Source organism: Caulobacter sp. S45 (assembly GCF_903642205.1).
GTDB lineage: Bacteria > Pseudomonadota > Alphaproteobacteria > Caulobacterales > Caulobacteraceae > CAHJWH01.
The window spans coordinates 1-43,256 of sequence record NZ_CAHJWH010000007.1 but is presented as its reverse complement, the minus strand read 5'-3'; the positions used below and the strand labels follow the sequence as shown (position 1 = coordinate 43,256).

Here is a 43,256-nt window from a genome sequence, read left to right as displayed (position 1 = left end):
CTCGTCGTGGTCACTCTGTCGTCGCTGCAGGGCGACGACATCGCCGACTACGGCTACCAGCTCGGCCGCGCCTGGGAAATTGGGCAGAAGGGCAAGAACACAGGCGCCCTGTTCATCGTCGCGCCGTCCGAGAAGAAGACCCGCATCGAGGTCGGCTACGGCCTGGAGCCGGTGCTCACGGACGCCATGTCCAGCGTCATCCTCAATAGCCAGGTGCTGCCGCGCTTCCGCCAGGGCGACGTGCCGGGCGGCGTGGTGGCCGGGACCGACGCGATCATCCAGCAGCTCGGCCTCGATCCCGCAACCGCCCAGGCCCAGGCGCAGCAGGCGGCGGCGGTCCAGGCTCAGCAGGAGGCGCAGCCGCAGGGCCGCCATCACGAGGTGTTCGGTTCGATCTTCTCCTTCCTGCTGTTCATCTTCGTCATTTCCGCCTTCTTCCGCGGCGGCCGCAGGGGTGGAGGGCTCGGCTGGGCGCTGCCGCTGATGTTCCTGGGCGGAGACGGCTTCGGCCGGGACAACGACGACGGGGGCGGTTTCAGCGGAGGCGGAGGCGGAGGCGGCTTCAGCGGCGGAGGCGGCTCCTTCGGCGGCGGCGGAGCCTCAGGGGGCTGGTGACATGCTGAGCGAGGCCGACCACCAGAAGATCGCAGCCGCCGTAGGCGCCGCGGAGGCGCGCACCACCGGCGAGATCGTCTGCATCCTGGCGCGGGAGGTGTCCAACTACCGCGAGGTGCCGCTGGCCTGGGCGATCGCGGTGGCCCTGATCGCGCCGCCGCTGGCGCTGCTGACCGGTGCGCCCGCCGAGGCGCTGACGCCCAGGGACTGGAGCGCCAGCGCGGCTCCAGCGGCCACACTCACTCGGGCGCTGGAGGCCTATGGCCTGCTGCAGGTGGTGCTGTTCACCGTGGTGGCGGGCCTGGCCTCTATCCCCCGGGTGCGCCGCCTCCTGACGCCTGCGCCGCTGAAGCGCCATCGCGTGCACAGGGCGGCGCTTCAACAGTTCCTGGCCACCGGGCTGCACCTGTCGCCGGGTCGCACAGGCGTGGTGATCTTCGCGTCTCAGCAAGACCGGCGGGTGGAGCTGCTGGCCGACGATGCAATTCATGCCGCAGTCGGCGACAAGACTTGGAACGCCGCCATCGCCGCGATGCAGGATGGGATGCAGAAGGGCCGGCCGGCCCAAGGCTACATCCGCGCGGTGGAGCTGTGCGGCGAGGCCTTGGCCGCTCACTTTCCGAGCCAAGGACCGCACGAGAACACGATCAGCGACCGCCTGCTGGAGATCTGAGGCCAGCTGTCATCTCTCCCCTGCAGAACGGGAAAAGGTAACAAGGGGCGGCGAGCTCAGCTCAGCGTCATCAGCGCTTCACGGGTGAAGTCGGCGAGTTCGCCAGTCCGGCCCTGATGGACCTTGGTCACCCAGGCTGGGTCCTGCAACAGGGCGCGACCGACGCCCACCAGGTCGAACTCGCCGCGTTCGAAGCGGCGCATCAGCTCGTCGAGCGAGGCGGGCTTGGAAGATTCGCCGGCAAAGGTGGCGATGAACTCTCCGGCAAGTCCCACCGAGCCCACGGTGATGGTCGGCAGGCCGGTCAACTTCTTGGCCCAGCCGGCGAAGTTCAGGTCCGAGCCGTCGACGTCGGGGAACTCCGGCTCCCAGAACCGCCGCTGCGAGCAGTGGAAGGCGTCCGCGCCGGCGTCGGCGAGCAGGCCCAGCCACCGGCCCATCTCGTCGGGCGTATGCGCCAGGCGCGCCTCAAAGGCCTGCTGCTTCCACTGGGAGAGGCGGATGATGACCGGGTAGCCGGGGCTGACGGCGCGGCGCACCTCGCGCAGGATGTCGGCGGCGAAGCGGCCGCGCTCCAGGATGGAGTCGCCGCCGTAGCGGTCGCCGCGCACGTTGACCTCGTGCCAGAAGAACTGGTCGATCAGGTATCCGTGGGCGCCGTGCAGCTCCACTGCGTCGAAGCCCAGCCGCTCGGCGTCGGCGGCGGCCCGCCCGAAGGCCGAGATGGTGTCGGCCACGTCCGCCTCGCTCATCGGCTCGCCGAACGGCTTGCCGGGGGAAGAGAGCCCCGAAGGGCTGTCATAGGGGCCGGACGGGCTCCAGTCCTTCTCGCGGGAGCGGACGGCGCCGACGTGCCAGAGCTGGGGCGCGATCAGGCCGTCCGCGGCGTGCACCTGGTCCACCACCACCTTCCAGGCCGCGAGTTCCTTGTCGCCGTGGAAGCGCGGGATGTTGGGATCGTTCAGCGAGGCCGGGCGCGCGACGCCTGTACCCTCGGTGATGATCAGGCCCACCTGGTTCTCGGCGCGGCGCCGGTAATAGGCCGCCACCTCCGGCGTCGCCACGCCGCCCGGGGAGAAGGAGCGCGTCATGGGCGCCATGACGATCCGGTTGGGCAGGGTGATCGACTTCAGCCTGAAGGGGCTGAACAAGGCGGCGGGGCTGGTCATAGGCGATCGGTGTCCGAGGGATGCGACCAGCGGCTGGCTACCCGGTCCCAGCCCGGTGGGAAAGGGCTCTCGGGACGCGCCTGCGTTCCTGATCCCACACAGGATCAACCAGGTTCCCCTGGGGCTGCCTGCAAGGCCGGGCGCTACAGGTTCGTCAGCTGTCCCGTCGCGATCACCGGCCCCGTGGGCTGGCCGGTGGGCGAGCCGCCCCTGGGCTCGACCGACACCGCCAGCGTGCCACCTCCCACGCTTGCCGCCGGGATCATCTGCACGGAGCTTTCGAACGCAGCCATGCCCAGGGGGATCGGCTTGCCCCCGGTGGGGATCAGCCAAAGTTCCGGAGAGCGATCCTGCGCCGCGCTGACGGCGGCTGGCGTGAGCACGATCGCCTTGCGGCCAGGATCGTAGAAGGCCACGAAGACCGTGGGGCCTCCGGCGGTGGCCGCCAGTCGGGCCGTGAGCACCGGCGGCGCAGGGGCGGCGGGCTTGGGCCAGGCCACGACCAGCGCCAAGGCCGCCGCCAACGCCCCCGCCGCGGCAGTCGCGCTGCGCCAGAGCGCCAGGCTTCTCTTCAGCTGCAGCTCGACGACGTTGCTGGAGGTCTCCAGGCGACGGGCCAAGTCTGCCCAGACGTGCGGGCCAGGCTGTTCCGGCGCGATCTCGGCCGTAAGCGGGTCGAATCGGTCTTGCCACGCCTCGACCTCACGGGCGAAGCCTGGATCGGTCGAGATGCGGCGTTCGGCGGCCACTCGCTCCTGGCCGTCGAGCACGCCGAGTGCGTACTCCGCCGCCACGAGGGCGTCGTCTTCGCCGGAGATGGGATCGCGATCACTCATTGCTCTAGACAGGTACGCAGGCGCAGCAGGGCGCGACGCACCCAGCTCTTCATGGTGCCCAGCGGTGCGCCCGCAGTCTCCGCCAGGGAGGCGTAGGTCTGGCCATCGAAAAAGGCCGCGCGGATGTAGCCGGCGTGCTCAGGCTCGAGTTCACCGAGGCACGTGCTGAGCTGGCGGTAAGCCTGATCGCGCTCCAGCGTCTCGCTGGCGAGCGGGCTGGGATCGGCAGCCTCGGCGATCGCGTCCAGCGGCCGGTGGAGGTGGCCCTTGCCCGCACGGAGCCGGTCGATGGCGCGGTTGCGCGTCAGCGCGGCCAGCCAGGTGACCGGGCTGACGCCTCGCTCCGGATCGAACGATCCGGCCCGTCGCCACAAGGTGACGTACACGTCCTGCAACACGTCCTCGGCTTCGCTTCGGTCGCCAAGGATACGGAGGCAGATGCCAAAAAGTTTCGCGGAGGTCTGATCATAAAGACGCTGGAGCGCCGCCTCGTCGCCGGCCGCCACCTGTTGAAGCGCTGCAATCAACCGCTGTCGATCCGCCGTCCCCTCCACGAACCCAGCGCTCCAGTCCCATCCGCGGCGTCGGCCCTGAATGACCACGCCCGTGGCCGGCGTGCAAGGCGGCCAGATGTCTACTTCAGCAGGCCCGCATTGCGGAGCGCACCGGTGATCACGCCGCCCACCTCCGAGGTGATGGCATGCAGGAGGGGCGGCGATCCTCCCGCGTCCGCACGGGCGCGTGCCGGGGCGGGGGGAGCCTGCGGCGCAGCGCGCATTTGGTTGTGGGGCTGGACCAGAGTCCACGATCGGGCGATCTCCAAGGTGGAGGAGACGCCCACTTCCAGCAGGTAGGGTCCCGCCCTTCCGCACCCGTCGTCGATCATGCAGCCCAGCGGCGCGCCATGGCCCATTCCGCTCAGCTGGTTCAGCTCCACGGCTGCGGCGCCGCGGCTGTCACGCCACGCAGTCCGCCGCCTGCGCCCGGTATCATCAGGTCCCGCCGTGAGCAGGTCGGAACCCGCGCCTTCGATGCCGTGCACGTTGCGCCACTGGCTGGCCAGGTCCTCTGCCACGCTGGGCGCCACGGTCATGTCCTCATCTCCCTGCCAGATGGAGATGCGCGGCCACGGTCCACGGCGTCCCGAGGCCGACCGGACGGCGTCTCCCAGCACCCGCGCCGGCAGCGACCGGCTCCCGCGCATGGCGGCGAAGGCCTCCTGCATGTTGGAGGCTGCGCCATACGGCAGGCCGGCTATGATGGCACCGCCGGCGAAGGTTTCCGGATAGGTAGCCAGCATGACGTTGGCCATAGCCCCTCCTGCCGAGAGGCCAGTCACGAAAATACGGCTGGGATCGAGGTCGTAATCTGCAATGGCCTTGCGCACCATGGCGTGGATGGAAGCCGCTTCGCCGCCGCCTCGACAGGTGTCCGCAGGCTGAAACCAGTTAAAACAGACGTTGAGGTTGTTCGCGCGCGTCTGCTCGGGGCAGAGAAGGACGAAGCCGCACCGGTCTGCCAGCTCAAGCCATCCCGCGCCGAGGGCGTAGGCCGACGCCGTCTGGGTGCAGCCGTGCAGCACAACGACGAGCGGCGCCCGAGCCGGCCGGCCAGGCGGTGCATGGACGAGCATGCGAAGGCCGCCAGGATTGTCTGCCGACATATCGATCTCTTGCAGGGACGTCGCCGCGGTTTCGTCCGCGGGCGTCCATCGAGCCGCCGCCAGGGCGGCGACCGTCTCGCCCAGGCTGGCCATCTTCGAGTCTCCTCAGGTTGGAGGACCAATATGGATGCTGCACTGCAGCAAGGCCAGTCCCAATCCGTCGTGACGGCCAGAGGCGGTGCAAGGTGGCTAGACGCGCACTTTTCCATCCAAGCGCCGCTTAGGTGAATTTACATTTGGTTGGAGCTTTCGGGCGCGCGCCGCAGTATCGTCGCTCGTCGGCCATCCCTCGCGCAGAGCGGTTGGCGCCGGCCTGAAAGGACGCCATGTCCAGTTCCCGCATCCCGGCGCACGAGCCGACCAAGGTGCTCACCGACCCGAGATCCACTGGGTCCGCACCGCATTTGCGACTTCCTGACATCCTCGGCCTGCGAGGCGCCAAGCGGAGCTGAGCGATGGTCACGGTCATCTCGCGGCTGCTCGCTCGGATCAGTTCGCGCTGGACGCCGCCGCAGGAGGTGCGGGCCGAGGCCTGGGCATTGGGGGGGCGTCATCGCGGCCGCGTGGTGGAGGGCGCGAGGAGCGAGCTTCGCGCACCCGGCTTGCCACTCCGGCGCGCCCTGCTGCTGCGTGCGGTGATCCGCGCGGAGGGCCGTTTGTGATCGACGAGGATGCCCAGGGCATGCGGCGCGAGAACGACTATCTGAAAGCCCGCTGGGCCGAACTCCAGCTGGATGTCGGCGACCTCTCCAGCCAGTTGGATCGGGTGACGCAGCAGCTGGAGCAAGCCTCTTTGCGCAGGGCGATGGCCTCTGCGAGCCCGCTGGCGGGCGGGCAGTAGTTGGGCCTTTCGCCGGGACAGTTCACCGCGCTCCGCAATCTCGCCAGCAAGCAGGCAGGCGGGGACGTCGACTGGATCAACATCGGCGATGCTCGCGCCCTGACTGCGCTGGGCTTCGCCGAACGCAGCCGGGAAGGCTGGAAGATCACCGCCGCCGGGACCGAAGCCCTGAAGCTGGACGGACCTTCCGATGAAGCGCCCGGGGCCGCGGAAACCTCGTCCTGACCGGCCAAGTGAGCGGCTAGGGTCGCAAACCACTTGATCTCTGTGGCCCGGAACCGCTCTAATGACTGTCCGTCGCGTAGGCGCTTCTCGCCGCGGTCGCACAAGGGACCAAGATGCCCGCTCGCCCACCTCCCCCTCCACCCAGGCCGCTTCCGCCTGCACAGAGGTTCCGATCCGAGATCGAGAAGGCGACGGCGGACGGCGCTGTCATCTCCGCCCTGATGCTGAAGCTGACGCTCAGCGACGCCGCCAAGCTCAGGCGCGATCCCAGCATCGACACGGACGCCATCAGCTTTTCCGACGGCCAGATGCGATATCTGGGCGTCCGGGTGGTGGAGGGCGCCATCGCCGCCAGCACCTTGCTGACCCGCACCGCCGATGAGATCGCCGCCGACGACCTCCCCCCGCCCGTTCCGGAGAAAGCCATGGCCAAGGGCCAGAAGAAGAGCAACAAGGAAGTCCGCAAGCCCAAGGCCGAGAAGGCCAAGCCCGCGGCGACGGCGGGAAAGGACTTCCTGACCCCGCCTGGGAAGAAGTGAGGATCGCCCTGCGAGGCGCTCAGGCGCGCTTGCAGGCTGGCGTCCGACGCGGACTTGGCTGACCGCTACGGCCTGGAGATACGCAGTGCGACGGCTGCCGACGCGATGGGTCTCGCAGAGCTGATGAGCGGAATCGGCCAGTGCGTCCCGCCCCGCGTCCTGGCCGAGCGGATCGAGACCATCCGTCATAGCGATGGCGCGGTGCTGGTGGCCATGGAGTGGGGACCGCCCAGCGGCGTGGTCGCGCTGTCCTGGCGCGTGGACCTCCAGGCAGAGGCGGCCGAGGCCCAGATAACCACATTGCTGGTGCGCGAGGACGCCCGGCGGCGGGGTGTCGGGCGGTTGCTGCTGAAGGCCGCGGCCCGGACGGCGCGGACAGCCGGCTGCAGCGCCTTGCAGCTGCTCGCGCCGCCCGACCATCCGGACCTGGAAGGCTTTTGCCTCGCGACGGGATTCGCCCGGACGACCATCGGCTTTGGACGGGGCCTGCGGAAGCGGGCCTGACTGCAGCCTGCTCCGCCTTCAGTCAGATCAACGCGTCCAACAGCTCTACTTCAGGCCGGCTCTCCACGAGGTCGCGCAAGGCCCGGCCGCCTTCCTTGTAATGGTCGCTCGAGCCGTGCGCGTCGAACGCCGCCTGGTCGGCGTACATCTCCAGCACCTTGTAGGTCCGCGGTTCGGTGCGGCTGCGGGTGAGCTGGTACATCTGGTTGCCCGGTTCGTTGGCCTTCACCTTGGCGGTCATCTCGGCGAAGGTGCGCTCGAACTCCGCCTCGCGGCCTTCCTTGGCCTTCAGGACTGCGATCACGCCGATCATCTGGTTTCTCCTTCGTCAACCCGAGCGGAACGCCGCCGCCCGGCGTCCGCTCCGCCAGCCCCACGGCACGATCACCCGCACCTTAGGCTTGGCGGGGGCGAAAACGCTGCCTTGAACAGGCCATCGAAGGTGTGACTGATAAGGCTTGCGGCGCCGCCGAGAGCCAGGGTCGCGCGAGGATGTGCAAGCGGTCCCGCGATCCGCACCGCCGTCACGTCCGCCATCGCGGGGGCGGCGGGACGCAGGGTGAGGTCTAAAGTCTCCGAGGCGAGATTGAAGCCGCCGGATCCTGTGACCGCACCCAGCCCGCTCACCACGCGCAGAGCCGTAGCGCGGGCTTTCCCATCCCGGACCTGAAACCTGGCCACAGCACATCGCAGAGGCGTATCGGCAGGCTTTCGCGCCAGCAGCGAGAGGACCCCCTGGACCATATCGCCACTCAACACCGCGGCCTGCTTGCGCTGCAGCCGGCCGGTGAGGGCGGTGAGCTGCACGCTCCCGGAGGCGTGGCTCGCGGCAAGGGCGAGAGAGCTTCCGGCGCCCTGGAGGTGGATGGCCCCGTCTAGCACCGCCTGGAGGGGCGCAGGCGCGCCTCCCGGCTGGCGGAAGTCCGAGGTGTCGGCGCGCTGGAGGTCGACATCGAGGCGCACCTGCGGGACGGACCTGCGGACGTCCAGCACGAACTCGATCTTCGCTTGACCGTGCGCCAAGTCCAGCGTCAGCGGCGCCGCGGCGACCCGCCCGCGGTCGAACGTGGCGACCAGTCGCAGGCTGCGGATGCTGCGCGCCTGGACGCTTGCAGCGCTCAGACGCACCACACCGCTTAACCTGCGCAGGGGGGCAGGGTTGATGGCGACCTCGGGCAACAGCCTGCCCTGGCGGCGTGCGTGGCTCAGCTGGCCGCCACTGGCGACCGACAGCAGGTCCGACACGCGAAGCGAGCGGGAGCGGAGCGCGCCATCCAGGTGGCGTCCGCCTGGCGCCGGCGTGATCGTCATGGCTCCCGCGATGTCCGAGGCGCCGACGCGACCGCTAAGGCCCTGCAGCCGCGTACGCTCCGGCGTCCGCTCTATCCGGGTCTGCAGGCTGTAGGGCGGCGTATGGGGGAGAGGGACGTTGATCAGGTGCGACAGGTCGTGCAGGTCCGGCCCGGTCGCGGCGACGGTCGCCTGCAGGTGTCCGTCGCGAGGCGCGAACCCGCCGCTGAAACGTGCGTCGGAGTTTCCAGAGGGCTCAGCTACGGTCAGGTGGCCGCTGAGGATGTAAGGTGCGGAGCCTTTGAAGTCGGCGGTGCTTCTGGCGTCCAGGGTCCAAACCCCGTCCTCAATGCGGCCATGGCCGGCCACGGCAAGGACCGGCGGACCGGTCGCGCCCGAGGCGACGGAGATCGCGCCCTGGAAGCTCAGGGCGCGGCTTGGGTCCTGGTAGGCCACACCGCCGTTGCGGAGCGCCATCCTGGCGATGCGCGGCAGGCGCGGAGGCGGCCGCGCCCGTCCGTCCGACCAGTTGGGCCGGCCCTGCGAGTCATGACGAAGATCGAGGCGCAGACCGTCGAGCTGCACGTCCTGCAGCCGCACGTCGCCCAGCAGCGACGTCCACGGCAGCGTCACCGTCCCGCGATCCACCCAGACCATCGCCCCGGGGGTCGCCCAGGCGGGCTGATCCACATGCAGACGGGTGAAGCGTACCGTGAAGCTGGTGAGGTGGGGATGGAGCGAGAGTTCGCCATCCACATGCACCGTCCGACCCAGCCGGTGCGATAGCGCGGCCAGGGTGAAGGACCGCGTCCGCACACCAGCGCCGAGTCCGACGATCGCCAAGCCGACCAGCAGGATCCCGACGCCGCCCGCCAGGCTCCATGCGAGGCCAGGCCGGCGCCTCACCCGTCCCGAGGCCGTCTCCAACTCAGCCGACCCCCACAGGCGCCCTGGACGCAGACGGCGCTTACGTCGCCGCCTGTGAGCGCAGCAGCGAGCGATCGGTTGCCGCAGCTCCGCTCAGTCCGGCGTCTGGACAGACGGTGCGCCGCTGAAGAGGTCCATGGCCGCCATGATGGCCGCGATCGCGGCGTGCTCCTCGTCGGGGATCAGGGGATGGCGCACGTCGAAGATGAGGACGGCGCGGGCCGTGTCGCTGTCGTTCCAGGCCTCGTGCTCGATGGTGTCGTCGAACACCCAGGCGCAGCCTTCCCGCCAGGCGCGGGTCTCCGCCCCTACCCGGAAGCCGCAGCCCGGCGGGACGCTGAGCGCCAGATGCCCCACCAGGCGGGTGTTCGACACGCCAGTGTGAGGCGGTATGCGGGTGCGGGCCTTCAGCACCGAGAACATGGCCGATGGCGAACGGTTCACCGCGTCGGGCTGGGGCACGGGCTCCAGCGCCGCCAGGGTATGCGGGCAGCGGGTGCAGTTCGCCTCCGACCGCCGGCCATGCTGGTAGAGGTGGAAGGCGGTCCAGGCATGGGAGCGGTTCAGCTCCGCCCACTGATCCACCGGCTGGGTGTCCGGCAGGTCCATGTAGGGCACGAGCGCCGCGTCCTGCATCCCGATCGCCAGCATCTCAGCCGCGATCGCGGGCGCCGCCGCCTCCAGCGGCTCCAGCCAGGGAAACTGGGCCCGGTCCCAGAACTCAATCGCCGGCAGGCCTGGATAGGCGTAGCCGAGCGGCGCCTGTGCATAGACCCTGCGCCGCCCGGTGAGGCGGTCGACGAACACCTCAGCCTGTTGCTGGGCGCGACCGGACAGCGGGAGCGCGTCCAGGCTGGCCCGCAACGCGGTGTTCAGCTCCGCCCCGTGGCGGCTGTTCACCTCCCGGGCGTGGGCCAGCGCGCGTCGCGCCGCCTCGTCCAGATGGTCGTCCGAAGGCGCCTGCAGGAGGGCCGCGCCGTAGACGGGGGCGGCGGCGCGCACCCCCTCGATCCGTTCCAGCAGCGAGGCGCGCATGAGCAGGGCCGGAAAGGCCCGGGGCTCACGCTGCAGCGCCCGGTCCACCGCCCGCAGGGCCGCGGACAGCTCGCCGGAGGCGCGGTGCGCGGCCGCGAGCGCCAGCCAGAGCTCCAGGCGGCCGGGCGCCTGCTCAGCCGCACCCTGCAGTTCCCGGACGGCTGAGGTGAAGTCGCGCCGGCGCATCGCCTCGGCGGCCCGCCGCTCCAGCGTGGCGATCGTCGATGGCGTGTCCGCTCCGCTCACCCGTCCTTCCAAGCAGAGGGCGCGCACCGGGTCCAGTGCGCCTCGCTCCTCCCGGTCAGCCGAGGCTCGGATCGACCAGGTACTTTTCCCCCGTGGCGCGGCGATTGTAGGCGTGGAGGTTGTCGAGCTTCAGCATGTCGGTGAGCGAGATCACCTTGCTGTAGCGGCTGGCGAAGGTGGTCTTCAGCTCCGTGGCGACCCGCCCGCGCAGCTCTGCCACCTTGGCCGCGCCGGCCTTCTGCAGGAACGGAGTCAGCAACCAGCCGCCCACGCTCCAGGCGAAGCCGAAGCTGCGGACCAGCTCGGTCGGGCGGGTATCCAGGGCGCCGTAGATGTAGACCTGCTTGTGCACCGTGGAGCCGTAGCGGCTGTAAGGGCCCGTCGAGGCGGCCGCCTGCTCCATGCCTGACAGGATCTGGCCAGCCAGCCTGCCGCCGCCGATGGCGTCGAAGGCCAGGGTCGCGCCCGTGGCCTTGAGCGCCTCAACCAGGCCGGACATGAAGTCCGCGCTGCTGGTGTCGCAGACGTGGACGGCGCCGGCTTCGCGCAGCAGGACGGCCTGTTCGCCGCTACGCACGATGTTCACCAGCGTCACGCCGTCGGCCAGGCAGATGCGGTTCAGCATCTGGCCGAGGTTGGAGGCGGCTGCGGTGTGCACCAGGGCGCTGTGGCCCTCCGCGCGCATGGTCTCGACCATGCCGAGCGCGGTCAGCGGGTTGACGAAGCTGGAGGCGCCGTCCTGCGCGCTCGCCCCCTCCGGCAGCGGCAGGCAGTCGGCGGCCCTGAGCTTGCGGTACTGGGCGTAGGTGGAGCCGCCGGCGATGGCGACGGTCCGGCCTAGCAGGGCCTGGGCCTCCGGCGAAGACCCGGCCGCCACGACGCGCCCCGCGCCCTCGTTGCCGACCGGCATGGACTGGTCCAGCCGGCCGGCCATGCTGCGCATCAGCGGCGCGGGTACCGCGGCCGTGACCACAGCCTCCGCGCCTTCGCCTCTGGTCGTTGCAGAGCCCAAGTCCGCAGCCCCCACCAGCAGGCCGAGGTCCGACGGATTGATCGGGGCCGCCTGCATCTGCACCAGGACCTCGCTCGGACCCGGTTCAGGCCGGGCAACCCGTGCAAACGACAGCTCCAGCTCGCCATCCGACTTGATCAGGGAGCGCAGCTCCAGCCGGGATTGATCGTCGTTCATGGGCGTTCCTCCTTGGGGTTCAGAGCGGCTCTGGCGTAGACGAGTGACCGCTGGCCGTGCATTTCAGCGACCACGTCCCTCCTATACCGCCTCGCCGCCGCTCGCCCGATCAAAGCTCGGATGCGCCACGGGAGCTTGCGCGAACGGCGGACGATGCGGACCATGGAACCAGTAGGGCCACGCCGCCTTCTTGCTCCGACAGGGGACGTCCCATGCTGCTCATCGCCGTTTTGTTCTGCCTCGTCGGCGTCTGCGCCTTCTGCGCCGCGTCTGGCAAGGCCCGGTCAGTGCGCCGCGACGAGACTCGCCTGTCCGGCTACATCGCCTCGCTCAAAGCGGTCGCTTCCGACCATCGCGCATACATTGCCGAGCTGGAGCGGTCTCTGGCCGGCCGGGACCACCTTCTCGCCGCCCAGGAGCGCCTCATCGAAGGCCAGGCGGCCCATCTGCGCACCCTGGATCCCCATTACGTAGGGTGACCCGCGGCCCGGCGATCGGGCGCGCAATGGCGGCGGATCGGCGGTGATCCCCTGGGTGCAGCGCGATTGCGCCCCGACCCCTGATGGCGGCGGGGAGCTCAGGCTGATGCAGCGGGGCGCCGAATTCTCGATCATGCTGGGCGCCAACGAGCTGATGAACAGCCGGCTCGGCGGTTCGGAAGCCGCTCTGGCCAGCCTGGCCTGCGAGCGCATCCGGACCCGGACGGCGGCGCGGGTGCTCATCGGCGGCCTGGGCATGGGCTTCACCCTGAAAGCGGCCCAGGCCGGGCTTGGCCAGGACGCCCGCATTGTCGTGGCAGAGCTCCTCCCCCGCGTGACGGCCTGGGCGCGAGGACCCCTGGCGGGCGTGTTCGGCGACAGCCTGGCCGACCCCCGCGTGGAGGTCGTGGAGGCGGACGTGGCCACGATGATCGGCTCGGCCCAGGACGACTACGACGCCATCCTGCTCGATGTGGACAACGGTCCCGGCGCTCTGGTGCACCGGGCGAACGACAGGCTGTATGCGCCGGCCGGCCTCGCCGCAGCCGCGCGGGCGCTGCGCCAGGTCGGAGTGCTGGGGGTGTGGTCCGCCGCGCCGGATGAAGCGTTCGGCCGCCGGCTCCGGCAGGCGGGCTACGCGGTGACGGAGTCCAGGGTGGCGGCCTATGGGCGTCGCGGAGGTCCGCGCCATGTGGTTTGGATCGCCGAGGCCAGGCGGCGTCTGGCCGAGCCTGAGGCAAGGGGATAAGCCGGCAGGCGAGGCGACCTCAGGGGCAAGGCTATGGATGGCGGCGGCGACGACGAGCGGCGGGGCCCTCGCAAGATCACCGAGGGTGAGTTCACCGGCTGGTGGACCTGGGGCGGCGTCGATCCCTTCGAGGTCCTGACCGGACCGTTCTACTCCCGCGTGATCGACGGCGAGCCCCGCTGCGCCTTCCGGGCGGAGGCGCGGCACATGAACAGCTTCGGCGCCATGCACGGCGGCTGCATGATGACCTTCGCCGATTTCGCCCTGTTCTCGCTCAGCCAGCGGGCTCGGGGCGGCTCACAGGGCGTGACGGTGAACCTCAGCGGGGACTTCCTGGGCCCGGGCCATGCGGGGGAGTGGATCGAGGCGAGGGGCGAGGTGACTCGGGCGGGCCAGAGCCTGACCTTCGTGCGGGGTCTGCTGACCGCGGACGGGCGGCCGATGCTGAGCTTCTCCGGCGTCATCAAGGCGGTGAAGCGGCGAGGGCCGCAGGCGTCAGAAGTGGGCTAGGTATCCGCCGTCCACCGCCAGCACCTGGCCGGTGATGTAGGCCGCGGCGGGGGAGGCGAGGAAGACGGCGGCGCCGGCGAACTCGTGCGGCTCTCCCCAGCGCTGCAGCGAGGTGCGCTGCTCCAGCCAGCGCCGCACGCCCTCGTCCGCGACCATCTGCGCGTTGGCGTCGGTGGCGAAGTAGCCGGGCGCAAGCGCGTTCACGGTGATGCCATGCACGCCGAGGTCGGCCGCCAGCGCGCGCGTCAGCGCCTCCAGCCCGCCCTTGGCGGTGGTGTAGGGCGCATCGCCCGACCGGGCGATCGGACCGGCAATGGAGGTGACGTTGAGGATGCGGCCGCACCTGCGGTTGATCATCGACTTGGCCGCCAGCCGGCTGAGATGGAAGGGCGCGACCAGGTCCACCTCGAGCAGGGCACGCACCTCGGGCAGCGAGAAGGCGAACAGCTCCCGCCGGTCCCGCTGGCCGACATTGTTCACGAGGATGTCGAGCCGGCCTTGGCGCGCGACGATCTCGGCCACGGCATGGGCCGCTGCATCGGTGTCGGCGATGTCGAAGACGCTGGCCTGGGCATCGCCGCCTGTGTCTCGGATGGCCGCGACGGCCGGCTGCAGCGTCTCCAGGCCGCGGCCGTTCAGGATCACCTGGGCGCCGGCTGCGGCCATCGCCTTGGCGACCTCGAAGCCCAGGCCGCGGGCGGCGCCGGTGACCAGGGCGACTTGGCCGGCGAGGCTGAACGGATGGGCGATCGTCACCGCCCCCTTCTACGGCGGGATGAGTCTTGGCGTAAACGTCTGTATTCGCCTCACTCTGAACCCGCTTTAGAACGAGCCGTCCGCCACCGACGGCCCGGTTTCATCCGGGAAAAGGTTCAGGACGAGACCGGATGTGAGCCACAAATTGCGCACCTTCATCCCAGCTTTTTCCGATGTGGGCGCACCCGGCCCGTGTTCATCGGCTGCGAGCTTCCGACTTCGACGTCGCCGGCCTAAAAGGCCCGCTCTCGCCTCGGGGCAAGTTCGGGACCGCCATGCCAGTCACTCTTCGCGACGTGCAGCGGATGAAGGACCAGGGCGAGCGTATCGCCATGGTGACGGCCTACGACTACGCCTCCGCCCGGATCGCGGACCGGGCGGGCGTGCCGCTGCTGCTGGTGGGCGACTCGCTCGGCATGGTCATGCACGGCCATTCGACGACCTTGCCGGTGACGCTGGACGACATGGTCCGTCACTCGGCCGCCGTGATGCGCGGCGCCGAGGCCGCGCTGGTCGTCGGCGACCTGCCGTTCCTGACCTATGCCAGCGAGGCGGACGCGGTGGCCTCCGCCCGCCGGCTGATGCAGGAGGCCGGGGTGCACGCGGTGAAGCTGGAGGGCGGTGCGCCGGTTGTCGCCGGCGTGCGCCGGCTGACCGAGCTCGGCGTGCCGGTGATGGGTCATCTCGGCTTCACCCCGCAGTCGCAGCACCAGCTCGGCCTGCGCGTGCAGGGCAAGGCGGCGTCCGAGGCCCGCCGCCTGCTGGAGGACGCGCTGAGCCTGCAGGCGGCCGGCGCCTTCGCCATCGTGCTGGAGCTGGTGCCCGCCCAGCTCGCCCGGGCGGTGTCTGAGCGGCTGCGCATCCCCACCATCGGCATCGGCGCGGGCGCGGGCTGCGACGGCCAGGTGCAGGTCTGGCACGACCTGCTGGGCCTGCTCGACGGCAAGTCGCCGCGCCACGCAAAGCGCTACGCCGACATCGGCACGGCCATCGGCTCGGTGTTGAGCGCCTATGTGGAGGAGGTGAAGAGCGGCGCCTTCCCCACTGCGGCGCAGAGCTCGACCATGGACGAGGCCGAACTCGCCCAGGCCCTGGCCGGCCTCGACTGACCATGCAGGTGCTTGGGACGATCGCGGAGGTGCGCGCCGCGCGGGGCGGGTTGGGGACGCTGGGCCTGGTCCCCACGATGGGCTTCCTGCACGAGGGCCATCTGAGCCTGGTGCGGCGCGCGAGGGCGGAGTGCGGGGCGGTGGCGGTCAGCATCTTCGTCAATCCCACCCAGTTCGGGCCCAACGAGGATCTCGCCCGCTATCCTCGCGACCTCGCGCGCGACCTGGCGCTGCTGGACGGCGAGGGCGCGGAGCTGGTGTTCAACCCCAGCGCCGCGGAAATCTATCCAAGGGGCTTCTCCTGCCGCATCGAGGTGGAGGGCGTCACCTCGCCGCTGGAAGGTGCGGCGCGGCCGGGCCACTTCGCCGGCGTCGCCACAGTGGTGGCCAAGCTGTTCAACATCGTCCAACCTTCGCGCGCCTATTTCGGCCAGAAGGACGCGCAGCAGGCGGTGGTCATCCGGCGGATGGTGTCGGACCTGGACATGCCGGTGCAGGTGGTGGTCGCCGACACGGTGCGGGAGGCGGACGGCCTGGCGCTCTCCAGCCGCAACGTCTACCTCGACGCGGCCGAGCGTGCGGTCGCGCCGACGCTGTTTCGCGCGCTGTCCCGGGCGAAGGGGCTGTTCGAGGGCGGCGAGCGCGATGCGCAGGCGCTGAGAGAGGTGGTGCGCGACCTCATCGCCGACCAGCCGGGTTTCCGGGTCGAGTATGTCAGCGTCGCCGACCCGGACACCCTGCAGGAGCTGGGGACGGTGGGCTCGACGGCGCTGATGTCGCTCGCCGCGAGGCTGGGACGCACGCGCCTGATCGACAACGTCGTGCTGAGATGCTCGCATGAGCCGATGGCTGGCGAGCCTGACCTCTGGTGATCTTTGCTCCTAACCCGCGACACGTGCGGGCAAGGAGGAAGAGGAAGACGTGATCTTGCCGGTCACTCACCACAGCCGCCGGTATGGAACGAACCTACACCTCGCGTCGACTTCAGGATGAGGCGACGGCGAGCAGTGCGCTTAGACGACCTCCGCCTCGAACGGCTCCAGTACGGTGGAGGGGCGTTCGGTGAGGAAGCGGACGAAGCGGTTCCGGCCGTCGACCAGGGCGGCGAGCGGCTGGATCGGCTTGTCGGTGAGCTCGAAGCCCATGATGATGACCTGCTCGCCCTCGCCGATCAGGTGCGCGGCCGCGCCGTTCATGCACATGGCGCCGGAGCCCCGCGGACCTGCGATGACATAGGTCTCCAGCCGTGCGCCGGAGGTGTTGGACACCACCAGCACCCGCTCGCCCGGCCACAGGCCGACCTGGTCGATCAGGTCCTCGTCGATGGTGATGGAGCCGATGTAGGCGAGGTTCGCTTCCGTGATGGTGGCGTTGTGGATCTTCGACCGCATCAACCAACGCATGTGACGTCTCTGCTCATCGCCGCAATGTGGCCGCAGGTGGGTCCTGCGCCGCGCCTAGATGGTCCCGCCCGGCCGCGGGCGCCAGATCGGCGCGATCCGGGGCGGCTTGTTAGCAGACTTCCCCTTAATTGCGAGACTCGGGCCGCCTGCGGCGTGGAAGCGCGGCGAGGCCCGCCAGAAGGCCTGATAGGCCTGAGGCGACGCTGCCCGGCGGAGGCCGAGTGCTGACCCTTGAGCCCATCTTCGCCGGCGTGGAGACCGGCGGCACCAAGATTCTGTGCAAGGTGGTGGACCGCGCAGGCGTTACGCTGGCGCAGGCGCGGTTCGCGACCGAGGGACCGCTGGCGGCCGTGGAGGCCATCGCGTCCTGCGTGGCCTCCGCGCTGACCGCGAGCCGGCGACTGGCGGGCGTGGGCGTCGCCAGCTTCGGCCCCATCGCCCTGGACGCCCGGGCCGCCGACTACGGCAGGATGCTCGCCACGCCAAAGCCGCACTGGAGCGGGTTCGACCTGCACGGCGCCCTGGCCCGCAGGCTGGACGCGCCGATCGTGCTGGACACCGACGTGAACGCTGCGGCCCTGGCTGAGCAGCAGATGGGGGCCGGCCGCGGCTTTCAGACGGTGGCCTACGTCACCATCGGCACCGGCATCGGGGCGGGCCTGGCGATCGGCGGCCGCACGCTGCGCGGCGCCATGCACCCGGAGATGGGCCATGTCCGCCTGCAGCGCCGCGACGGCGACGGCCTGCCCAGCGCCTGTCCCTACCATGCCGACTGCGCCGAAGGCCTGAGCGCGGGACCCGCGATCCGGCGCCGGCTGGGCGAGGGGGTGGGGCTGCAGGCTCGGGCGGACGTGTTCGCGCTCGTGTCGGACTACCTGGCCCAGCTGTGCGAGACCATCGTCCTGGCCTGGTCTCCGCAGAGGCTGATCCTGGGCGGCGGGGTGATGGACACGCCGGGCCTTCGCGCCAGCGTGCACGAGGGCCTGCGCCGACGCATCCAGGTCTACGGGCCGCAGTCCGCGGTCGCAGCGGACGGCTACCTGGCCGCTCCGCAGCTGGAGCATGCAGGCCTGGAGGGCGCGCTGTGGATGGCCCGCAGGCTAGGTGCGGACCCCCCGGATGGCTCCGGGCCGGCAGCGCACCGGCCCTGATCGGGCGTCATCGGCATACGCCAACGCCAGCGCGAACCGGCCTTGCGGCCGAAACTGCCGGAACAGCCAGCCGCAAGGTTCGAGGGGACGGGGGCTCGGATCAGGACCGGTGAGCCGGGCCGGTTCGAACTCGGGATGCTCCATCCGGTCCTGCAGCCCCTGGCCGGACGCCTTGTGGGCGGCTTCCTTCAGGGTCCAGAGGTGCACGAAGGCGTCGCTGCGAGCCGGCTCCGCCAGGGCCTGCAGCCCGTCCGCCTCTCGGACCGAGAAGGAAGCGCGCGCCAGGACGAGCCCGTCGGGCATGGGGCTGAGCGGCTCGACATCGACGCCAAGATCGATCCCCGGGGCGACGGCGCAGGCGACCATGCCGCGCGCGTGGCTGAGGCTGAACCTCAGGTCCGGCCCTCCGTCGGCGCCGTCCAGGCGGGGCTTGCCCGTCGGCGAGCGCACGAAGCGCCAGTTCCGAGGCGCCCCTCCGGCGACCTCGCTCAGCAGGGCGCGGAGCAGCGCGTGGGCGGCGGCGTAGGCGATCCGGTCGGCCTCATGTTGGAAACGCAGCGCCCGCGCCCGTTCCGCTTCGTCGAGCAGGTCCATCAGGAGCGGCTCGTCCGGGGCTGAGGGCTGCAGCCACCGGAGCTCGATCACGGGCCGGCCGCGTCCAGCCAGCGGTAGGGCGGCAGGGTGAGGCGGCCGTCGCCCCGCCACCAGCCGGGAACTTCCAGGGCGGGATGGGAGCGCACCCAGTCGGCGGCGTCGCCGCCTGAGCCCAGGTGCGTCAGCATGTCCGCCAGTTCGGTCGCTCGCGGCGCGCCGCCGCTGACGTCGAAGGCGCCCGGCTCGTAGAAGCCGGCCTGGCGGGTGAGCAGGCTGTTCCAGTCGAAGCTGCCCAGCAGCGCCCAGCTCGTCACCGCCCGCACGTCGACCCCCCTGGCCTGCAGGCGCCCGGCCATGGCCCAGGCGTCCAGCCCCCAGCGCATCTGGTCGTCCAGGCTGCCGTTCAGGTGCGACTCGGTCACCGCCAGGGGCAGGTTGTAGCGCGCCCAGGCCTGGGTGAGCAGGCCCTCCAGCCCCACCGGCCCGGGATCGAGCACGCGCACGGCGTCCATGTCGAACTGTCCCTCCGTGCCGGCGACCCACTGCGGATAGAGCTCGGCCCTGTGGTCCAGGAACCGCTCGCTGGTGGGATAGAAGTTCACGCCCAGCACGTCGGGCGGGCAGGGCGCGTCGGCCAGGGCGTCCAGGCGGCGGGCGAGGCCGAACGCGTCCAGCCGCGCGCGCAGCGGGTGCTCGGGCGTGACCCGGCCGGCCAGCAGGTCCCAGCTGATCCAGCGCCGCTGGTTCTGGTAGGCGACCTCGGCGGCGAAGGGCGGGGTGCCGTAGGCCTGGCCGAGGTCCTCGGTCTGGATCAGGCGCGCCTGCGGGTTGACCCGGCGAATCTCGCGCATGGCCGCGGCCGTCCCCTCGATCTCGTTGAGCAGGGCCAGCCAGAAGCTCCGCTCGTCGCTGAGGTGCGGATACCAGTGGCCGTAGAGGGCGCTGAAGCGGGCGGTGGTCAGCGGCTCGTTGACCGGCGTCCAGTCCTCGATCCAGGGATAGCGCTCGGCGACGGCCCGGGCGTGCCGGGCCAGGCCGGCGACGAAGCCGTCGCTCAGCAGGTCGGTATAGCGGGGCCCGCTGCCGTGGTGCAGCAGGCCGGCGATGGGCCGAAGGCCGAGGCGCCGGATTTCGGCCAGGCGCTCGTCCGACCAGCTCCAGTCGCGCACCTCCGGCGCGTCTGGCGACACCCGCTCCCACAGCACAGGGTAGCGCAGGGCCTTCAGGCCGAGCGCTGCGAACAGCGCCAGGTCGCCGATCCGCTGCTGGTGGCCCGAGCGCACGGTCTGGTCGAAGAAGGCGTCGCCGATCCGGTTGACGGTGCACTCGTGCCCACCCCAAAGTTCCAGCATGTCGCCCTGCTCCATCGTGGAGCGACCTACGGACGGCGCCTCGCCCGGCGCAACTGCTTTCGCCGCCTGGAACCGATCACGCATAGGCTGCGAAGATGGCCGAGTAGGCTTCGATGGACTGCGTCAGTCCGAAATCGTGAGCACGCACCTTGGCGGCCGCCCCAAGGGCGAGCGCGTATTGGGGGGCGCTCAGCACCGCATCCAAGGCCGCGGCGAGGGCGTCGATGTCGCCGACGGGCGTCAGCAGTCCGCTGCGGCCATGGTCGATGGCCTCACGCGGGCCGTAGTCGCAGGCGCTGGCCACCACGGGCGCACCGCAGGCCATGGCCTCGAGCAGGGCGTTGGGAAAGCCCTCCCAGAACGAGGGCAGCACGAACAGGAGCGACCGCGCGAACCAGGCCCAGGGATTGGCGGCGAAGCCCTGCAAGCGCACCCGCTCAGCGACGCCCAGGTCCACGGCGAGCGCCTGCAGCCGCGCCTTCAGGCTGCCCTCGCCCAGGATGACGAGGTCGAGCCCGTCGCAGGCGCGGCTGGCGGCGAAGGCGCGCAGGAGCAGGCTCTGTCCCTTCTGCGGCTCCAGCCGGCCCGCCGTGACGATGAAGGGTCTGCGGCCCGCTAGGTCGAGCGGGACCCTGGCGCCCGCCTCGATCCTGGCCAGGTCGATGGGATTGGGCGCCACGTGCACCCGCTCAGGCGCCAGCCGGAAGTTGCGACGCAGGCCCTCGGCCATGTCCGCCGAATTGGCCAGCACCCCGTCCGCCGCCCTGTAGCAGCGGCCGAGCATCGACTTGACCACACGCCGGCCGAGCGGATTGGCCACCTCGCCATCGATTACGGCCAGGGCGTTGTTGCCCTCCCGCGCCAGCCAGCGCGGCCGCTCCGCGCCCAGCAGCCCCATGGCCGGCCAGGCGGCCAGGCTCAGGCCCTTAAGGAAGCTGACCGCCACGTGCGGGCGTGAGCGGCGCACCAGGGCGGCGAGGGCCCGGGGCGCCTGGACGGCGCCGGCGACCAGGCGGTCGGGCCGGTAGAGGGCGGCGTTGCCACGATCGTCCCGCAGCCAGCCGCCGCCCGCGGCCACGTCGATGCGCCCCGGATCGACATCGTCGAGGTAGGGGCCGGCGCGGCGCAGCAGGCCCATGCGGACGTCGAAGCGGGCCGGGTCGCAGCCGTTCAGCAGGTTCACCGCCACCCGCTCGGCCCCGCCGCCGTGCAACGAGCTCAGCAGCAGCAGCACGCGGATGCGCCCGTCCGCCTCGTCGCCGTCCGCATCGTCGACCCCGCGGCTCTCGGGCTGGAGGCTTCTCGCCGGCGGCATCGGGGCCTTATAGGTGGGGCGCGGCGCGGCGCAACGCGGCGCCAGGGACCCGGCCGTGCCTCGCCATGAACTGCTGATCGGCGCGGGCGAGTTCTGGGCGCGGGCCAGCGCCGACATCGCGGCCGCGCGCCGGCGGGTGCTGGTGCAGGCCATGACCTTCGAGGGCGACGCGGTGGGCCTGGAGGTCGCCGCCGCCATCCAGGCCAGCGCCGCGCCCCTGCGCCGGGTGGCGGTGGACGACTACACGCGATGGGTGGTGAACGATCGCTGGGTGCACACGCGCCGGGCCAGGCGCGACGAGGCCCTGCAGGTGGAGGTCCGCGCCACCTCGGCCATGTTCGCGCGCCTGGAGGCCGCGGGCGTGGAGGTGGTCTGGACCGCGCCGGTCCGCAGGCTCTGGCGCGACTACCCCTTTCGCGACCACCGCAAGGTCATCGTGGCGGACGACGTGGCCTATATCGGCGGGATCAACTTCAGCGACCACAACTTCGCCTGGCCCGACCTGATGGTCAGGATCGCGCGGGGCGAGGTGGCTGACCGACTGGCGCAGGACTTCCCTTCGGCCGAACAGGCTGCTGCGGGCGGCTGGCGCGCCGACTTCGACGGTCTGAGCCTCTACCGCATGGACGGGCGCCGCAATGCCGGAGCCTTCACCACCCTGGCCTCGCACCTGGACGCGGCGTGTGAAGAGATCGTCGTGGCCAGCCCGTATCTGAGCTTCCCCTTCACCGACGGGCTGGTCCGGGCGCACCGGCGCGGCGTGCGCGTGAGCGTCCTGACGCCCCAGGCGAACAACAAGCCGATCCTGCGCCGCTACATCGCGGGCCTGGCGCGGCGGGAAGGTTTCCGCCTGGTCCAGACGCCGGAGATGAGCCACGTCAAGGCGGTGCTCATCGACGATGCGACGGTGATCCTCGGCTCCTCCAACTTCGACTTCGTGAGCCTGGAGGCGGAGGCGGAGATCGTCGGCGTCTTCACCGACCAAGCCTTGGCGGGCGAGCTGCAGCGCCGCCTGGTCGAGCCCGCCCTGGCCCAGGCCGTCGCGCATCCCGCCGGGGGCTCGGGCCTCCCCGGCGCCCTGGCCGCAGCAGGGCTCAGGCTGGCCCACGCCTATGTCCGGTTGCTGAAGCTGGCGCGCAGGGCCGGCTGAACGGCCTCAGCCCCTGGCCTTGTGCAGCGGGATGTGGATGGTGTTGTCGCCCGCGTGCACCGGGAACCGCACCGAGCGGAAGGTCGGCAGGCCCATCAGGTTCGGCGGGTCGTTGGACAGGCCGTAGGGCTCCGCCGGCAGGCCGAGCGCGGTGCGGTTGAAGCGATGGTCGCCGTTCAGGTCCTGGTAGACCGCCACCTCGTAGCGTCCGGCCGCCGGCAGCCACAGGCACAGCTGCGTCGACGGCGCGGCGCTCGGCCGGCGCACGATGGCCAGCTGGCCATGGTGGGCGAGGAAGCGGTGGGGATCGTCCGGATAGACGGTGGCGGCGACCTGGCCTTCGGTGCGCACCACCCGGTCCACCGAGATGAACAGCCGCACGCCGGACGGCTGGCCATCGCAGGCGTCCTCCTGGGCGCTGACGCCGGTGGCGCACAGGGTGGCGGCCGCAAGGCTCAGGCCCAGGCTCAGGCTCAGGCTCAGGCTCAGGCCCACGCGCGCGGCGCGCCTCATCCAGGGCTGGACGGGACTCGGCATCGACATCCTCGTACTGTGCGTCCGCTCGATCAGCCGTCGGAGAAGGACAGGGCCCACAACCCCCCGGCCGCAAAGACCGCGGGCGCCGTCCAGGCGGCGACGAGGGCCGGCAGGTCGCCCGCTTCGCCCAGCGCCGTCAACAGGCCGTCGGTCATCAGGAAGGCCAGGCCCGAGCCGAGGGCCGCGCCGAGCGGCAGGGTCTGGCCGCGGCGGCCTCCGGACCAGACGAGCACCGGGGAGGCCAGCAGCAGCATGATGAAGGGGCTGAGCGGCTCGGACAGCCCGTGCTGCACCCGCGTCGCCAGGTCGTGTCCGCGCTTGTCGGTGGCCGCGCCCGAAACCCGCGTCCAGACCGCCGCCAGCGTGGTGGTCTCCTCGGAGGTGCGGGTCACCGCGCGCAGGTCGAAGGGGCTGAGCCCCACGCCCGTCCAGCGGGACGCCGGCGCGCGGGTGACCACATCGCCGGCTTCACCCACCTGGTCGAAGCGGGTCGCGCCCGCCCGCCAGCCACGGGCCCACTGCAGGGTGGCTGCGGAGGTGCGGCTGCGCAGCAGCCCGTCGGCGTCGCGGCCGTACATCGTCACGCCCTGCAGGCTGCGACCGTCGGCGCTGACGTGGTCCGCGTGCAGCAGGTCGCGCCCCACGCGCAGCCAGCGGCCCTGGGGCGCCACGCGCTCCTGCACCGGCGTGCTGTCGCTCCACCACCCGTCCAGCGCCGCCTGGGCGTGGGGCGCCACCTCGGCGGAGAGGCCGAACTCCAGCGCCGCCATGGCCAGGGCCACTGGCGCCGCGGCCCGCAGGATGCGGTAGGGGGAGACGCCGCAGGCCTGCATGGCCACGCTCTCGCTGCTGCGGCCGAGCGCGAAGAAGGTCGCCACCGCGCCGACCAGGATCGCCAGTCCGCCCAGCTGCAGAACCATGGCGGGCGCCCGCAGCGTCTCGTAGCGGGCGAGCCCCGCCACACCCAGGCCCCGCGACAGGATCTTGGGGCTCATCTCCTGCAGGTCGACGATCTGGAAGAACAGGACGAAACCCAGGCCCGCGATGGCCGTGCGGACTGCGAACAGCCAGACGATGTAGGCGGGCAGGTTCGAATATCGCCGGGTGAGCCAGGAGACGCCGCCCAAGAGGGCGATGCGGCGGCGCACGCCGCGGGTCGCCCAGGCCAGCCAGGCTCCCGTGCGGGTGATGGGATTGTCGCCAGGTCGCCGCCGGCTGGTCAGGTGCACCGCGATGCAGACGGCGGCGAACACGATCAGGCAGGCGACGATCGGCCAGGCCGAGGACAGCCTGCCGCTCACCGCCAGGCCCTTGAAGAACTCCACGCCGTGGTGGAAGGCCGCGAGGCTGGCCACGGCCACGATCATGCCGGGCGCCCGGCCGCCGCGCTTGCTCGCCAGGGCGAGGGGCAGGGCGAAGAGCGGCAGGAAGGCCAGGACCGCCGCCTGCACCAGCTTCACCGCCAGCTCCGCCCCCACGACCCGCCCGCGATGCCCGCCGGCCTCCAGCGCCCCGAACAGCTCGGGCAGGGTCAGCTCCCGCTCGTCCCCGCCGCGGACGGGCCTGGCGACGGCGACGCCTGAGGGCTCGATCTGGTCCAGGGTGTCGAAGCGACCGAAGGTGGGGCCGGAGGCGGCGGCGTCGCGCAGCACCGAGCCGTCGTGCAGCGTCAGCGCCACGTCGCGGCCGCCATGGACGAAGCTCCAGGAGCCTCCCCTGGCCGTGGTGACCGTCTCGCCGCCGGACGGGTTGCGCTGGGTCTGGAAGACGCCCCGCAACCGGTGGCCCACCAGCAGCACCTGCTCGGCCTCGAGGCTCGAGCCGGGCTTGGGCGCGAACACCACCCCGGGCTCCAGCCGCCCCGACCATCCCGCCTGCTGCGCCCGGGCCAGGCCCTGGTTGTAGCTGAAACGTCCCAGCGGCTCGGGCCAGGCGGAGACGGCGAGCATCGCAAGGGCGATGGCCGCGCCCGCGGCTATGAAGGGAGTGGCGAGCCGCCCGGGCGAGACGCCGGCGGCCAGGATCGCCTCGATCTCACCGTCGGCGTCCAGGCCGCTGACGCAGATCAGCAGCCCGGTGAAGAAGGCGAAGGGGATCGCGGTGGCGAGGAAGTAGGGGCTCAGGGCCGCCATCAGCGGCAGCAGGAACGCCAGGCGCGCCCCGCTGTCCGACAGCGCCTGGACCAGCCGCAGCGCCTTGTCGAGCAGCAGGGCCGCCAGGATCAGGCCCAGGCTCGCCGCTACCGGCGGCCACAGGCGGCGCAGGAGGTACCGGTCGAGCTGGCCGCCAGCGAGCCGCTTCAAGGCTGTCTCCGGCTCAGGAGGCGATGCGGACGGCTGTCGACGTGGCGCGAAGAGATCGCTCCGCCTTGTCGAGCGCGAGGGCGTCGTCCACGTCGATCCAGAAGCGGTCGCCGATGTCGAAGGTGGAGGCCCGGCCCGCATCCGCCAGCCGCTGCATACCGGCGGAGATGCCGCCTCCGCCCCCGCCCTCCACGTCGGCCCGCAGAGCGTCGAACAGGGCGGGCCCGGCGCGGAACAGGCCGGTGTCGAAGGCGTCGTAGCTGTCGATCAGCTTGCCGATGCGCCTGATCGCGCCGCCCTTGGCCGTCTGCACCCGGGTGACGTCCTCCAGGTCGACCAGAGGGTTGCCGAGGCGCCGGTCCACGGCCAGCACTACGGGCGCCGCGTCGTCCAGGGCGATCAGGTCGGCCAGGATCGAGGGGTCGAACAGGTGGTCGGCCATGAGCAGCAGGAACTCGCCCGTCAGCAGCGCCTCGGCCGCCAGCACGGAGACGCCGTTGGCCCCGCGCCAGTCCGGGTTGAACACGCTGGTCACCGTCAGGTCGAGGCGGGCGGAGATGTCCGCGAGCCTCGCCGCCACGGCGTCGCCCTGGTAGCCGGTGACCACCACGAACTCGCTCACGCCCGCGCGCGCGGCTCCGGCGATGACGCGCTCGATCAGCGCAACCCCGCCCACAGGCGCGAGCGGCTTGGAGGCGGCGAGGCCACGCAGGCGCACGCCCTGGCCCGCCGCCACGATCAGCGCCTTCACGCGCCTGGCTCGATGGCGAGGACGGATCGGGTGGACGGCTTCAAGACGGCGGACGGTCCTTCGAGCGACACTGTGACCGAAGGGCTGGACAGGAGGTCCCGCGGCGTCGGAATGGCGGAGGCTGCAGGCACTATGGTGGAAGGGCGACCTTGAGACCAGCCCATGAGGCTTCGGCGAGCGACGAGGCCGGACCCGTCCGGCGGCTCGGCGGACTGCTCGGCGCGCGGCCCGGCCTGACCGGACTGGCGGCCCTGTCCGTACTCCTGTCGACAGCGGCGATCCTGGGCCTGACCGTGGCGGGCCGGTTCGCGATCGACCGCCTGGGGTCGACGCGCGGCGGCTCCGACCTCCTGGCGCCCCTGCTCGCGCTGGGGCTGGTCGCGGGGGTCTTCGCAGCGACGACGGCCCTGCGCATCTATTTCGTCACCGTCCTGGGCGAGCGGATCGGGACCGACCTGCGGCGCAGCCTCTACGATCGCGCCCTTGGCCTGGATCCCACAGCCCTGGCGGGCCGTGAGCCGGGTGATCTGCTCTCGCGCCTCACCAGCGACGTGGCGGCGGTGCAGAACCTCGCCGGCAACCTCTGTTCCGTGGCGCTGCGCAACCTGGTGAGCCTGGCGGGGGCGCTCGGCCTGCTGATCGTGCTGCGGCCGATCTCGGCGGCCCTGCTGCTGTTCGTCCCGATCTTCCTGGCCCCTCTCCTCATCTTCCGACGGCGGCTGCGGCGGAGTGGGGCGTCCGCGCAGGCGCGCATCGCCGAGGCCATCGGCTTTGCCGGCGAGAGCCTGGCGGGACTTGCGACCCTGCAGGCCTTCGGTCACGAAGGGCGCGCCGCCACGCGCTTTGCCGCCGCCATCGAGGCGGCCGGCGCCGCGGCCCGGGTGCGGGCGCGGACCCACGCCGCGCTCGCTTTCGCCATCATCCTGCTGCTGTTCCTGGGACTGGCGGCGCTCCTCGGCGAGGGCGCCTACGCGGCCTATGTCACCCATCGCTCGACCACGGGGCTGCTGGTGCAGTCGGGGGTGCTGGCGCTGCTGGCGGCGTCGTCCGCCAGCGCGCTGACCGAGGTGTGGAGCGAGGCGCGCAAGGCGCTGGAGGCGCTGGAGCGGATCGGCGCGGTGCTCGACCTGCGCCCCGCCGTCACGGCCCCCGCGTCGCCTACACGCCTGCCGACGCCCGCGCGGGGCGAGATCGTGTTCGAGGACGTGGCGTTCAGCTATCCGCACGCCAGCCGGGCCGCGGCGCTCCGCGGCGTCAGCTTCCGCATCGCGCCCGGCGAGCGGGTGGCCCTGGTCGGACCTTCCGGCGCCGGGAAGAGCACGGTCTTCCAGCTGCTGCTGCGCTTCTACGACCCGCAGTCGGGCTCGGTTCGGTTGGACGGGGTGGATTTGCGACAGGCCTCGCCCGCCGATGTCCGCGCGCGCATGGCCCTGGTCTCCCAGGACCCCATGCTGTTCACCGGCGCGGTCGCCGACAACATCGACTTCGGGACGCCGCCGGTGAGCGCCGAGCGGGTCGCCGCCGCCGCCGCCGCCGCCCAGGTGGACGCGTTCCTGGATGGCGGAGACCTCTCGACACCGGTGGGGGAGGGCGGCCGCTCGCTGTCCGGCGGCCAGCGCCAGCGGGTGGCCCTGGCCCGCGCCTTCGCCCGGGACGCCGCGATCCTGCTCCTGGACGAGGCCACCAGCGCCCTGGACGCCCGCAACGAGCAGCTGGTGCAGGACGCCCTGGCCCAGGCCGGCCGCTCCCAGACCACGCTGGTCATCGCCCACCGCCTGGCCACGGTGCTGGACGCCGACCGCATCCTGGTGATGGACCAGGGACGGGTCGTGGAGAGCGGGACCCATGCGGCGCTGATCGCCCGGAGCGGGCTATACGCCCGTCTCGCCGCCCTCCAGTTCCACGCGGCGACCCCGCTCAGCCCGGCGTGAGCCGCGTCGCAGTCCTTGCTAGCCGCCTCCGCTGGCCGGCGTAGAGGCCGGCATAGGCCGCGTTCAGCACCACGGCGACATAGACGAACAGGAAGATCGGTCCGCCCGCGAGCATGGACAGGAAGACCGCCACGGTCTCCGCATTGGTGGACAGGATCGCCGCGCGCCGGACGACCGGGGCCAGCTCGGCCTGGCAGGCCGCGCGTGCGGCCTGCCGACTCGTTGAGCCCGCCGCCGCGGCGTGTTCCATGGCGACGTCCAGGACCGTGCTGTCCGGCGTCACCCGGGTCGAGACCGCCAGGAACAGCCGCCCGAGGGCGCCGGCCGGGCCGCGTCCGCCCGGCGGTCCTGCGGCCAGCGTCTGGCGTATCCACGCCGTCCCGTAGACCCAGCGGCGGTACTGGCGGCGCACGGTCTCGTAGAAGTTGGCCTGCACGATGCGCGACACGCCAGTGACGCCGGCCAGCAGCCAGACCCAGCCGCCGAACTGGGCGGCCCCGTCAGCGCCGAGCGCCACGTACAGGACCGTGCGCCCCGCATAGTCGCAGATGCCGTCCACCAACTCGCCGGAGGGCGAGCTGCGACCCGTGCGCCGGGCAAGATCGCCGTCCGCTCCGTCCAGCACGTGCCAGGCGTAGTGGCTGAGGAGGCCCAGCAAGGCGCCCCAGGGCCGGGGCAGCAGGGTGTAGGCTGCAGCCCCCACGGCCGCCATCGCCGCCCCGGCCACCGAGACCATGTTGGGCGTGACCCAGGTGGAGGCGAGCCGCGCCGCCAGGGTGCGCGAGAGGGGGTGAACCAGCCGCCGGTTGCTCCAGAGCTCAAGCTCCGCGGGCCTGGCGACCTCGGGGGCGGTCTGGAGCGCCGGCGAAGGCGGGACGCTGGGCGCGTTCATCGTTGAAATTCCCGGCGGCCCGGCTAGTGAAGCCGATCATGTGCGCGGCGCTCCAGACCTCACCGGGATGCGCCCGCGGGTCAAGGCGCTCTCTGAAAGGCGGTCAAGGCGGATGGGCAGGCGCACGACCGCCCGGGCGTGGCGTGCGCCGGCCTTGGAGACCATGCTGTTCGGCGGTCTGGCCCTCTGGCTCGGCCTGCTGGTATTCGCCACCCCCTTCAACCACGACGAGGACCAGTACCTCGCCGCCAGCGTGCTCGCCGCCAAGGCCCTGCTCTACCGCGACTTCCTCTATGTGCAGACGCCGCTCCAGCCGGAGCTGACGGCATGGCTGACAGGCCTCGCGCCGGGATGGAGCTTCCTGGTCCTGCGGCTGGCTTCGGCGGCGTTCGGCCTGGCGGCCCTGGCGGGCGTCTGGTCCGCCCAGCGCCGCCTCGACGTCGGGCGTCGGGCGGCGTCGGCTGCGACCCTGCTGATGGCGAGCGCCTATACGTTCCAGTACTGCGCCAGCGTGGTGCGCAATGACGCCCTGCCCATGGCGCTGCTCGCCTGGGCGATCGTGGCGGCGGCCTCGGCCCTGCGCGAGGGCGGGCGGCGGCCATGGCTCGGCTGGGGCGTCTGCGGGCTGCTGCTGGGCGCCGCGGTCAGCGCCAAGATATCGTTCGCCCCCCTGCTGGCGGCCGCCGCCCTGTCCGTCTGCCTGCCGCGTGCGGCTTTGCGACCCCGTGGAACGGAGGTGGGGAGCTTCGGCCTCGGCGCCCTGGCGGGCTTGGCGCCCATCGCATTGGCCTGGACCCGGGCGCCCGAGGCGGTGCGCTTCGCCCTCGTCGGCTTCTGGGCGGACGGCCCAAGGCGCTGGTACGTGGCCAACGGTCTGGAACACCGGATGGAGCCCGCGTCCAAGCTGCTCTACGGCCTGGGCGACCTGCTGCTTGGGCCGGCGCTGGCCGCCCTGGCGCTCGTCCTGCTCGCAAGGCTGCGGCCGCCCCGGCCGGCCGGGGCCCCTGCGGCAAGGCTGCTTGACCTGATGATCCTGGCGGGCCTGGTGGCCGCGTTCGCGCCCTCGCCCACCTACAAGCAGTACTTCGCCCCCCTCCTGCCGCCCCTGTTCATCCGCCTGGGCCTGATCGCGTCGCAGTCACGGCTCCCGGCCTGGGGACGGGCGGCGCTGGGGCTGGGCGCCGTGACCGGCCTGGCCATCTTCGCGATGCGGGCAGGGGAGGCGGCCTTGACCGGCCGCTGGACGCCGATCGTGGTGGCGCAGGAGAACCGCTGGATCGGCGACACTCTCCGCCAGGCCCGGGCCTCCGGCGCGGTCGCGACCCTGTCCGCCCACGCCGTGCTCGACAGCGGCTATCCGCTGGACCGGCGTTTCGCAGGCGGGGCGATGGTGTACCGCAGCGCGGACGGCGTTCCCGAAGCTCTGCGCAGCCGGCTTCACATCACCAGCCCCGTCTCGCTCGCCGCCGACCTGGACGCAGCGTCCCCGGCCGCCATCGTCACCGGCTACGAGGACGGCGGCGGGGACACCCGGGTGCGGCTGGATGCACCCTTGCGCGCCTACGCCCAGTCGCGCGGCTATGTCCTGCACCGCAGTCCCGTGGCTGCGGCGGCGCTCTACATCCGTCCGCAAGGCGCGTCTCCTGTCGTCCGCTAGGCTGACCTTCCTGCAGCGCGCCGGCCTGCTGCTGCTGGCGGCCGCCGCCTGGATGGCGGTGGACCTGCCGGTTTTCCCCATCAATCGGTGGGACGAGTCGCGGCTGGCGGTGAACGCCATCGAGATGCACGCCACGGGCCTGTCGCTGGTGACCACCTACGGCTTCCGCCCGGATCTCTGGAATACCAAGCCGCCGCTGCTGATCTGGCTGATGAGCCTTTGCATGTCGGTGTTCGGCCCCAGCGAGGGCGCGCTCCGCATCCCCTCGGCCCTGGCCACGCTCGGCAGCGCGGCGGTGGCCATGGGGTTCACCTGGAAGCTGACGCGCAGCGCCTTTGCGCCGCTCGCCGCGGGGGTGGTGCTGCTCACCACCCGCGGTTTCGTCGGTCGCCACAGCGGCCAGACGGCGGACTACGAGGCGCTGCTCTGCTTCCTTGTCACCGCCTACGCCTGCCTCTTATTCCATACCCTGCACCACAGGAGGCCCCAGCCCTGGCAGGTGATGCTCGCCGGCGCCCTTGTTGCGGGCGCCGCCCTGACCAAGGGCGTGGCGGGCCTCGCGCCGGGCGCAGGCCTCCTGCTCTACCTGCTGGTGCAGCGGCGGTTCTGGCGGCCGTTCCGGTCGTGGAGCTACCCGGTCGCGGGCCTGCTGGCCGCGGCGCTGATCGCCGCCTTCTACCTCGGCCGGGAGCATGCGGCGCCCGGCTACCTGCACGCCGTCGCCACCAACGAGCTCGGCCGCTACGGCGCGATCGTGGAGAACCACCACAATCCCGTCTGGTACTATCCCCTGCTGATCTTCGGCGCCTTCGGCTTCTCTCTGGGCGTCTTCGCCCTGCCTCTGCTGGCGGAGGTCAGATGGGTGCGGGGCCGCCGCCGGGCCGGCATGGTCTTCGCGCTGTGCATGGCGTTCGCGATCATGGCCATCTACACGGCCGGCAAGACCAGGATCCGCTGGTATACCGACCCGTGCCATCCATTCCTGGCCATCGGCTGCGCCATCGGCCTGGACAGCCTGCGCACCCGCCTGCGGGCGCGGCGCGGCCCGGTGGCGGGGATGCCGGCCTGGGAACGGGCGGTGCTCTGGAGCGGGGCGGCGGTGCTGGTGCTGGTGATCTTCATCGTCCGGGACGTCTACCCCAGCCTCTTCGACCAGCGCTCCACGGGCCGCTATGGCGAGGTCTTCGCCGCCCTGCACCGGCGGGGACTCGACCGGGTGGAGGTCCGCGACGATGGCGTCTTCAACGCCCAGCGCGACACGGCCTACGCCCCCCAGCTGCAGTTCTACGCGGTGCTGTGGCGTGAGCGCGGGTTGGTGGTGGTCCGACGCTCGGCGCAGGCCGACATCCGGCCGGGCGTGGTCATGGCGTCCTGCGACGTCACGCTGGAGCCGCAGCTCGCTCAGCTCGGCCCTGACTTGGCCCACGTTCGAGGCTGCATCGCGGTCGTGCCGGCGGTCAGGCGAGGCGGCCTGATCTCAAAACCCGACCGGGTTGGCGCCGGCTAGGACCAGACCTCCGTCCGCCCAGGACGGCAGGAGGGTCACCCCAGCGCCTTCTCGTAGATGCGGTAGGTCTTGTAGACGTCGGCGCCGATGGCCTCGCTGATGCGGCGCATGGCCCGGTTGTCCTCCAGGATCCACGACAGCTCGAAGCGCTCGTAGCCCAGGGCGAAGGCGCGCCGGCCGCCGATGTCGATCATCAGGAAGGGCAGGAGCTGGCCGCGCCGGTCGCGGTGGAACTTCTTCTTCACGCCCATCAGCGGCACCCGGATCGACTTCACCCGCCGCACCTTCAGCCGCCAGAGCAGGCGGACCCAGCCGAACGGCAGCAGCCGGCCGCCGAGCCCGGCGATGGCCGCGTTCACGTCGGGCAGGTAGACGATCACCCCCGCCGCCTCGCCGTCGATCTCGGCGAACCAGACCAGGGTGGGGTCGATCACCGACTTCAGCGCCTTGGCCAGCGCCCGGGTCTCGGCCTCGGTGGTGGGCGTGAAGCCCCAGTTTTCCGACCAGGCGTCGTTCAGGATTTCGGTCAGGGTGGCGACCTCGGCGTCATAACGCTTCATGTCGAGCTGGCGGAGGTGCACGCCCCCCGGCACGCCCCGGCGGATGCGCTTCAGCACCGGCTCCGGCAGGTCGTCGCTGGAGCGGCACAGATAGGCGTAGACGTCCTTGGCCTTGGCGTAGCCCTGCGCCTCGATCCGGGCGGCGGCATAGCGAGGATCGTGGCCCATCATCACCATGGGCGGGGTGTCGAAGCCGTCGATCAGCAGTCCCACCTCCTCGTTGATCGACAGGTTCAGCGGCCCCAGAGCCCGTCCGCAGCCGCGCGTGCGCAGCCATGCCTCCGCCGCGCCCAGCAGGGCGGCGAAGACGGCGTCGTCGTCCTCCGCGGCGATCAGGCCGAAGTGGCCGGTGTGCGGCTGCCCGGGCTCCGGCGGCGCGAGCCGGTCGATCTGGGCGCTGATCCGACCCACGTCGCGCCCGCCACGCCTCGCCAGCCAAAACTGGACCTCCGCGTGCTCGAAATAGGGATTGCCCTTGGCCGACCACGCCTGGCGCCGCTCCATCCGCAGCGGCGCGATGTAGTTCGGGTCATGGGCGTTCAGCCGGTCGGTCAGGCGGATGAAGCGGTCCAGCTGGGCGCGTGAGGACACCGGTTCGATCACGATCGACGCGGGGTCGGGGACTGTGTTCACGGCGGCATCCTTGAGCGGGGCGGGGCGGCTGGGGGGTGAGGCGGCGAACGCCTGCACCATCTTTCTAGATCGCTGCAGCTCTAGGCGTAAGCGCCCGCAGTGGCTGCATCCTGAGCCCGTCGAAGGACGAGGCGTCCGAGGCGCGCCTTGCGATCGCACCTTGGACGTTCCAAGACTTGGAGGTGAGTCCGACGCCGACATCTCCCGACCGCACCCTGCCGGCGACAGGCCACCCCACCCTGGCGGCCGCGCTGGACGCCGCCGCTCAGCAGCCAACCGGCCTGAACATCTACGGCCTGCGGGGAGAGCTGGTCGAGGCCGTGCCCTATGCAGGGCTGCGCGAGCGCGCCCTCGCCCTGGCGGGCCGCCTGCAGGCCTCAGGCCTTGCGCCTGGCGACCGCGTCGGGCTGGTCGCCGAGACGAGCGCGACCTTCGTCACGAGCTTCTTCGCCTGCCAGTACGCCGGGCTGGTTCCCGCGCCCATGCCGCTGCCTGCGCCGCTTGGCGGCGGCGACGCCTATGTGGACCAGATCGCGCGCCTGCTCACCCAGGCGCACGCCAGCGCCGCCTTCGGCCCGGAAGCCCTGCAGCCGCTGGTCGCGGCCGCCGGTGCGCGAGCGGGCCTGCGGCAGCTCGCCCCGCTCGCCGAGCTGCCGAAGGGCGAGGTCGAGCGGGTCGAGGCCACGCCCGAAGACACCTGCTATCTGCAGTTCTCCTCCGGCAGCACCCGCACGCCCACCGGCGTGGTGGTGACCCACCGCGCCGTGAGGGCCAACGCGCACGCCATCACCCGCCACGGCCTGGCGATCGGCGCCGGGGATCGCGCCTTCTCGTGGCTGCCGCTGTTCCACGACATGGGTCTGGTGGGCTTCCTGCTCAGCCCGCTGACGGTGGCCATGTCGGTGGACCTGATGCCGTCCGACGCCTTCGTCCGCCGGCCCCTGCTGTGGCCGCGGCTGATCGGCCAGACCGGCGCCACCATCTCCTACAGCCCGAGCTTCGGCTATGAGCTCTGCGCCCGGCGCGCCGAGACGGCGGACCTGTCCGATCTCGACCTGTCGCGCTGGCGTGTGGCGGGGGTGGGCGGCGACATGGTGCGGGCCGGCCCGCTCACCGCATTCGCCGATCGCTTCGCGGCTTCGGGCTTCGACGCGCGCGCGTTTGTGGCCAGCTACGGCATGGCCGAGGCGACCCTCGCGCTCGCCATGTCCCCTCTGGGCCAGGGAGTGCGCAAGGAGATCTTGGCCAGCGACCGGCTGGAGCGGGGCGGCCGTGCGGTCGCCGGCGCCGGCTACGCCCGCCGCCGGGATTTCGTCCGCTGTGGGCCGGTGCTGCCCGGCCACGAGCTGGAGGTCCGCGACGAGGCGGGCGCGCCCCTGCCGGACCGTCACCTGGGCCGCATCTTCGTGCGGGGCCCGAGCCTGATGCGCGGATATTTCGATCAACCCGACGCCACCTCGGCGGTGCTCGGCGTCGACGGGTGGCTGGACACGGGCGACCTCGGCTTCCTGGCCGACGGCGAGCTGACGCCCACGGGGCGAGCCAAGGACCTGATCCTGCACAACGGCCGCAACATCTGGCCCCAGGACCTGGAGTGGACCGCAGAGGCCGAGATCGTGGGTCTGCGCAGCGGCGATGTGGCGGCCTTCCAGGCGGAGGAGGACGGGCCGGGCGTAATCGCCCTGGTGCAGACGCGGGTGCGCGATCCGGCTGCCCGCGCCCGGCTCGCAGCTGATATCGCAGGCCTGCTCCGCGCCCGCCATGGCGTGGAGACCGAGGTCCGACTGGTCGGACCGGGCGCGCTGCCGCAGACCTCTTCGGGCAAGCTGCGACGGGCGCGGGCGCGTGAGCTGTTCCTGGTCGGCGCCTTCGAGACCGCCTGAGTGGCCGCGCGCCTGGCCGCGCTGACCGGCGTCACGGGCTTCCTCGGGGGACAGGTCGGCCTGGCTCTGGCGGCGCAGGGCTGGCGGCTGAGGCTGCTGGTCCGCCGCGACCTCGCCGACCCGCGCCTCCGCAACCTGCAGCCGGAGATCGTGCGGGGCGATCTGGCCGACGTGGAGGGGCTGCGACGCCTTTGCCGCGGCGCCCAGGCGATCGTCCACGTGGCGGGCGTGGTGAAGGCGCGCCGGGCCTCGCACTTCCGGGACGTCAACACCGAAGGGGCCGGGCGGCTGGCGGCCGTGGCGCGGGAGTTGGCGCCGGACGCCGCCTTCGTGCTGGTCTCCAGCCTGGCCGCTCGCGCCCCTCAGCTCTCGGCCTACGCCCGGAGCAAGCGGGATGGCGAACATGCGGTCACGGAGGCGCTGGGCCGGGCTGCCTGGATCGTCCGGCCGCCCGCGATCTACGGGCCGGGCGACCGCGCGACGCTGGGCCTGTTCCAGGCGGCGGCCGCCAGTCCGGTCCTGCCTGTCCTTCGCCGGGAGCTGAACATCCCCCTGATCCATGTCTATGACGCGGCTTCGGCCATCGCGACGCTTGCGGGCATCGATGGCGGCGGCTGCGTGGCGCTCTGCGACGGGCGGCTCGAAGGTCACCGGCTGGGCGAGATCATGACCCAGGCGGCGGCCGCGGTCGGACGGCGCGTAAGGCTGGCGATCGTCCCGACCCTTGCGGTGCGCGCGCTCGGCGTCGCCGGCGACCTCGGCGGCCTGCTCGGCGCCACGCCCATGGTGACGTCGGGTAAAATCCGGGAACTCCTACACGGCGGCTGGGGCCTGCAGCCCGGCGAGCTTGCGGCCGGGCTTCCGCCGCCGCGGTTCGAGCTGGCGGCGGGTTTCCGCGACACGGTCGCCGGCTATCGCGCCATGGAGTGGTTGGCCGGAGCGAGGCGTTAGTGTGTGACGGTTTATGGCTTTCGCCATGATGGCACCCTATAAGCTCCAGACCCAGCCCGCCGTGGACAGATGATTCTGCCGGTCATGACCGTAAACGTGACGGACTTCACCCTCGCGGAGATCGCCCGTGCGGCGCGCAACGTGCTGGGCCGCCCAGTGACGGTGAGCCCCGCCACCGACATCGCACGCGACCTCAACGTGGACTCCCTGGCCCTTATGAACATTGTGATGGAGCTGGAGGACGCCTTCGACGTGTCGATCCCGCTCGACCGGCTGGCTTCGGTGCAGACGGCAGGCGACCTGGCCGCCCTGATCACCGACCTCCGTGAGAGGGCCTGAGGGCATGGGTCTGCTGGACAGGCACCGCGGCTACAAGGACGCCTACGACCACATCCGCGCGCATGGCGCCGATCCGTTCAACGTCCGCTTCGACGAGATGCTGTCGCCGACCGAGGGCCGGATGGGCGCGCGGCGGGTGATAATCATGGGCGCCAACAACTATCTCGGCCTGACCTTCGACCCGGACTGCGTGGAGGACTCGGTCAAGGCCGTGCGCGCCTGGGGCACGGGCACCACGGGCTCTCGCATCGCCAACGGCAGCCTGGACGCGCACCTGAAGATGGAGCAGGCGCTGGCCCGCTTTTTCGGCCGCCGCCACGCCATGCTGTTCACCACCGGCTACCAGGCCAACCTGGGCGTGCTCTCGGCCCTGGTCGGGCGCGGCGACCACCTGATCCTGGACGCCGATAGCCACGCCAGCATCTATGACGGAGCGCGCCTGGGCCACGCCGAGGTGATCCGCTTCCGCCACAACGATCCGGACGACCTGTACAAGCGCCTGCGCCGGCTGGAGGGCGTGCCCGGCGAGCGGCTGATCGTGGTGGAGGGCGTCTACTCCATGCTGGGCGACACTGCGCCGCTGAAGGAGATCGCCGCGGTGAAGCGCGAGCTCGGCGCCCACCTGCTGGTGGACGAGGCCCACTCCATGGGCGTGCTGGGTGAGCGGGGCCGCGGCCTGGCGGAGCTGGCCGGGGTGGAGGCCGACGTGGACTTCATCGTCGGCACCATGTCCAAGAGCCTGGGCGCCATCGGCGGCTTCTGCGTGTCGGACGCCGAGGATTTCGACCTGCTGCGCGTGGTCAGCCGGCCCTACATGTTCACCGCCTCCCTGCCGCCGGGCGTCGTCGCCTCCACCCTCACGGCACTCGGGCGCGTCGAGCAGGATGCGCCGCTGCGGGCGAAGCTCGCCGCCAACGCCATGCGGCTCTATGACGGCCTGAACGCCATGGGCTTCGAGACGGGACCGCAGCCGACGCCCATCGTGGCCGTGGCCATGCCCGACCTGGCGAGCGCCCTGGCCATGTGGAACGGGCTGCTGGAGGCCGGCGTCTATCTCAACCTGGCCCTGCCGCCGGCGACCCCGGACAGCCGCCCGCTGCTGCGCTCCAGCGTCAGCGCCGTGCACACGCTCGAGCAGATCGACGCGGTGCTCTCCGCCTTCGCCGCCGTGGGCGAGCGGCTGGGCCTCATGCACACGCCCCAGCGCGCCTCCGCCTAGACCGCCACGGCAAGGTCCACGGTGTCCTGGTTGGCCAGGACGGCTTCCAGCGAGCTCTGGAGCGCGGCGAGCTCGATCGGCTTGGCCACGTGGGCGTCCATGCCGGCGCCGAGATACTCGCTCACCTGATGGCTGAAGGCGTTGGCGGAGAGGGCGATGATCGGGGTCCGCGGGCGCCCGGTCGCCGCTTCCGCCGCCCGGATGGCGCGGGTGGCCTGGACGCCGTCCATGACCGGCATCTGGACGTCCATCAGGATGGCGTCGAAATCGTGCGCTCGCCAGGCCTCCACCGCCCGCTCGCCATCGCCCACCAGGGTCAGCTCGAAGCCGAACATCTGCATGATGGTGGAGAGCACCAGCTGGTTGGTGGGATTGTCCTCCGCCGCCAGCAGGCGGAGCGGGGCCGCCGAAGGTCCTGCGGCGTCGGCCGGCTGGAAGATCTCGGTTTGGTCCTCGACCTCGCCGGCATAGGGCAGCGCCAGGGTGGCGTAGAAGGTCGAGCCCTGGCCTTCCACGCTCTCCGCCCACACCGCCCCGCCCATCATCGTCGCCAGCTCCTGGCAGATGGCCAGCCCCAGTCCCGTGCCGCCGAAGCGGCGGGTGGTCGAGGCGTCGACCTGCGAGAACTTCTGGAACAGCAGCCGCATCTTGTCCGGGGCGATGCCGACGCCGGTGTCCTGCACCGCAAGCTGCAGCCCCTCGCGGCCGCCCTCGCCATAGCCTGTGAGCCGCACGTGCACGCCGCCCGACACGGTGAACTTCAGCGCGTTGCCGAGGAAGTTGGCCACGATCTGGCGCAGCCGGGACGGGTCGCCCCGGCGCAGTCCACAGGCGTCCGGCGCCACCTCCAGGCGAAGCTGCAGGTCCTTGGCCTCGGCGGAGGCGGTGCAGCCGGCGAGCGTGGACTCCAGCACCTGGGCCGGATCGAACAGGATCTCCTCCAGCTCCAGCTTGCCCGCCTCGATCTTGGAGAAGTCCAAGATGTCGTTGAGCAGGCGCAGCAGGTCGCGCCCGGACTGGCGCACCACGGCCAGACGGCGGCGCTGCTCGTCCGCCAGCGCGCCGCGCTCCATCACCTCGGCCATGGTGAGGAGGCCGTTCAGGGGCGTCCTGATCTCGTGGCTCATATTGGCCAGGAACTCGCCCTTGGCCCGGCTGCCGGCCTCGGCCTCGGCCCGGGCGCTGCGGAGCTGGCGGGACACGCGGACCTGCCAGGCGAGCAGCGCCAGTACCGCGACGCCGATCAGGCCGCCCCCCAGGGTGATCAGGCGCTGGTCGCGCACCACGCGGTCGGCCAGGGCGAGGTTCTTCTGCGCCGTGGACAGCTGGAGCTGGCGCAGGGTCATCTGCCTAGCCATCAGGCCGGTCAGCTGGCCGACCCCCAGGCTGAAGGCGCGCGCCTCCGTGACGTCGTGCGTGCGCGTGTAGGTCCGCAGCGTGTCGAAGGCCTGCCGATCCTGGCCCGCCGCATGTTCGATCTCGGCCTGGACCTCCGGCAGCCGCTCGAACCGGGCGGTGGCGGCGGCCTTGCTGTCGCGCAGGCGCATCAGGGTCGCCAGGTCCCGCTGCGCCTGGACGAGGTCTCCCAGGCGCGCATAGGCGATGGCGCGCCCGGGCAGCACCAGGGGCGCGATGAACTGCGCGTCCCGGAAGTCGGGCCCGAGCGGCGCCAGGCAGCCCAGCACGTCGGCGGGGGCGTCGCGGCCCTCGGCGACCGTGGCGCAGAGCTGGTCGTCCCACGGCCGCTCGCTGGTCAGGTCGGAGCGCAGCGACAGGCGATGGTGGGCCTCGTACAGGGTCTGGGCCAGGTCCTGCCGGCCGACGGTGACCGCCAGCTTGGCCATGTTCCAGATGCCGTCATAGTCGGGGCGAGGATAACCCTGGCCGAACTCGAACTGGGAGCGGCCGAAGGCTATGGCGCTTCCGTCCAGGTCCTGCAGCCTGACGAGCGCGAGCCCTTCGATCTCCCACACGCCGGCGCGTGCGGCCGCCGAACCGGCGGCCATGGCCAGGCCATCCGCATCGGCCAGCTCGTGCAGCGCGCTCGCCGCCTGGTCCCGGTTCACCAGGAAGTAGGCGTCCAGCACCATGGCGTGGCAGCGGACGAACCAGTCCGGGGACTTGGCCGCGATGGCCGTGACCTCGGCCTCGGCCGAAAGGTCCCCCTGGTCGTAGCGGCTCCTCAGGGCGTCCAGGTCGGCCATGCCCACATAGCGCCGGTCTCCGGCCTTCCGGGCTTCGGCGCGGAGCACGCCGTTCCAGTAGGCGAAGCGCTGGAAATCGGACTGGTTGAGGAGCAGCCACTCCACATGCTCCAGCCGCTGCAGCCGGTCGGCGCGGTGGGACGCCACAGCCTCGCGGCCGAACTGCTGCAGGCCTGTGAAGCTCGTCCGGAGGGCCTGCCGCTCGACCGCCGCCGCCACGGCCTCGGGCGTCCAGCGGGCGACCGGGACAGGCTGCGCATAGCCGGGCCGGGCGAGCAGGAGCGCGGCGCCGACACATACCACCGCCACTCGTTGGAGCAACATCCACCGACCTCGTCGCTGCTCAGCCTGGCTGCAGCGGACAATTGAGCATTGTGAGGTTGAAAACCCATTGACGACGGCCGCCCGTGCGGCGGACCAGGCCGGGTCGTGGTCTCCTCAGGTCTTGGAGGATGAACGGCGACCCGTGGCGCTGTGACCGCGATCTCCGATGGTCCTGATCGCCGGCGCCGCTGCCCGTGGCGAGGCGGGCGAGGGATCGCTAGATAGGGGTGCGCCAGTCGCGGCGGCTTTGGAGTTTGAACGTGCTGCGCCTGGACGTCCTCGCCGAGCGGCCCACCACGACCGCGCCCTTCCCCCACCTCACCGCCGAGGGCCTGCTGGGCGAGGCGGAGAAGGCGCAACTCGCCCGCGACTTCCCCGACGAGAGCAAGACCGGCTTCTTTCCCGTCGGGGAGCTGAGCTACGGTCCGGCCTTCCAGCGTCTGCTGGACGATCTGAACGCGCCGGAGTTCTCCCGCATCGTGGGTGAGAAGCTGGACCGCGACCTGGTCGACCGACCCAAGATGATCGTGGTGCGCAAGTGGTCCGCCACCAAGGACGGGCGCCCCCACACCGACGGCCAGGACAAGGTGGCCACCGCGCTTGTCTATCTGAACGACGACTGGTCGGGCGACGGCGGCGCGCTGCGCTTCCTGGAAGGGCCGGACCTGGACGGCCCGGGCACGGCGCCGATCCCGGCGCGCTACGGTGGCTTCGCCGCCTTCGCCCGCGCCGAGGACAGCTGGCACGGCCACAAGCCCTTCGCGGGCGAGCGGCGGGTGGTGCAGGTGTTCTGGCTGAAGGACGAGGACGCCGCCGCCCGCAAGACCAAGCGCCACAAGCGCACCCACTTCTTCAAGGCCCTGTTCGGGTAAGGATCGCCTGCCGATGGCCACCCTGATCGACACCCGCCCGGAGTTTGCGCCCGCCACCGTGCTGCGCCACCCTGAGAAGCGCAACCGGCCGGAGACGGAGGTGCTGCGCAAGCCCGACTGGCTGCGGGTGCGCGCGCCGGGCTCGGCCGGCTACAACGAGACGCGCGGCATCGTTAAGGCCCACGGCCTGACCACGGTGTGCGAGGAGGCGGCCTGCCCCAACATCGGCGAGTGCTGGTCGGTGCGACACGCCACCATGATGATCATGGGCGACACCTGCACCCGCGCCTGCGCCTTCTGCAACGTCAGGACCGGCCTGCCCGAGGCGCTGGACTCCACCGAGCCGCAGCGGGTGGCGGATGCGGTGGCCAAGATGGGGCTGAAGCACGTGGTCATCACCTCGGTCGACCGCGACGATCTCGACGACGGCGGCGCAGCCCACTTCGCCGAGGTGGTGCGCGCGATCCGGCGCGAGTCGCCCGACACGACGGTGGAGATCCTCACGCCGGACTTCCTGAGGAAGCCCGTCTCGGCGGCGGAGACCATGATCGCGGCCGCCCCGGACGTGTTCAACCACAACCTGGAGACCGTGCCGCGGCTGTATCTCAAGGTCCGGCCTGGCGCGCGCTACTACCATTCGCTGCGCCTGCTGGAGCGGGTGAAGGAGCGCGACCCGGCCCAGTTCACCAAGTCCGGGATGATGGTGGGCCTGGGCGAGACCAAGGAGGAGGTGATGCAGGTCATGGACGACATGCGCTCCGCCGACGTCGACTTCATCACCATCGGCCAGTACCTGCAGCCGACGCGGCGCCACGCCGCCATCGACCGCTTCGTCTCGCCCGACGAGTTCAAGGCGCTGGAGTCCATCGCCTACGCCAAGGGCTTCTCCATGGTCTCCGCCAGCCCGCTGACGCGCTCGTCGCACCATGCAGGGGAGGACTTCGCCCGGCTGCGCGACGCTCGTCAGCGAGAACTCGGCAGGGCGTCGCTGGCCTGAGCCATGGCGACCTACCACGTCACCCGCCTGCTTCCCTACACGCCCGAACAGGTGTTCGAGCTGGTGGGCGACGTGCGGGCCTATCCTGAGTTCGTGCCCTGGATCACCGCCATGCAGGCCGGCGAGCCGCAGCCGGAGGGGGAAGGCGTCAGCGTGCTGGACGCCACGGCATCGGTCGGCTTCTCCTTCCTGAAGGAGGCCTTCTCCACCCGGGTGCGCCGCGACGCTCCGGCCCGCATCATCGCCGTCAGCCTGATCTCCGGCCCGTTCCGAAGGCTGGAGAACCGCTGGGCCTTCAACCCGCACCGGGCGGGTTGCGAGGTGGTGTTCGACATCGACTTCCAGTTCAAGGCCCGAATGCTCGACCTGCTGCTGAAGGCCAACTTCGGCTTCGCGGTGGACAAGCTGATCGCCTGCTTCGAGGCCCGAGCCCGCCAGCTCTACGGCGAGAGCGCTAGTCCAGCCGCCCCGACAGCAGTCCTAGCGCCGTCCTGACCGCCGCCAGGCGCACGGCGCTGCGGCCGAGGTCTCCGTAGCGCTCTTCGTGCGCCAGGGTCGTCCCGCCTTTCCGAGCGGTGGCGAACCAGACGAGCCCCACCGGCTTGTCCGCCGACCCGCCGCCCGGCCCCGCCACGCCGGTGATCGCTACAGTCATCTCCGCCTCCGACCGGGCCAGCGCCCCTTCCGCCATGGCCCGCGCCACCGGCTCCGACACCGCGCCGTGCCGCGCGATCAGCCCGGCCGGCACCCCGATCGCGCCCTCCTTGGCGGCGTTAGAGTAGGTCACGTAGCCCCGCTCCACCACGTCGGACGACCCGGCGACCTCCGTCAGCAGAGCCGCCACCAGCCCCCCCGTGCAGCTCTCGGCCGTAGCGATCCGCACCCCCGCCCGCCGCGTCCGCTCCAGCAAGGCCTCGGCCGCCGCCAACAGCTCGTCCGGGAAGAGGGTCATGGAAGGCTCCGTCGCGCCGTTGCGCCGGCATCAAGCGGCTGACGATCCTAGAGCATGGCCCGCTCAGGTGGAACCGACGTGGCTTCCTTCGGCCTCATCCTGAGCCTGTCGAAGGACGAGGCCGTGGCACACCCGGTGGAGACCTCGTCCTTCGACGGGATCAGGATGAGGTGAATGCAAATCTCCCCGTCTGCGGAGACGGGCTCCAGATAAGCGCCTCACGCCTTCGCAGTGTCCAAGACCCGACGCAATCCTGCCCTCGACCCAGCTAAGCCGCCAAGAGGTGTGTTGCCCTTCGTCTCTTCAGCCGCGGCCGTCCGCTCTCCGCCTCAACGTTCATGTCCCCTGAGGGTGGGTTGTAGACTCTTTGCGAGCTTCGGATAATCCAATCCATGGAGATGCCTTCCTCAGATTGGACGACTGAC

The 43,256-nt window shown here is 71.5% G+C and carries 44 protein-coding genes; 24 read left to right on the top strand and 20 right to left on the bottom strand.

All coding sequences use genetic code 11. The features are described from left to right. Both HUV06_RS01755 and HUV06_RS01750 read left to right on the top strand, forming a co-directional pair. Positions 1-615 (top strand): YgcG family protein (locus HUV06_RS01755; RefSeq protein ID WP_174299548.1); only part of this gene is annotated, 615 nt, incomplete at its 5' end. Between the two features lies 1 nt (position 616). Then, positions 617-1,288 (top strand): TPM domain-containing protein, encoded by a 672-nt coding sequence (locus tag HUV06_RS01750; RefSeq protein WP_174299547.1) that lies wholly within the window; start codon positions 617-619, stop codon positions 1,286-1,288. A 56-nt stretch (positions 1,289-1,344) separates the two neighbouring features. Here HUV06_RS01750 and HUV06_RS01745 read toward each other — a convergent pair whose 3' ends face one another. The 4 genes from HUV06_RS01745 to HUV06_RS01730 all read right to left on the bottom strand — a co-directional run bounded on the left by HUV06_RS01745 (position 1,345) and on the right by HUV06_RS01730 (position 5,049). Beyond that, a complete protein-coding gene (locus HUV06_RS01745) occupies positions 1,345-2,457 on the bottom strand; it encodes an NADH:flavin oxidoreductase (protein ID WP_174299546.1) in 1,113 nt (370 codons plus the stop codon). 143 nt (positions 2,458-2,600) lie between these two features. Further along, positions 2,601-3,293, bottom strand: a complete 693-nt coding sequence (locus HUV06_RS01740) for an anti-sigma factor domain-containing protein (RefSeq protein WP_174299545.1) — start codon at positions 3,291-3,293, stop codon at positions 2,601-2,603. Further along, a complete protein-coding gene (locus HUV06_RS01735) occupies positions 3,290-3,820 on the bottom strand; it encodes a sigma-70 family RNA polymerase sigma factor (RefSeq protein ID WP_254600826.1) in 531 nt (176 codons plus the stop codon). Before HUV06_RS01735 ends, HUV06_RS01740 begins: the two co-directional genes overlap by 4 nt. Before the next feature lie 107 nt (positions 3,821-3,927). After that, entirely contained in the window at positions 3,928-5,049 is a 1,122-nt protein-coding gene (locus HUV06_RS01730; protein WP_174299543.1) for a PHB depolymerase family esterase, read from the bottom strand. Positions 5,050-5,411: 362 nt separating this feature from the next. Between HUV06_RS01730 and HUV06_RS01725 the strand changes: the two genes are divergently transcribed. The 5 genes from HUV06_RS01725 (at position 5,412) to HUV06_RS01705 (ending at position 7,065) form a co-directional block, all read left to right on the top strand. Then, positions 5,412-5,618: a hypothetical protein gene (locus HUV06_RS01725; protein WP_174299542.1), complete on the top strand. Its 207-nt coding sequence runs from the start codon at positions 5,412-5,414 to the stop codon at positions 5,616-5,618. After that, positions 5,615-5,797, top strand: a complete 183-nt coding sequence (locus HUV06_RS01720) for a hypothetical protein (protein ID WP_174299541.1) — start codon at positions 5,615-5,617, stop codon at positions 5,795-5,797. Before HUV06_RS01725 ends, HUV06_RS01720 begins: the two co-directional genes overlap by 4 nt. Next, positions 5,798-6,022 carry a hypothetical protein gene (locus tag HUV06_RS01715; protein WP_174299540.1) on the top strand — a complete coding sequence of 75 codons (225 nt, stop codon included), beginning with the start codon at positions 5,798-5,800 and terminating at the stop codon, positions 6,020-6,022. It begins immediately after the preceding gene. Positions 6,023-6,447: 425 nt separating this feature from the next. Next, positions 6,448-6,561 (top strand): hypothetical protein, encoded by a 114-nt coding sequence (locus tag HUV06_RS16170; RefSeq protein ID WP_254600827.1) that lies wholly within the window; start codon positions 6,448-6,450, stop codon positions 6,559-6,561. Positions 6,562-6,615: 54 nt separating this feature from the next. Next, positions 6,616-7,065: a GNAT family N-acetyltransferase gene (locus HUV06_RS01705; RefSeq protein WP_174299539.1), complete on the top strand. Its 450-nt coding sequence runs from the start codon at positions 6,616-6,618 to the stop codon at positions 7,063-7,065. Between the two features lie 22 nt (positions 7,066-7,087). On the opposite strand, the gene HUV06_RS01700 is transcribed toward HUV06_RS01705, so the two are convergent. From HUV06_RS01700 to HUV06_RS01685, 4 genes are all read right to left on the bottom strand, one after another. Beyond that, a complete protein-coding gene (locus HUV06_RS01700; RefSeq protein WP_174299538.1) occupies positions 7,088-7,378 on the bottom strand; it encodes a putative quinol monooxygenase in 291 nt (96 codons plus the stop codon). 71 nt (positions 7,379-7,449) lie between these two features. After that, positions 7,450-9,261 (bottom strand): AsmA-like C-terminal region-containing protein, encoded by a 1,812-nt coding sequence (locus HUV06_RS01695; protein ID WP_174299537.1) that lies wholly within the window; start codon positions 9,259-9,261, stop codon positions 7,450-7,452. Between the two features lie 114 nt (positions 9,262-9,375). Further along, positions 9,376-10,563 (bottom strand): aspartyl/asparaginyl beta-hydroxylase domain-containing protein, encoded by a 1,188-nt coding sequence (locus tag HUV06_RS01690; RefSeq protein ID WP_174299536.1) that lies wholly within the window; start codon positions 10,561-10,563, stop codon positions 9,376-9,378. Between the two features lie 55 nt (positions 10,564-10,618). After that, complete coding sequence (locus HUV06_RS01685) at positions 10,619-11,752, bottom strand: zinc-binding dehydrogenase (protein ID WP_174299535.1); 1,134 nt, start codon at positions 11,750-11,752, stop codon at positions 10,619-10,621. A 212-nt stretch (positions 11,753-11,964) separates the two neighbouring features. Between HUV06_RS01685 and HUV06_RS01680 the strand changes: the two genes are divergently transcribed. From HUV06_RS01680 to HUV06_RS01670, 3 genes are all read left to right on the top strand, one after another. Beyond that, complete coding sequence (locus tag HUV06_RS01680; RefSeq protein WP_174299534.1) at positions 11,965-12,231, top strand: hypothetical protein; 267 nt, start codon at positions 11,965-11,967, stop codon at positions 12,229-12,231. 106 nt (positions 12,232-12,337) lie between these two features. After that, entirely contained in the window at positions 12,338-12,979 is a 642-nt protein-coding gene (locus tag HUV06_RS01675) for a spermidine synthase (RefSeq protein ID WP_254600825.1), read from the top strand. Positions 12,980-13,012: 33 nt separating this feature from the next. Further along, positions 13,013-13,489 (top strand): PaaI family thioesterase, encoded by a 477-nt coding sequence (locus HUV06_RS01670; protein ID WP_174299532.1) that lies wholly within the window; start codon positions 13,013-13,015, stop codon positions 13,487-13,489. Here the strand turns inward: HUV06_RS01670 and HUV06_RS01665 are convergent. Next, entirely contained in the window at positions 13,475-14,245 is a 771-nt protein-coding gene (locus HUV06_RS01665; RefSeq protein ID WP_217433587.1) for an SDR family oxidoreductase, read from the bottom strand. The genes HUV06_RS01670 and HUV06_RS01665 overlap by 15 nt on opposite strands. A gap of 275 nt (positions 14,246-14,520) precedes the next feature. Between HUV06_RS01665 and panB the strand changes: the two genes are divergently transcribed. Next, positions 14,521-15,354 carry a 3-methyl-2-oxobutanoate hydroxymethyltransferase gene (gene panB / locus HUV06_RS01660; RefSeq protein ID WP_174299531.1) on the top strand — a complete coding sequence of 278 codons (834 nt, stop codon included), beginning with the start codon at positions 14,521-14,523 and terminating at the stop codon, positions 15,352-15,354. A gap of 2 nt (positions 15,355-15,356) precedes the next feature. After that, positions 15,357-16,226 (top strand): pantoate--beta-alanine ligase, encoded by an 870-nt coding sequence (gene panC / locus HUV06_RS01655; protein ID WP_174299530.1) that lies wholly within the window; start codon positions 15,357-15,359, stop codon positions 16,224-16,226. A 141-nt stretch (positions 16,227-16,367) separates the two neighbouring features. Here panC and panD read toward each other — a convergent pair whose 3' ends face one another. Then, positions 16,368-16,745 (bottom strand): aspartate 1-decarboxylase, encoded by a 378-nt coding sequence (panD, locus tag HUV06_RS01650; RefSeq protein ID WP_254600824.1) that lies wholly within the window; start codon positions 16,743-16,745, stop codon positions 16,368-16,370. Positions 16,746-16,978: 233 nt separating this feature from the next. On the opposite strand from panD, the gene HUV06_RS01645 reads away from it, so the two are divergent. Beyond that, positions 16,979-17,908: an ROK family protein gene (locus HUV06_RS01645; RefSeq protein WP_254600823.1), complete on the top strand. Its 930-nt coding sequence runs from the start codon at positions 16,979-16,981 to the stop codon at positions 17,906-17,908. On the opposite strand, the gene HUV06_RS01640 is transcribed toward HUV06_RS01645, so the two are convergent. The 3 genes from HUV06_RS01640 to HUV06_RS01630 all read right to left on the bottom strand — a co-directional run bounded on the left by HUV06_RS01640 (position 17,858) and on the right by HUV06_RS01630 (position 21,169). Beyond that, complete coding sequence (locus HUV06_RS01640; RefSeq protein WP_174299528.1) at positions 17,858-18,553, bottom strand: 4'-phosphopantetheinyl transferase superfamily protein; 696 nt, start codon at positions 18,551-18,553, stop codon at positions 17,858-17,860. The genes HUV06_RS01645 and HUV06_RS01640 overlap by 51 nt on opposite strands. Then, complete coding sequence (locus tag HUV06_RS01635; protein WP_174299549.1) at positions 18,550-19,854, bottom strand: family 1 glycosylhydrolase; 1,305 nt, start codon at positions 19,852-19,854, stop codon at positions 18,550-18,552. The genes HUV06_RS01640 and HUV06_RS01635 overlap by 4 nt, the downstream gene beginning before the upstream one ends. Positions 19,855-19,930: 76 nt before the next feature. Further along, the gene (locus tag HUV06_RS01630; protein WP_174299527.1) at positions 19,931-21,169 is read right to left on the bottom strand and encodes a glycosyltransferase; all 1,239 of its coding nucleotides are present in this window, start codon (positions 21,167-21,169) and stop codon (positions 19,931-19,933) included. A gap of 55 nt (positions 21,170-21,224) precedes the next feature. On the opposite strand from HUV06_RS01630, the gene HUV06_RS01625 reads away from it, so the two are divergent. Then, positions 21,225-22,319 carry a phosphatidylserine/phosphatidylglycerophosphate/cardiolipin synthase family protein gene (locus tag HUV06_RS01625; protein WP_174299526.1) on the top strand — a complete coding sequence of 365 codons (1,095 nt, stop codon included), beginning with the start codon at positions 21,225-21,227 and terminating at the stop codon, positions 22,317-22,319. A 6-nt stretch (positions 22,320-22,325) separates the two neighbouring features. On the opposite strand, the gene HUV06_RS01620 is transcribed toward HUV06_RS01625, so the two are convergent. The 3 genes from HUV06_RS01620 to HUV06_RS01610 are packed head-to-tail and all read right to left on the bottom strand — an operon-like array spanning position 22,326 to position 25,910. Continuing rightward, on the bottom strand, positions 22,326-22,856 hold the full coding sequence (locus HUV06_RS01620; RefSeq protein WP_174299525.1) for a DUF2141 domain-containing protein: 531 nt from the start codon (positions 22,854-22,856) through the stop codon (positions 22,326-22,328). A gap of 29 nt (positions 22,857-22,885) precedes the next feature. Beyond that, entirely contained in the window at positions 22,886-25,159 is a 2,274-nt protein-coding gene (locus tag HUV06_RS01615) for an LptF/LptG family permease (RefSeq protein ID WP_174299524.1), read from the bottom strand. Positions 25,160-25,172: 13 nt separating this feature from the next. Then, on the bottom strand, positions 25,173-25,910 hold the full coding sequence (locus HUV06_RS01610; protein WP_174299523.1) for an NTP transferase domain-containing protein: 738 nt from the start codon (positions 25,908-25,910) through the stop codon (positions 25,173-25,175). A gap of 149 nt (positions 25,911-26,059) precedes the next feature. On the opposite strand from HUV06_RS01610, the gene HUV06_RS01605 reads away from it, so the two are divergent. Beyond that, entirely contained in the window at positions 26,060-27,841 is a 1,782-nt protein-coding gene (locus HUV06_RS01605; RefSeq protein WP_174299522.1) for an ATP-binding cassette domain-containing protein, read from the top strand. On the opposite strand, the gene HUV06_RS01600 is transcribed toward HUV06_RS01605, so the two are convergent. Beyond that, positions 27,828-28,733: a CDP-alcohol phosphatidyltransferase family protein gene (locus tag HUV06_RS01600; RefSeq protein WP_174299521.1), complete on the bottom strand. Its 906-nt coding sequence runs from the start codon at positions 28,731-28,733 to the stop codon at positions 27,828-27,830. The two genes, HUV06_RS01605 and HUV06_RS01600, sit on opposite strands and share 14 nt — an antisense overlap. Before the next feature lie 112 nt (positions 28,734-28,845). Here HUV06_RS01600 and HUV06_RS01595 point away from each other — a divergent pair, with 112 nt between their 5' ends. Continuing rightward, positions 28,846-30,390 carry a glycosyltransferase family 39 protein gene (locus HUV06_RS01595; protein WP_174299520.1) on the top strand — a complete coding sequence of 515 codons (1,545 nt, stop codon included), beginning with the start codon at positions 28,846-28,848 and terminating at the stop codon, positions 30,388-30,390. Beyond that, positions 30,314-31,897 (top strand): glycosyltransferase family 39 protein, encoded by a 1,584-nt coding sequence (locus tag HUV06_RS01590; protein ID WP_174299519.1) that lies wholly within the window; start codon positions 30,314-30,316, stop codon positions 31,895-31,897. The genes HUV06_RS01595 and HUV06_RS01590 overlap by 77 nt, the downstream gene beginning before the upstream one ends. A 35-nt stretch (positions 31,898-31,932) precedes the next feature. On the opposite strand, the gene HUV06_RS01585 is transcribed toward HUV06_RS01590, so the two are convergent. Beyond that, positions 31,933-33,090, bottom strand: a complete 1,158-nt coding sequence (locus HUV06_RS01585; protein ID WP_174299518.1) for a dATP pyrophosphohydrolase — start codon at positions 33,088-33,090, stop codon at positions 31,933-31,935. 182 nt (positions 33,091-33,272) lie between these two features. On the opposite strand from HUV06_RS01585, the gene HUV06_RS01580 reads away from it, so the two are divergent. From HUV06_RS01580 to HUV06_RS01565, 4 genes are all read left to right on the top strand, one after another. Next, positions 33,273-34,973 carry a fatty acyl-AMP ligase gene (locus tag HUV06_RS01580; protein WP_174299517.1) on the top strand — a complete coding sequence of 567 codons (1,701 nt, stop codon included), beginning with the start codon at positions 33,273-33,275 and terminating at the stop codon, positions 34,971-34,973. After that, entirely contained in the window at positions 34,974-35,924 is a 951-nt protein-coding gene (locus tag HUV06_RS01575) for an NAD(P)-dependent oxidoreductase (RefSeq protein ID WP_174299516.1), read from the top strand. Positions 35,925-36,020: 96 nt separating this feature from the next. Beyond that, positions 36,021-36,263 carry an acyl carrier protein gene (locus HUV06_RS01570; protein WP_371810946.1) on the top strand — a complete coding sequence of 81 codons (243 nt, stop codon included), beginning with the start codon at positions 36,021-36,023 and terminating at the stop codon, positions 36,261-36,263. A 4-nt stretch (positions 36,264-36,267) separates the two neighbouring features. Beyond that, positions 36,268-37,482, top strand: coding sequence for a pyridoxal phosphate-dependent aminotransferase family protein (locus HUV06_RS01565; protein WP_174299514.1), 1,215 nt, complete (start codon positions 36,268-36,270; stop codon positions 37,480-37,482). Here HUV06_RS01565 and HUV06_RS01560 read toward each other — a convergent pair. Beyond that, positions 37,479-40,010, bottom strand: a complete 2,532-nt coding sequence (locus HUV06_RS01560) for an ATP-binding protein (protein ID WP_174299513.1) — start codon at positions 40,008-40,010, stop codon at positions 37,479-37,481. The two genes, HUV06_RS01565 and HUV06_RS01560, sit on opposite strands and share 4 nt — an antisense overlap. 260 nt (positions 40,011-40,270) lie before the next feature. Here HUV06_RS01560 and HUV06_RS01555 point away from each other — a divergent pair, with 260 nt between their 5' ends. The 3 genes from HUV06_RS01555 to HUV06_RS01545 are packed head-to-tail and all read left to right on the top strand — an operon-like array spanning position 40,271 to position 42,374. Beyond that, complete coding sequence (locus HUV06_RS01555) at positions 40,271-40,882, top strand: 2OG-Fe(II) oxygenase (RefSeq protein ID WP_174299512.1); 612 nt, start codon at positions 40,271-40,273, stop codon at positions 40,880-40,882. Positions 40,883-40,895: 13 nt separating this feature from the next. Next, positions 40,896-41,879, top strand: a complete 984-nt coding sequence (gene lipA / locus HUV06_RS01550; protein ID WP_174299511.1) for a lipoyl synthase — start codon at positions 40,896-40,898, stop codon at positions 41,877-41,879. Positions 41,880-41,882: 3 nt separating this feature from the next. Next, a complete protein-coding gene (locus HUV06_RS01545) occupies positions 41,883-42,374 on the top strand; it encodes a type II toxin-antitoxin system RatA family toxin (RefSeq protein ID WP_174299510.1) in 492 nt (163 codons plus the stop codon). On the opposite strand, the gene HUV06_RS01540 is transcribed toward HUV06_RS01545, so the two are convergent. Next, on the bottom strand, positions 42,334-42,831 hold the full coding sequence (locus HUV06_RS01540; RefSeq protein ID WP_174299509.1) for a CinA family protein: 498 nt from the start codon (positions 42,829-42,831) through the stop codon (positions 42,334-42,336). The genes HUV06_RS01545 and HUV06_RS01540 overlap by 41 nt on opposite strands. Between the last annotated feature and the right edge of the window lie 425 nt (positions 42,832-43,256).

Excerpts from the sequence above, each read along its gene's own strand:
- HUV06_RS01750 (WP_174299547.1), top strand. The coding sequence starts at position 617 with ATGCTGAGCGAGGCCGACCACCAGAAGATCGCAGCCGCCGTAGGCGCC.
- HUV06_RS01745 (WP_174299546.1), bottom strand. The coding sequence starts at position 2,457 with ATGACCAGCCCCGCCGCCTTGTTCAGCCCCTTCAGGCTGAAGTCGATC.
- HUV06_RS01740 (WP_174299545.1), bottom strand. The coding sequence starts at position 3,293 with ATGAGTGATCGCGATCCCATCTCCGGCGAAGACGACGCCCTCGTGGCG.
- HUV06_RS01730 (WP_174299543.1), bottom strand. The coding sequence starts at position 5,049 with ATGGCCAGCCTGGGCGAGACGGTCGCCGCCCTGGCGGCGGCTCGATGG.
- HUV06_RS01725 (WP_174299542.1), top strand. The coding sequence starts at position 5,412 with ATGGTCACGGTCATCTCGCGGCTGCTCGCTCGGATCAGTTCGCGCTGG.
- HUV06_RS16170 (WP_254600827.1), top strand. The coding sequence starts at position 6,448 with ATGGCCAAGGGCCAGAAGAAGAGCAACAAGGAAGTCCGCAAGCCCAAG.
- HUV06_RS01700 (WP_174299538.1), bottom strand. The coding sequence starts at position 7,378 with ATGATCGGCGTGATCGCAGTCCTGAAGGCCAAGGAAGGCCGCGAGGCG.
- HUV06_RS01685 (WP_174299535.1), bottom strand. The coding sequence starts at position 11,752 with ATGAACGACGATCAATCCCGGCTGGAGCTGCGCTCCCTGATCAAGTCG.
- HUV06_RS01680 (WP_174299534.1), top strand. The coding sequence starts at position 11,965 with ATGCTGCTCATCGCCGTTTTGTTCTGCCTCGTCGGCGTCTGCGCCTTC.
- HUV06_RS01675 (WP_254600825.1), top strand. The coding sequence starts at position 12,338 with ATGCAGCGGGGCGCCGAATTCTCGATCATGCTGGGCGCCAACGAGCTG.
- HUV06_RS01670 (WP_174299532.1), top strand. The coding sequence starts at position 13,013 with ATGGATGGCGGCGGCGACGACGAGCGGCGGGGCCCTCGCAAGATCACC.
- panB (WP_174299531.1), top strand. The coding sequence starts at position 14,521 with ATGCCAGTCACTCTTCGCGACGTGCAGCGGATGAAGGACCAGGGCGAG.
- panC (WP_174299530.1), top strand. The coding sequence starts at position 15,357 with ATGCAGGTGCTTGGGACGATCGCGGAGGTGCGCGCCGCGCGGGGCGGG.
- panD (WP_254600824.1), bottom strand. The coding sequence starts at position 16,745 with ATGCGGTCGAAGATCCACAACGCCACCATCACGGAAGCGAACCTCGCC.
- HUV06_RS01635 (WP_174299549.1), bottom strand. The coding sequence starts at position 19,854 with ATGCTGGAACTTTGGGGTGGGCACGAGTGCACCGTCAACCGGATCGGC.
- HUV06_RS01630 (WP_174299527.1), bottom strand. The coding sequence starts at position 21,169 with ATGCCGCCGGCGAGAAGCCTCCAGCCCGAGAGCCGCGGGGTCGACGAT.
- HUV06_RS01620 (WP_174299525.1), bottom strand. The coding sequence starts at position 22,856 with ATGCCGAGTCCCGTCCAGCCCTGGATGAGGCGCGCCGCGCGCGTGGGC.
- HUV06_RS01600 (WP_174299521.1), bottom strand. The coding sequence starts at position 28,733 with ATGAACGCGCCCAGCGTCCCGCCTTCGCCGGCGCTCCAGACCGCCCCC.
- HUV06_RS01595 (WP_174299520.1), top strand. The coding sequence starts at position 28,846 with ATGGGCAGGCGCACGACCGCCCGGGCGTGGCGTGCGCCGGCCTTGGAG.
- HUV06_RS01590 (WP_174299519.1), top strand. The coding sequence starts at position 30,314 with ATGTCCTGCACCGCAGTCCCGTGGCTGCGGCGGCGCTCTACATCCGTC.
- HUV06_RS01565 (WP_174299514.1), top strand. The coding sequence starts at position 36,268 with ATGGGTCTGCTGGACAGGCACCGCGGCTACAAGGACGCCTACGACCAC.
- HUV06_RS01560 (WP_174299513.1), bottom strand. The coding sequence starts at position 40,010 with ATGTTGCTCCAACGAGTGGCGGTGGTATGTGTCGGCGCCGCGCTCCTG.
- lipA (WP_174299511.1), top strand. The coding sequence starts at position 40,896 with ATGGCCACCCTGATCGACACCCGCCCGGAGTTTGCGCCCGCCACCGTG.
- HUV06_RS01545 (WP_174299510.1), top strand. The coding sequence starts at position 41,883 with ATGGCGACCTACCACGTCACCCGCCTGCTTCCCTACACGCCCGAACAG.
- HUV06_RS01540 (WP_174299509.1), bottom strand. The coding sequence starts at position 42,831 with ATGACCCTCTTCCCGGACGAGCTGTTGGCGGCGGCCGAGGCCTTGCTG.